General features: G+C 49.2%; 54 protein-coding genes and 2 riboswitches (1 of these 56 running past the window's edge). Of the genes, 19 read left to right on the top strand and 35 right to left on the bottom strand.

Annotation, left to right across the window (positions count from 1 at the left end; all coding sequences use genetic code 11):
* Positions 1-61 precede the first annotated feature (61 nt).
* Positions 62-868, top strand: coding sequence for an SMP-30/gluconolactonase/LRE family protein (locus ESP131_RS16000; protein WP_029342597.1), 807 nt, complete (start codon positions 62-64; stop codon positions 866-868).
* A gap of 126 nt (positions 869-994) precedes the next feature.
* On the top strand, positions 995-1,723 hold the full coding sequence (locus tag ESP131_RS16005; protein WP_029342598.1) for an MBL fold metallo-hydrolase: 729 nt from the start codon (positions 995-997) through the stop codon (positions 1,721-1,723).
* A gap of 72 nt (positions 1,724-1,795) precedes the next feature.
* Here the strand turns inward: ESP131_RS16005 and ESP131_RS16010 are convergent, their stop codons facing one another.
* A complete protein-coding gene (locus tag ESP131_RS16010; protein WP_069940959.1) occupies positions 1,796-3,406 on the bottom strand; it encodes an alpha-glucosidase in 1,611 nt (536 codons plus the stop codon).
* 148 nt (positions 3,407-3,554) lie between these two features.
* On the opposite strand from ESP131_RS16010, the gene ESP131_RS16015 reads away from it, so the two are divergent.
* The 4 genes from ESP131_RS16015 to ESP131_RS16030 all read left to right on the top strand — a co-directional run bounded on the left by ESP131_RS16015 (position 3,555) and on the right by ESP131_RS16030 (position 7,506).
* Entirely contained in the window at positions 3,555-4,742 is a 1,188-nt protein-coding gene (locus ESP131_RS16015) for an aminotransferase class I/II-fold pyridoxal phosphate-dependent enzyme (RefSeq protein ID WP_069940960.1), read from the top strand.
* Positions 4,743-4,804: 62 nt separating this feature from the next.
* A riboswitch (SAM riboswitch) is annotated at positions 4,805-4,910 on the top strand.
* Between the two features lie 84 nt (positions 4,911-4,994).
* A complete protein-coding gene (locus ESP131_RS16020; protein WP_029342600.1) occupies positions 4,995-6,008 on the top strand; it encodes a methionine ABC transporter ATP-binding protein in 1,014 nt (337 codons plus the stop codon).
* Positions 5,998-6,663, top strand: coding sequence for a methionine ABC transporter permease (locus ESP131_RS16025; protein WP_023469366.1), 666 nt, complete (start codon positions 5,998-6,000; stop codon positions 6,661-6,663). Before ESP131_RS16020 ends, ESP131_RS16025 begins: the two co-directional genes overlap by 11 nt.
* 27 nt (positions 6,664-6,690) lie before the next feature.
* Positions 6,691-7,506 (top strand): MetQ/NlpA family ABC transporter substrate-binding protein, encoded by an 816-nt coding sequence (locus ESP131_RS16030; protein ID WP_029342601.1) that lies wholly within the window; start codon positions 6,691-6,693, stop codon positions 7,504-7,506.
* A 59-nt stretch (positions 7,507-7,565) separates the two neighbouring features.
* Here ESP131_RS16030 and ESP131_RS16035 read toward each other — a convergent pair whose 3' ends face one another.
* Together ESP131_RS16035 and ESP131_RS16040 are read right to left on the bottom strand one after the other, a co-directional pair.
* Positions 7,566-8,066 carry a GNAT family N-acetyltransferase gene (locus ESP131_RS16035; protein WP_047392995.1) on the bottom strand — a complete coding sequence of 167 codons (501 nt, stop codon included), beginning with the start codon at positions 8,064-8,066 and terminating at the stop codon, positions 7,566-7,568.
* An 86-nt stretch (positions 8,067-8,152) separates the two neighbouring features.
* The gene (locus ESP131_RS16040) at positions 8,153-9,031 is read right to left on the bottom strand and encodes a CAP domain-containing protein (RefSeq protein WP_047392992.1); all 879 of its coding nucleotides are present in this window, start codon (positions 9,029-9,031) and stop codon (positions 8,153-8,155) included.
* 348 nt (positions 9,032-9,379) lie between these two features.
* Between ESP131_RS16040 and ESP131_RS16050 the strand changes: the two genes are divergently transcribed.
* Complete coding sequence (locus tag ESP131_RS16050) at positions 9,380-9,736, top strand: hypothetical protein (protein ID WP_029342605.1); 357 nt, start codon at positions 9,380-9,382, stop codon at positions 9,734-9,736.
* A 15-nt stretch (positions 9,737-9,751) separates the two neighbouring features.
* On the opposite strand, the gene ESP131_RS16055 is transcribed toward ESP131_RS16050, so the two are convergent.
* Complete coding sequence (locus tag ESP131_RS16055) at positions 9,752-12,499, bottom strand: chitobiase/beta-hexosaminidase C-terminal domain-containing protein (RefSeq protein WP_069940961.1); 2,748 nt, start codon at positions 12,497-12,499, stop codon at positions 9,752-9,754.
* A 129-nt stretch (positions 12,500-12,628) separates the two neighbouring features.
* Positions 12,629-12,808 carry a DUF2188 domain-containing protein gene (locus ESP131_RS16060; protein WP_029342607.1) on the bottom strand — a complete coding sequence of 60 codons (180 nt, stop codon included), beginning with the start codon at positions 12,806-12,808 and terminating at the stop codon, positions 12,629-12,631.
* A 600-nt stretch (positions 12,809-13,408) separates the two neighbouring features.
* On the opposite strand from ESP131_RS16060, the gene ESP131_RS16065 reads away from it, so the two are divergent.
* Together ESP131_RS16065 and ESP131_RS16070 are read left to right on the top strand one after the other, a co-directional pair.
* Positions 13,409-15,439: a thioredoxin domain-containing protein gene (locus ESP131_RS16065; protein WP_047392982.1), complete on the top strand. Its 2,031-nt coding sequence runs from the start codon at positions 13,409-13,411 to the stop codon at positions 15,437-15,439.
* Between the two features lie 201 nt (positions 15,440-15,640).
* Positions 15,641-19,225 carry an SH3 domain-containing protein gene (locus ESP131_RS16070; RefSeq protein ID WP_047392979.1) on the top strand — a complete coding sequence of 1,195 codons (3,585 nt, stop codon included), beginning with the start codon at positions 15,641-15,643 and terminating at the stop codon, positions 19,223-19,225.
* Between the two features lie 425 nt (positions 19,226-19,650).
* Here ESP131_RS16070 and ESP131_RS16075 read toward each other — a convergent pair whose 3' ends face one another.
* From ESP131_RS16075 to ESP131_RS16095, 5 genes are all read right to left on the bottom strand, one after another.
* On the bottom strand, positions 19,651-20,739 hold the full coding sequence (locus ESP131_RS16075; RefSeq protein ID WP_069940962.1) for a universal stress protein: 1,089 nt from the start codon (positions 20,737-20,739) through the stop codon (positions 19,651-19,653).
* The gene (gene kdpC, locus ESP131_RS16080) at positions 20,736-21,257 is read right to left on the bottom strand and encodes a K(+)-transporting ATPase subunit C (protein WP_069940963.1); all 522 of its coding nucleotides are present in this window, start codon (positions 21,255-21,257) and stop codon (positions 20,736-20,738) included. Before kdpC ends, ESP131_RS16075 begins: the two co-directional genes overlap by 4 nt.
* 14 nt (positions 21,258-21,271) lie before the next feature.
* On the bottom strand, positions 21,272-23,338 hold the full coding sequence (gene kdpB, locus ESP131_RS16085) for a potassium-transporting ATPase subunit KdpB (protein WP_442856559.1): 2,067 nt from the start codon (positions 23,336-23,338) through the stop codon (positions 21,272-21,274).
* Between the two features lie 20 nt (positions 23,339-23,358).
* Complete coding sequence (gene kdpA, locus ESP131_RS16090) at positions 23,359-24,999, bottom strand: potassium-transporting ATPase subunit KdpA (protein WP_069940965.1); 1,641 nt, start codon at positions 24,997-24,999, stop codon at positions 23,359-23,361.
* Between the two features lie 324 nt (positions 25,000-25,323).
* A riboswitch (cyclic di-AMP (ydaO/yuaA leader) is annotated at positions 25,324-25,477 on the bottom strand.
* Positions 25,478-25,718: 241 nt separating this feature from the next.
* Complete coding sequence (locus tag ESP131_RS16095) at positions 25,719-25,913, bottom strand: hypothetical protein (protein ID WP_029342614.1); 195 nt, start codon at positions 25,911-25,913, stop codon at positions 25,719-25,721.
* A gap of 170 nt (positions 25,914-26,083) precedes the next feature.
* On the opposite strand from ESP131_RS16095, the gene ESP131_RS16100 reads away from it, so the two are divergent.
* The gene (locus tag ESP131_RS16100) at positions 26,084-26,563 is read left to right on the top strand and encodes a glutathione peroxidase (protein WP_069940966.1); all 480 of its coding nucleotides are present in this window, start codon (positions 26,084-26,086) and stop codon (positions 26,561-26,563) included.
* Between the two features lie 47 nt (positions 26,564-26,610).
* On the opposite strand, the gene ESP131_RS16105 is transcribed toward ESP131_RS16100, so the two are convergent.
* Complete coding sequence (locus ESP131_RS16105; protein WP_069940967.1) at positions 26,611-27,180, bottom strand: hypothetical protein; 570 nt, start codon at positions 27,178-27,180, stop codon at positions 26,611-26,613.
* Between the two features lie 63 nt (positions 27,181-27,243).
* Complete coding sequence (locus ESP131_RS16110) at positions 27,244-28,317, bottom strand: glycerate kinase (RefSeq protein ID WP_069940968.1); 1,074 nt, start codon at positions 28,315-28,317, stop codon at positions 27,244-27,246.
* Positions 28,318-28,449: 132 nt separating this feature from the next.
* Between ESP131_RS16110 and ESP131_RS16115 the strand changes: the two genes are divergently transcribed.
* A complete protein-coding gene (locus ESP131_RS16115) occupies positions 28,450-29,139 on the top strand; it encodes a hypothetical protein (RefSeq protein WP_069940969.1) in 690 nt (229 codons plus the stop codon).
* Positions 29,136-29,756, top strand: coding sequence for a hypothetical protein (locus ESP131_RS16120; protein ID WP_069940970.1), 621 nt, complete (start codon positions 29,136-29,138; stop codon positions 29,754-29,756). The genes ESP131_RS16115 and ESP131_RS16120 overlap by 4 nt, the downstream gene beginning before the upstream one ends.
* A gap of 67 nt (positions 29,757-29,823) precedes the next feature.
* Here ESP131_RS16120 and ESP131_RS16125 read toward each other — a convergent pair whose 3' ends face one another.
* Complete coding sequence (locus ESP131_RS16125; protein WP_069940971.1) at positions 29,824-30,735, bottom strand: Gfo/Idh/MocA family protein; 912 nt, start codon at positions 30,733-30,735, stop codon at positions 29,824-29,826.
* 172 nt (positions 30,736-30,907) lie between these two features.
* Between ESP131_RS16125 and ESP131_RS16130 the strand changes: the two genes are divergently transcribed.
* Both ESP131_RS16130 and ESP131_RS16135 read left to right on the top strand, forming a co-directional pair.
* Positions 30,908-32,161: an SH3 domain-containing protein gene (locus ESP131_RS16130; protein ID WP_069940972.1), complete on the top strand. Its 1,254-nt coding sequence runs from the start codon at positions 30,908-30,910 to the stop codon at positions 32,159-32,161.
* Positions 32,162-32,307: 146 nt separating this feature from the next.
* On the top strand, positions 32,308-32,913 hold the full coding sequence (locus ESP131_RS16135) for an AmiS/UreI family transporter (RefSeq protein WP_069940973.1): 606 nt from the start codon (positions 32,308-32,310) through the stop codon (positions 32,911-32,913).
* A gap of 286 nt (positions 32,914-33,199) precedes the next feature.
* Here ESP131_RS16135 and ESP131_RS16140 read toward each other — a convergent pair whose 3' ends face one another.
* Genes ESP131_RS16140 through ESP131_RS16200 form a run of 13 tightly spaced genes read right to left on the bottom strand, consistent with a single transcriptional unit; the run spans position 33,200 to position 47,637 of the window.
* Positions 33,200-34,090 (bottom strand): LCP family glycopolymer transferase, encoded by an 891-nt coding sequence (locus ESP131_RS16140; RefSeq protein WP_029342623.1) that lies wholly within the window; start codon positions 34,088-34,090, stop codon positions 33,200-33,202.
* A 29-nt stretch (positions 34,091-34,119) separates the two neighbouring features.
* Positions 34,120-34,890, bottom strand: a complete 771-nt coding sequence (locus ESP131_RS16145; RefSeq protein ID WP_231925654.1) for a hypothetical protein — start codon at positions 34,888-34,890, stop codon at positions 34,120-34,122.
* Entirely contained in the window at positions 34,887-36,038 is a 1,152-nt protein-coding gene (locus ESP131_RS16150) for an aminotransferase class I/II-fold pyridoxal phosphate-dependent enzyme (RefSeq protein ID WP_069940974.1), read from the bottom strand. The genes ESP131_RS16145 and ESP131_RS16150 overlap by 4 nt, the downstream gene beginning before the upstream one ends.
* The gene (locus tag ESP131_RS16155) at positions 36,035-37,108 is read right to left on the bottom strand and encodes a lipid II:glycine glycyltransferase FemX (protein WP_047392918.1); all 1,074 of its coding nucleotides are present in this window, start codon (positions 37,106-37,108) and stop codon (positions 36,035-36,037) included. Before ESP131_RS16155 ends, ESP131_RS16150 begins: the two co-directional genes overlap by 4 nt.
* Positions 37,089-37,709 carry a sugar transferase gene (locus tag ESP131_RS16160; protein ID WP_069940975.1) on the bottom strand — a complete coding sequence of 207 codons (621 nt, stop codon included), beginning with the start codon at positions 37,707-37,709 and terminating at the stop codon, positions 37,089-37,091. Before ESP131_RS16160 ends, ESP131_RS16155 begins: the two co-directional genes overlap by 20 nt.
* A 15-nt stretch (positions 37,710-37,724) precedes the next feature.
* The gene (locus tag ESP131_RS16165) at positions 37,725-38,834 is read right to left on the bottom strand and encodes a glycosyltransferase family 4 protein (protein WP_069940976.1); all 1,110 of its coding nucleotides are present in this window, start codon (positions 38,832-38,834) and stop codon (positions 37,725-37,727) included.
* On the bottom strand, positions 38,822-40,165 hold the full coding sequence (locus ESP131_RS16170; protein WP_069940977.1) for a nucleotide sugar dehydrogenase: 1,344 nt from the start codon (positions 40,163-40,165) through the stop codon (positions 38,822-38,824). The genes ESP131_RS16165 and ESP131_RS16170 overlap by 13 nt, the downstream gene beginning before the upstream one ends.
* 12 nt (positions 40,166-40,177) lie before the next feature.
* On the bottom strand, positions 40,178-41,527 hold the full coding sequence (locus ESP131_RS16175; protein WP_029342630.1) for a phenylacetate--CoA ligase family protein: 1,350 nt from the start codon (positions 41,525-41,527) through the stop codon (positions 40,178-40,180).
* The gene (locus tag ESP131_RS16180; protein ID WP_047392904.1) at positions 41,517-42,551 is read right to left on the bottom strand and encodes an NAD-dependent epimerase; all 1,035 of its coding nucleotides are present in this window, start codon (positions 42,549-42,551) and stop codon (positions 41,517-41,519) included. The genes ESP131_RS16175 and ESP131_RS16180 overlap by 11 nt, the downstream gene beginning before the upstream one ends.
* Positions 42,541-43,827, bottom strand: a complete 1,287-nt coding sequence (locus tag ESP131_RS16185; protein WP_029342632.1) for a glycosyltransferase family 39 protein — start codon at positions 43,825-43,827, stop codon at positions 42,541-42,543. The genes ESP131_RS16180 and ESP131_RS16185 overlap by 11 nt, the downstream gene beginning before the upstream one ends.
* Before the next feature lie 12 nt (positions 43,828-43,839).
* A complete protein-coding gene (locus tag ESP131_RS16190) occupies positions 43,840-45,099 on the bottom strand; it encodes an oligosaccharide flippase family protein (RefSeq protein ID WP_069940978.1) in 1,260 nt (419 codons plus the stop codon).
* 15 nt (positions 45,100-45,114) lie between these two features.
* Positions 45,115-46,980, bottom strand: a complete 1,866-nt coding sequence (locus tag ESP131_RS16195; RefSeq protein WP_069940979.1) for a polysaccharide biosynthesis protein — start codon at positions 46,978-46,980, stop codon at positions 45,115-45,117.
* 21 nt (positions 46,981-47,001) lie between these two features.
* The gene (locus ESP131_RS16200; RefSeq protein ID WP_231681773.1) at positions 47,002-47,637 is read right to left on the bottom strand and encodes a YveK family protein; all 636 of its coding nucleotides are present in this window, start codon (positions 47,635-47,637) and stop codon (positions 47,002-47,004) included.
* 338 nt (positions 47,638-47,975) lie between these two features.
* Here ESP131_RS16200 and ESP131_RS16205 point away from each other — a divergent pair, with 338 nt between their 5' ends.
* Positions 47,976-49,244: an O-antigen ligase family protein gene (locus tag ESP131_RS16205; protein WP_069940980.1), complete on the top strand. Its 1,269-nt coding sequence runs from the start codon at positions 47,976-47,978 to the stop codon at positions 49,242-49,244.
* A 28-nt stretch (positions 49,245-49,272) separates the two neighbouring features.
* Positions 49,273-50,031, top strand: coding sequence for a homing endonuclease associated repeat-containing protein (locus ESP131_RS16210; protein WP_029342637.1), 759 nt, complete (start codon positions 49,273-49,275; stop codon positions 50,029-50,031).
* A gap of 64 nt (positions 50,032-50,095) precedes the next feature.
* On the opposite strand, the gene ESP131_RS16215 is transcribed toward ESP131_RS16210, so the two are convergent.
* Both ESP131_RS16215 and ESP131_RS16220 read right to left on the bottom strand, forming a co-directional pair.
* Entirely contained in the window at positions 50,096-51,091 is a 996-nt protein-coding gene (locus tag ESP131_RS16215; RefSeq protein ID WP_047392890.1) for an ATP-grasp domain-containing protein, read from the bottom strand.
* Between the two features lie 70 nt (positions 51,092-51,161).
* Positions 51,162-51,632, bottom strand: a complete 471-nt coding sequence (locus tag ESP131_RS16220) for a VanZ family protein (RefSeq protein WP_029342639.1) — start codon at positions 51,630-51,632, stop codon at positions 51,162-51,164.
* A gap of 208 nt (positions 51,633-51,840) precedes the next feature.
* Between ESP131_RS16220 and ESP131_RS16225 the strand changes: the two genes are divergently transcribed.
* A complete protein-coding gene (locus ESP131_RS16225) occupies positions 51,841-52,260 on the top strand; it encodes a helix-turn-helix domain-containing protein (RefSeq protein ID WP_029342640.1) in 420 nt (139 codons plus the stop codon).
* Positions 52,261-52,297: 37 nt separating this feature from the next.
* On the opposite strand, the gene ESP131_RS16230 is transcribed toward ESP131_RS16225, so the two are convergent.
* From ESP131_RS16230 to ESP131_RS16715, 4 genes are all read right to left on the bottom strand, one after another.
* Positions 52,298-52,609: a hypothetical protein gene (locus ESP131_RS16230; RefSeq protein WP_029342641.1), complete on the bottom strand. Its 312-nt coding sequence runs from the start codon at positions 52,607-52,609 to the stop codon at positions 52,298-52,300.
* A 141-nt stretch (positions 52,610-52,750) separates the two neighbouring features.
* Positions 52,751-53,488: a class I SAM-dependent methyltransferase gene (locus ESP131_RS16235; protein ID WP_069940981.1), complete on the bottom strand. Its 738-nt coding sequence runs from the start codon at positions 53,486-53,488 to the stop codon at positions 52,751-52,753.
* Positions 53,481-54,686, bottom strand: coding sequence for a hypothetical protein (locus ESP131_RS16240; protein WP_069940982.1), 1,206 nt, complete (start codon positions 54,684-54,686; stop codon positions 53,481-53,483). Before ESP131_RS16240 ends, ESP131_RS16235 begins: the two co-directional genes overlap by 8 nt.
* Positions 54,687-54,762: 76 nt before the next feature.
* On the bottom strand, positions 54,763-54,909 hold the full coding sequence (locus ESP131_RS16715; protein ID WP_156323178.1) for a hypothetical protein: 147 nt from the start codon (positions 54,907-54,909) through the stop codon (positions 54,763-54,765).
* A 147-nt stretch (positions 54,910-55,056) separates the two neighbouring features.
* On the opposite strand from ESP131_RS16715, the gene ESP131_RS16245 reads away from it, so the two are divergent.
* Positions 55,057-55,932, top strand: a complete 876-nt coding sequence (locus tag ESP131_RS16245) for a helix-turn-helix domain-containing protein (protein WP_047392878.1) — start codon at positions 55,057-55,059, stop codon at positions 55,930-55,932.
* Positions 55,933-55,955: 23 nt separating this feature from the next.
* Here the strand turns inward: ESP131_RS16245 and ESP131_RS16250 are convergent, their stop codons facing one another.
* Together ESP131_RS16250 and ESP131_RS16830 are read right to left on the bottom strand one after the other, a co-directional pair.
* Positions 55,956-56,231 carry a hypothetical protein gene (locus ESP131_RS16250; protein ID WP_047392874.1) on the bottom strand — a complete coding sequence of 92 codons (276 nt, stop codon included), beginning with the start codon at positions 56,229-56,231 and terminating at the stop codon, positions 55,956-55,958.
* 292 nt (positions 56,232-56,523) lie between these two features.
* A complete protein-coding gene (locus ESP131_RS16830) occupies positions 56,524-56,697 on the bottom strand; it encodes a hypothetical protein (RefSeq protein ID WP_023469413.1) in 174 nt (57 codons plus the stop codon).
* 79 nt (positions 56,698-56,776) lie between these two features.
* On the opposite strand from ESP131_RS16830, the gene ESP131_RS16255 reads away from it, so the two are divergent.
* Entirely contained in the window at positions 56,777-57,358 is a 582-nt protein-coding gene (locus tag ESP131_RS16255) for an LOG family protein (RefSeq protein ID WP_047392871.1), read from the top strand.
* Between the two features lie 148 nt (positions 57,359-57,506).
* Here the strand turns inward: ESP131_RS16255 and ESP131_RS16260 are convergent, their stop codons facing one another.
* A protein-coding gene (locus ESP131_RS16260; RefSeq protein ID WP_052169441.1) for an ABC transporter ATP-binding protein crosses the window boundary here: on the bottom strand, positions 57,507-57,671 show its 3' end. It continues 789 nt past the right edge of the window; 165 of the gene's 954 nt are visible here — the last part of the coding sequence; its start codon lies off the right edge, out of view; its stop codon occupies positions 57,507-57,509.

Below are 57,671 nucleotides of genomic sequence, written 5' to 3' on the forward strand. Positions count from 1 at the left end.
TACTAAATTGTTATTATCTGGACTGCTCGTAAAAGGTGTCCACTTAGGAGGAAGAGTACTTATGACCGTTTCCCTATTCATTGATGTCGCATGTAAGACAGGCGAATCTCCTGTTTACGACGCAAAAACAAAGCGCTTTTATTTCGTTGATATTCCGAATCAACTTCTTTTTTCATATGACCTCGTCACAGAAGCGCTCAAACCGTATACGTTACCAAGCGCCATCACATCGATTGCCTTGACCGATGCACCGGATTTATTACGTGTCACGGCTGAACACGGATTCGGAACGTTTGATCTCAAAGAAGGACACTTGTCTCTTGAGCATCAACTGTCGTTACCCGATTCCGACCGAATGAACGACGGAAAGCTTGATCCGACCGGACAATATGTTGCCGGTAGCATTAATGAAGAAGACGGCAAGACCGCTGGATTGTTCCGTCTGCGTCACGATGGTTCCATCGATGTCTTGCACGAAGACTTAACGAACTCGAATGGACTCGTCTGGTCAGAAGATGGCAAGACGCTCTATCACATCGATACACCGACGAAAAAAGTCTATGCCTTTGACTACGCTCCAGACGCACCACTTTCGAATAAGCGTGTCGCCGTTGACCTTGAAGAGGAAGAAGGGTTCCCGGATGGTATGACGAAGGACGCGGAAGGTCACGCTTGGATCGCACATTATGCTGGATCATGCATCACCCGGTGGGATCTTGCGACAGGCGAAAAATTGGATCATGTCGACTTCCCAGTCGCAAATCCGACGTGTCCGATTTTCTATGAAGATCGATTGCTCGTCACGACCGCTGCTAATGGAGATGATGCACCACACGCTGGTGCCGTCTTCGCCGTAACATTTGAATAATTCGTAGAGGAGGGATCATCTTTTTAGAGGTGATGCCTCTTTTTCCACACAATTCGTCTAGACGCATCTAAAAAAACAGACGATACTAAAGAAGAAGACTATTCATTTTTTGAAGGAGTGAAGCCGATGCGTGTCACGACAATCGAACGTTTACACCAATTGCAGACGACCCCATCCTTTTTCCCGGTCAACTGCTACCTGTTTGAAGAAGTAGACAGTTTAACATTGATTGATGCCGGACTCGGAATCAACGCAAAGGCGCTCTATCACTACATTCGACAGCAAGAGAAACCACTCGGTGCAATCATCCTGACTCATGCGCACGCCGATCATGTCGGCTCACTTGATTTCCTGGCGAACGCCTTCCCACTCGCTGAAGTCTGTATCAGTTACCGAGATGCTGCATTGCTCAGCGGGGATGAGACGCTACGAGAAGGTGAAACGACACCCTTAAAAGGGGGCATTCCGAAAAACATCAAAACGCGACCGGATCGATTACTCGAGAGTGGTCAACAAGTCGGTAGTCTCAGTGTCATCGCCTCACCCGGCCATACACCTGGCTCAATCTCGCTTTGGCATGAAGGAAGCCGGACCTTGATCGCTGGAGATGCTTTTCAGACGCAAGGTGGACTTGCCGTCTCCGGTGATGTCCGTTGGCAATTCCCGTTCCCCGCACTCGCGACATGGGATCCGGACGTTGCCCTTCGCTCAGCTGATCAACTGACGGAACTGTCTCCAGATATTCTTGCCGTCGGACACGGTCCCCTCATTCTCGGACCGAGTTACGAGATGCGACAAGCCGTCGATCGATTCACTCAGGTCTTACAGACGAAAAAATCATCACCTTTCAAATAATATACGCATATGAAAAACATCCGCGAACGTGTTCCTGATATGTCGCGGATGTTTTTTCGTTCAACAGACGACTCACTTCTGTTCTGTAACAGTATAACGGTAGACGCGTGCTTCATAGGGACGCAAGATATCCGGGCTATCCGGATAGTTTGATACGAGCAATTTTTCATGTGGTAAAACGAGGGCAGTCTGCATCGGTTCATCATGCACGTTGAGGACGATCCGCCAGACCTCTCCCTCTAGTTCCCGCTCATAGATATAGAGATATGGATCATGGAGTGCTAAGTCTCGGTACGTACCGTAGACCATAATCGGATGATCCTTTCGCATCTGAATCAACGATCGGTAAAAAGCAAGCACGGACGATGGATCGGCTTCTGCCTGCGCGACATTGATGTCTGTATAATTCGGATTGACCGCTAACCATGGTTTCCCACTCGTAAAACCGGCTTCATGCGTGTCGTCCCACTGCATCGGCGTGCGGGAGTTATCGCGGGCGAGTAACTGCATCGATGAGAGTACGACCTCCGGGTCCTCTCCACCAGCAACGCGTTCTTCGTATCGATTGCGAAAGGCGACGTCTTGATAGAGCGATGGATCTGAGAAACGAATCCCCGTCATGCCGATTTCTTCTCCTTGGTACACGTACGGAATGCCAGGTAACGTATGCAACATCAAACCGAGTAATTTCGCACTCTCGACCCGGTACCGTTCACTGCCGAATCGCGTCACTTGTCGCGTATGATCATGGTTGTTGAGGAACTGTGAATTGACACCTAGTGGGTATAAGACGTCGTACCAGCGTTTCTGAATTTCCTTGAATCGTAAGAGATCCATTGCCTCCATGTCGTCCGCGATTTCGAAGTGAAACAGCGTCCGAAGTTCTTCTCGTTCTTCACTGACATATAACAGACCGTCTTCCGGACCAACGAACGGAATCTCACCGACTGTGAATAAATCTTTTCCCGCAAGGACGTTCGCATGCATCTCCTGCAGGAAGTCATGCACGCCTGGCTGATTTCCAAGGTACGATAGATCAAACGGATTGGCGACATCCTCGAACGACCGTTTTTTGATCAAGTTGATGACATCCATCCGGAAGCCGTCAATCCCTTGAGCGATCCACCAGTTCATCATATCGTAGATCGCTTGCCTCACAGCTGGGTGCTCCCAGTTTAAGTCTGGCTGTTCTTTTGCGAAGGAATGAAAATAATACTGCCCGCGCTCTTCACTCCACGTCCACGGGCTTGGCGCAAAGTAGGAGCGCCAATTGTTTGGAGGCGTATCTTTCGTGCCATCCTGCCAGATATACCAGTCTTCCTTATCGTTGATCCGCTCCCGCGACTGACGGAACCAGTCATGCTGGTCACTTGTATGGTTCACGACTAAATCGAGAATGACCTTCAATCCACGGGCATGAGCGGTCGTGATCAACTCCTGTAGATCTCCCATCGTTCCGGCTTTTTCCATGATCCCGTAATAATCGGCAATATCATAACCGTTATCGACGTCCGGTGAACGATAACATGGATTCAACCAGACGACATCGACACCTAGTGAAGCGATGTAATCAAGCTTGTCGATGACACCTCGCAAATCACCGATCCCATCCCCGTTCGAATCTTTAAAGCTACGCCAGTAGACTTGATAGACGACCGCCTCTTTCCAGTTAGCTCGCTTCATCTCCTCACTCCTCTCCCTACTCTTTATTCCCGCTCCACTTATCTGTACCTGTTTATCCGACAATTTTTTTGAATTTCGAAAAAGTTCTTTTCTTTTGACTGAATATTCGTTATCCTTGACGACAATACCACGAAGGAGGCATTCATCCATGAAACATTTCGCTCCATCCATCGCCATTGATCGGCTTCCTGCTCCCGTTTTCGCTGAGCTCGCAAACCGAATCGGTGCTGTAAAAGCTGCCGGACACGATGTCATCACACTTGGTCAAGGAACACCCGATCAAACGACGCCCGTACATATTCTCGATGCGTTAAAACAAGCCATCGACGAGCCAACGAACCTTCAATATCCACCGTTTCGTGGCCATGATTTTCTAAAACAAGCCGTCGCCAGCTTTTATGCGACTGAATTCGGCGTCACGATCGATCCGGCAACGGAAGTCGCGATTCTCCTCGGCAGTAAAGCCGGAATCGTCGCCTTACCGCAGACGATCGTCAACCCTGGAGAAGGTGTCATCGTCCCCGATCCAGGATACCCGGATTACCTGTCTGGCGCCGCACTTGCTGGCGCATTCCCGATTACGCTTCCGTTGCTCGAGAAAAACGGTTTCTTACCCGATTACGACTTACTTGATACGACGGATGTCGAGCGTGCCCGGATGTTGTTCCTCAACTACCCGAGTAATCCGACAGGCGCTACGGCGACGGCAGAAGCCTTCGAACAGACAGTCGCTTTCGCCGATGCCCATGATATCTGTGTCGTCCATGACTTAGCATACGGCGGCATCAGTTTCGATGGTCCGACGCGAAGTTTCCTGCAAACGGAAGGTGCAAAAGACGTCGGGATCGAGCTATTCTCACTCTCAAAACGCTTCAACATGTCAGGCTTCCGGATTGCCTTCGCAATCGGAAATTCGTCCGTCATCTCAAGCATCGAGACGTATCAGGAACATCTTTACGTCAGTGCCTTCACACCGATTCAACATGCTGCGACCGTCGCTCTGACGAGTGACCAGACATGTGTCCGTGAGTTAAGTAGCTTGTATGAAACACGACGTGATGCATTGTTCGCAAAACTTGATGCGATCGGTTGGAGTGGACCACGTCCGGGCGGTTCCTTCTTCGTCTGGCTGCCTGTTCCTGAAGGTTACACGTCCCAGAGCTTCACCGATCATCTGCTTGACGAAGCACATGTCGCCGTGACGCCTGGATCATTCTTCGGCGAATACGGTGAAGGCTACGTCCGGATCAGTCTGATTGCTGATGTCGAACGATTGGAAGAGGCCGTCGACCGAATCGGAACGCTCAACCTATTCCGGACACCTGTTGCGGAATAATTCAAAAAAAATATTTGACAGATGGGAATCATTTCCGTTAAAGTAAATCCCAACAGCATAACTACTTATCGAGAGCGACCGAGGGATTAGGCCCAACGACGTCCGGCAACCACCTATCAGGAACGGTGCCACATCCTACAGAATGGATTTCATTCTGAGAGATAAGTTACGAAATCTTACACTTTCGTCGCTTTTTTCTGGTTGCTCTGCTACTAGGAAAAAGCGACTTTTTTTGTACAAGGAGATGAGCGGATGATTGAATTCAAACAGATTACAAAACGGTTCGTCCGAGACCGGACTCCGATTTTCGCATTACGAGATGTTGATTTGACGATTCAAAAAGGAGAAATCTTCGGGATCATCGGTGAATCCGGTGCCGGTAAAAGTACATTGCTTCGCCTGATCAACGGGCTCGAGCACCCGACACAAGGAACCGTCAAGGTCGACGGTGTCTCGCTCGGCGGGATGTCAAAAGCGGACTTACGTCAACTTCGTTTGCGGACAGGGATGATTTTTCAACATTTCCAATTGATCCAGTCGCGCAACGTCGCGGATAACATCGCTTTTGCACTCAAGGCTGCTGGCGTCAAACGAGCAGATTTCCCGGAGCGCATTCGCGAACTCGTCTCGCTCGTCGGACTTGAAGGATTTGAGACGAACTTCCCGAGTCAATTAAGCGGTGGGCAGAAACAGCGCGTTGGGATTGCCCGGGCACTCGCAAACAATCCGACCGTTTTGTTATGTGATGAAGCGACATCAGCTCTTGACCCGGTCACGACGCTTCAGATTCTTGATTTGTTAAAAGATTTGAATGAACGACTCGGATTGACGATCGTCCTCATCACGCATGAAATCGATGTCGTCAAACAGATTTGTCATCGTGTCGCCGTCATGTCGCAAGGGGAAGTCGTCGAAGTCGCCTCTACCTATGACTTGTTCAGCCAAGCCAAACATCCGGTGACGCAACATTATGTCGACACGGCGTTACAAATCGAGCTACCGGAACGCATCTTACAAGCGACACCGGGAAAAATCATCCGCTTGCAGTTCACAGGCGAGAAGACCGGCGAGAGTACGTTATCAGAAGCAATCCGCCGTTACGATATCTCAGTCAGCATCTTGCACGGCAAGGTCGACTACATTCAAGACGTCGCCTTCGGTGTCCTGATTGTCAGCTTGACGGGATCATCCGACCAAATCGCTCCTGCCCTCGACTGGCTCGCGACGGAACTTCACGCACTCGAGGTGATTCAGGATGTGGCTTGATCGTATTCAAACGATGTTACCTGAGCTCTTGAAGGCACTCGGCGAGACAGCATGGATGGTCGGAATTTCACTCGCCTTCGCATTGGTCGTCGGGATTCCGCTCGGGATTCTCTTGTTCGTCACCGACCGCGGATTATTTTTTCAAAACCTTGCCGTCCGACGTGTTCTTGATTTCGTCGTCAACATCGTCCGGTCGCTACCGTTCATCATCTTGCTAGTTGCCCTCATTCCGTTAACGAAGTTCTTGCTCGACAATACGATTGGTCCGACGGCAGCATCCGTCAGCCTCAGTGTCGCAGCGATTCCGTTTCTCGCGCGACTCGTCGAAACATCACTACGTGAGATTCCGCCCGGTTTGATTGAAGCAGCGGAAGCGTGCGGGGCAAAACCATTACGAATCATCGTCAGCGTCCTTTTACCGGAAGCACTTCCCGGCATCATTCAAGGCATCACATTAACGACGATCAGTCTGATCGGCTTCTCGGCGATGGCTGGTATCGTCGGCGGCGGTGGTGTTGGTGACCTCGCGATCCGTTTCGGTTACTATCGCTACGATAATCTCATCATGATCGTGACGATCGTCGTGCTCATCGTTATCGTTCAAAGTATTCAAGCACTTGGCAATCAACTGGCGCGAAAAACAGATAAACGCTAATCATACATACAAAGGGAGAGTGGAATCATGAAAAAACGATATGCCTTTTTAGCAACAGCCTTACTCGGTGCAGGAGTCCTCGCGGGATGTGGAGACAGCAGTGCTGATGAAAAAGACAAGACGATCAAGATTGGTGCGACGAGTGGTCCGTATAGCGACATGGTCAAACAAGCGATCCAGCCACAACTCGAAAAGAAAGGCTATAAAGTCGAAATCGTCGAGTTCAGCGATTACATCCAACCGAACATCGCCCTCGGTAGCGGAAACATCGACGCCAACTTGTTCCAACACTCGATCTATCTCAAGACGTTTTCTAAAGAAAAGAACCTCGATTTAAAAGGACTCATCACGGTCCCGACAGCACCGATGGGACTATACAGCAAGACAGCGAAGACACTCGACGACGTCAAGACCGGTGCTGAAGTCGCGACGCCGAATGATCCGACGAACCAAGCACGAGCACTGAACCTCTTGGCAGAACAAGGCTGGATTGAACTTAAGCCGGATGTCGATCCACTGACCGTTTCCGAGAAAGATATCGTCAAGAATCCGAAGAAACTCGTCATCAAACCACTCGAAGCGGCTCAATTGCCACGTGCTGTCGAAAGTGTCGATATCTCAGCTGTTCCAGGGAACTTCGCGCTTGCTGCGAAATTCGACTTACTCGATGCGTTAGCGCTTGAGACGATGGACGAACAATACCGTAACCTCGTCGCTGTCCAAACGAAAGATGCGGACAAACAAGTCGCAAAAGACTTAAAAGCAGCCGTCGAATCGGACGCCTTCAATACAGTCATCGAAAAATCATTTAAAGGCTTCAGCAAGCCTGAATGGGCAAATTGATTCAAAAAACGACCGACATTCAATGAGATTACCTCTCCTTGAATGTCGGTCGTTTTGTGTTAAAACCGATACCACATCTGTTCTTCATCATGATACATATCATCGATTTTCAGCGCCCGTGGTTCAATCGCGTATGATTCAAAACCAAGTGAGCGATATAACGCTTTAGCAGCTTCATTCGTCCGGACGACCGAGAGATGGACTTGCTCAATCACAGGACGCTGCTTTAATGTACGACGTAATGCCTCTTGTACGAGTTGTCGTCCGACCTGTTGCTTTCGAGTGCGTGGCGTGACGTACATCGCAAATAGATTCGCCCGATGTTTCATCTTCACTGGCTCTAAACAGACGATGGTGACGACACCGACGAGTTCTCCTTCATGAAACGCACCGAACGTCGATACCTGTTCACTTTTGAGACGCGTTGCGTACTGTTCGACCGGTCGATCTTTTTCTGCTTCATAATCAGAACCGAATGCTTCCGGATGATTCTGCAACGCCTCTAATCGTAACGCCTTATACAGTACTGCATCTTCTGCCGTCAATTGACGTATTTCCAACTGTTCCACCTCCTACCTGTATTATAGAATGAACTAACTCATAAAAAAGAGGACGACATCGAGCGATATCGTCCTCCATTCTTCTATTAAGGTGTTCGGAAATTAATCGTGAAGTACGGTGAATCATCTCGGAATGCTACACCGACATCCGCCTGCTTGAAGCTCTTTTGAAGGATGTTATCGCGGTGTCCTTTTGAGTTCATCAAGCCCCAATGCGCCGCAAAGACATTCGGATAACCCATCGAGAGATTCTCACCGGCTCCCATGAACTTGATACCGCCTTGTTCCATTCGATCGAACGGATCGCGACCTTGTGGATCTGTATGCGAGAAGAAATTATTCTTCGCCATGTTCTCGCTGTGACCGCGTGTGACCGGCTTCAGTGCCGTGTACGGTGCTAACGGATTCAACTTATAGTCAACCCGTTCCCAGTTCATCAACCGAAGCATCAGTTTCTCATCTGTCGTTCGTAACGCATTCGAAGCCGTACCATAGAAGCCTTTTTTCTTCGCTTCGACGTCTTTTGGAATCGCAAGCGTCGCTTTGACCTTATTGCCGTCATGCTGATCGAAGAAGTACGTCACGTAATTGCCTTTCTTCTCATAGACCGCGGCATGATCCAGGTTCAACATGTAGTTTGTGTTGCCTTTACGGTAGGACTTCACTGCGGTCCAACCCTTTTTCTTCAGCGACGATTCCGTATCTTTATTAAGAACGGCACCTTGCGTCGTCACCCCGTTCTTGAAACGATACTTCCCGTAGTCCTTACCATCTTTCGTCAAGGCGACGAATTCCTCCGTTGATGTCCGTCTGACTTCCCAGTCGTATCCCGGGTACTCACTGCTATATCGATCAATCAGCTTGCCGCCGCTTTTCGGGTAATCGGCTTCTGCTTGTTCCATTGGAATGTTTTCGTAGCCGAAAAAGGCTACTGCTGCTACTCCGATGATCAACCATTTTTTCATGTCCTCGTTTCGCCTCCTTCTACTTCATTACCTTTATTTTAAAAGAAAATCATTCCTTCGAACAGTCATCGGCTCTCATTTGTCTAAATCACATCTTTCGTCCACAAATCCGACATATTTCGTGAGAACGCTCCCATTTCAAAAAAGCTTTTGTTTAAACGATTCTTGAAAGAATTTAATATACATTCTAAACTATCTTCCCCTATTGTTGAAATGTGCGAACATTCTTTTATTTCATTCTCAGCGAATTTTGATTGCTCTCCGATTATCGACTCGGTATCATTAGAATTCGTAAGCCAAACTTTCAATGCTTTTCCAAATAACAAGATGATATGAAGGAGTTGACCTATGGTTTTACTGTATTTCATTTATGAATCCATTGCTTTTTTACCGATTCAACAATACTTATTTTCCGGCTGGATGATTCTTGTCGTCTTGACCGTATCGTTTAGTTTAGCGAATGCACACGAAGATGTCCGCCTGAATCAACGGCTCGGTTTCGAGTTGCTCGTACCCGGATCAGGTATGCTTCTCTCTAAGAAATTCATTCCTGGTCTTGCTATCATCCTTTTTTTAATCTTGATCCACTTCACGTATATGTTCCGCGTCATTCCTCTACCGATTGCTTTAATTTCGACGCTCTCTATCAGCACCCTCTCACTTCTTTCGCTTTTAATTCCAGCACGCAAAAAAGCGGACCGCTAAGTCCGCTTTTTAATTTTATTGATATTTTGTTGTTTCTTTCAACTTATACTTGTTCGACAGTTCAAGCCAAACCGTTTTTCCTTTGATCGTTTTGACTTGAATGTATGGACGCCCTTGCGAAACACGGAGTGCAAGCAACTCACCTTGTTGGTCTGCATGTGTTTCACTTGCTTTATCCCAGTTGCGCCCTAGTTTCCGTTCAATGAAGATATGTTTTCCTTTTTGAACAGCACGCCAGATGCCGACTTCTGCTTTTCCTTTGACAGGTACGGCCGTCTCTGCACCTTGAATCGAGATGATCGCTGGATCGTGATCACTCGCGCTACCGTCTGCTTCCATATACTCTGAGTTGATGTTGACGATATCCGACGACGTATACGATTTCAAGTTATTCGAGATCAAGATATGGTCGAGCACTTGAGCGTTTCCGTTATAGACATACGAGTACCGCTCTGATTCCGGCAGATCGTCGACTGTGTTCCACAAGTTATCACCTTTTAAGATATCAAGTGTTTTCGAGAACTGGAAGTCGTTCAAGTCACCGAGAACGACGACGTTCGAGTCTTTGACTTCCGTCTTCAATTCAGAGACGAAGTCCTGAACGATGTTCGCAATCGCATGACGCTGGACTTCACTTTTACGCACGACCGGTTGGTTTTTACCGAAGTCAGCTCCGTCGCCACCTTTTGAGTTGAAGTGGTTGACGATGACATGGTACGAATCACCGTTAAAGAGGAATTCTGCGACGAGTGGTTTCCGTGAACTCGCGAAGTTCGGATCCGTCGGCTGGATACGACCTGGGTTTTTCGTTAACTTACCTTCTTCCACCGCAACGGCTTCTGTCGCGCTACCTTTTTCACCTGGTGCGAGCGATACACGTGCTGGATTGTAGAGGAATCCGACACGGATGTTTCCGCCTGGCTGTCCACCGTCTTTCTTATCTTCTGGTGCGATGTCTGTGTACGCATACCGGACACCTGTTTTCGCTTCGATCGCTGCAATTAATGTCTCAAATGATTTCGAAGCATCAACTGTACCGCTATCCGTCGCACCATCGTTATCCTGCATCTCTGTCAAACCGACGATGTCCGGTGTCTTGAGGAATGTCGCAATACCTTCTGAGACACGATCGACTTTTCCAGCGTCTGCTGTTGAGGCGAAGTTCTCGACGTTGTACGAAGCGACAGTCAGGCGTGATTCACCCGTTTCGATGTTCGTCGGCTGACGATCTGCTTCACGCGCAACGAGTTTCGGAAGGTCCGCTGCTTTTGAAAGTACTTTATACGCCGAATAGTTGTAGCTCATGACCCCTTCGATCGTTCCGTCGAACGTATCACCAGCTTTCGCACGGAACGACGAGCTACCCATCTCAACGAAGAGACGTTCCGGGTTGACGTTGTCCTTCGTCAAGATTGGAGTTCCGCGTTTCGTATAGACCTTATCCGCAGTCTGCGTCCGAACTGGAATCGTCCGGTTTGCTTGCGGACCTGTGACGATTGCATTCGGTAAAGCGACACGCATGCCTTCTAAGCTTTCATACAAATCAATCGCATCTTCTTCTGGGTCAAACTGAGCGAACGAGTCGTTATCAACGACTTGTGTCGGAATCAAGACACCTTCATCACCGAGAACAATACTCGCTGGTAACCCTTCGTTGAGTGCACCCTTCACAAGATTGACCGTACTGATTTCCGTGACTGCTAAGTCTGTATCGAACTTATCGCTGTAGCCGCCAAGCAACCACTCTTTGACATATCCTGTCGTCGCGACTTTTTGTCCAACAGCAGCACCGTGGTTTTTTGCATAGACGAGAATCCCTTCTGATGTCCGGCTGTCGTTATCCGGATTCGGATCCTGCATGTAGAAGTTATTCGCATCGACGACATACGTGACGACACCTGTCGTCCGGACGAGCTGGTCGGCATATGGTGATGTATGCGCAATACCTTGGATGCTGTTGATTTTCGTGATCGGTGGTGCGATGTAATACTTAAACGTCGAAACAGCTGACGTTTTACCGTCCTTGACGGCAACTGCTTGAATCGTCACTTCATCGTTGATCGTAATGGGTGATGTGTACACTGGACTGTCGACAGTCGGTGTCGTGCCATCAACCGTATAATGGATCGTTCCTTCGCCTGACAACGTTACTTGATCTCCACGTTCCACTTCACCAACCGGAGAAGCTGTAGGTGCCGCGAGAACGTCGCCCGCTTCTGTCTGATGACTGCCGAGATTCGTCAGTGTATCAACCGGGAAGCTCGTCCACTGTGATGGTTCGTACGTTTTAGCACCCGATGTGACGCCTGATTTCCGGACAAGTGTCGTATCTTTTGCGAAATCCGTCGATGAACCGAGTGGCCCGATGATATCAAGAACGACATCACCCTTTTTCAATGCAATCGGATCATTCCCGTTGAAGTTCAATGATCCCGTCGTCAATTGTGCTTTTGCTTTAATATCTGCATTCGCACTCGAGTTCGCGATGACGAACGTCTTCCCTGGATCCACTTTCCCTGATAGTGTGATTTTCGCTTCTGACGGTCCACCATTCGTATACTGAACGAGTGTATAGTCTGCTAAGTCAATGATTTGCCCCGACCCATTGTATAGCTCGATTGCCTTGTTGTTGCTTGTTCCTTCTATGTATTCAGACAAGATGACGCCTTCGCCTTCTGCCCCGACAAGACCCGCTTGTGGAAGGATTCCTGCTGTTAATACTCCGGCCAATGCCCACTTTCCAAACGTACTGCCGTATTTCATGATGAGACCCCCTATTGAATTTTCTGACACTTCTTTATAATATCAGATTATATTCTCAATAGTGTATATTTTTCGTAAAAAAAGATACCATCCTTCGTAAATGAAAGGAATGGTATCGCTTACAACTTTTTATTGTTCGTCTTTGTGACTTTCGTACCATTTTTCAGCTTGCGACGTCGCAATCGGGATCGCGCGTCCTTCTTCATACCCTTCTTCTAACAGAGCGTTCGCAATCTCAATCGCTTTTTTCCGAAGTGGCGGATCAAAATTCTTGAATGACTCTGGATAATCCTTTTCGTTCCATGGCATGTCGTCACCCCCTTCTTTCAGCATTACCCAAAAAAAGGCACAAAAAAAACGCCTCATCAGCGTGTCGTTGTTTTTGGTTGTCATGAGAATCGAGGATTACAGGTGATCAAAACACCTGAAACGACGAAAGCCCTACCTCTCTTTCGTTGTTACGGCTCCTTGGCCGCGCCAGCTGAATCAAGCATTTTAGCAAGAATCGTGATGCGTCTGCAACGGACGCATGATACTGGGATTTTTAGAAATAGCTCGGGAATGAGCGGAAAAGTATCGATTGGAAGGTTTATCTTGCTGGGTCAACTTCTCCTCGTAGTATGAAGAAGGACAAAATAAAAGCGATGACTTATGTCTGACTCATTTGTCAGTAGCGGTCTAAAAATCCTGACCTGTCGATTTAATTGTATGATATGGATTGAAGATTCTCACATGAGTGATCATCCCCGATTCATGACTTATATTAATCTATCACACTTTCTTTTATAAAGTCAATTTTTCTTTTAAAAAACCGTTTTCTCCTGTCTCAGAATTGGAGTTGCACCTGCCGTAAAAGCCGAGTATCGTGAAGAGGAATCATTACTATAGAAGAAACGAGGGAAATCCATCATGCCGAATCGACTTATCCATGAAACGAGTCCCTACCTATTGCAACACGCTCACCAGCCTGTCGATTGGTACCCATGGGGCGAAGACGCCTTCACTGCCGCTCGAGAAAGCGGCAAGCCGATCTTTTTATCGATTGGTTATTCGACGTGCCATTGGTGCCATGTGCTGTCTCATGAGAGCTTTGAGGATGAAGAAACGGCACGACTCTTGAACGAACGCTACATCGCAATCAAGGTCGACCGGGAAGAACGTCCTGACATCGACCATGTATACATGACGGCGGCTCAAGTCATGAACGGACAAGGCGGCTGGCCACTGAGCGTCTTCATGACAGCGGACCAGCAACCGTTTTATATCGGCACGTATTTTCCGAAGACACCTCAGTTCAATCGTCCGAGTTTTCGTCAGGTGACGCTTCAGCTCAGCGAACAATTCCGCCGTTCACCAGATAAAATCGCCCAAGTCGGTCAGAACATGTCGCAGACGCTTCGCGATGTATTGCAGCCTGCGACTTCTACCCATAATTGGAATGAATCGATCATTCATGACACCTTCGATCAGGCGATGCGTCAATTCGACCGTCAACACGGTGGATTCGGAGAGGCACCGAAGTTTCCGTCGCCTGCCCTACTTCGTTTCTTGCTTGATTATTATCAATACGCGGAAGACGAGACGGCGCTCCATATGGTCATGCGATCGCTGATCGCGATGCGTGACGGCGGGATGACGGATCAAGTCGGCTACGGTCTGTTCCGTTACACGGTCGATGCCGAGTGGCAGATTCCTCATTTCGAGAAGATGCTGTACGACAATGCTTGGTTCGCGACCTTATGCATCGAGACGTACCAAGTGACCGGACAAATTCGATTCCGTCGCTACACAGAAGAAATACTTACATTCGTAGAGCGTGAGTTGTCTGCACCGGACGGCACCTTCTACGCTGCACTAGATGCGGATAGTGAAGGAGGCGAAGGACATTTTTATACGTTCACGGTAGCTGAACTGACGGACTTACTCGGACCAGACGCACTGTTCCCGCGCTTCTACCATGCTTCACCATCGGGGAACTTCGAAGGACGGAACGTCTTTTATCGAACAGGACGAACACTTGAGGCATTCGCATGTTCTGCTCACTTGTCGCCTGCTGAAACAGCGGCGCAACTCGAACGCGAGCGCCAGCTTCTCCTCAATGCGCGAAATGAACGTCCGCGCCCGTTTCGTGATGATAAACGGTTGACATCGTGGAATGCGATGATGATCTCGACATTCGCTAAAGCCGGTCGCGTCTTCGGTGAACCGTACTATACTCATGTCGCAACGCGTGCGATGACGTCGCTTGAACGATTCGTCCGTACGGAGAATCAACTTGCCGTTCATTACCGCGAAGGACAAGCAATCGGACACGGATTCCTCGATGACTATGCGTATTTGATCGACGCACATCTTGAACTGTTCCAATCAACACGACGGGCACTTCATCTAAAGGAGGCTTTAGCACTTGCAGATGTGCTACAAGAACAGTTCCAAACAGCGGATGGTTATTTTTATCTGACGTCTTCACACTCCGACGAACTACTCGTTCGTCCACTTGATCTGTATGATGGGGTCACACCCGCCGGAAACAGCGTTGCCTTACATGTCTTCTTCACGCTCAGTCGCCTCACCGGGCGTCTCGTCTATCAAGAAAGTGCTGAACGGGCTCTTTCGGCATTAGTAGAGGAAGTCGAGCAACAACCAACAGGCTTTGCCTCACTTGTCAGTACTTTCACCTACCGGCAGATGGAACCGAAGGAATTGATCATCTTGATTCCTGAAGAGTCGGAGATTCCAATCGAAATCGATCAACTGCAACGGATGCGCTTGCCAGAAGTCGCTTTGTTGATTGGGACGAAGCGTGACCTTCTACCGCTTGTACCACTGCTCGCAGATTATCCTGAACCAAACGTACCTACTGCTTATCTCTGTCATGATTTTTCGTGTGAACGACCAACGACGAATCTGACGGAACTCCTCGCTCGTCTCAACATCTGACCATATTCCCTCTTGTTTAAAAAAACAGGAGGGTTTTTCAAAAAACCAGACCCCTTTTTTCAAAAAAATTCAATATTTTGTTCATAAAAATCCGATATTGTCGATAGTAAGGATAGGCAATAGATTTCACAACTTAGACTTAGACATCCTAGAAGCCGATTCCGTCCATCCGGACGAATATCTACTAGGAGGAAAGATACTTTGAACACGACATCATTCTCGAAGACCTTGAAGGTGTTCGCGAGCTTTCTCATCGTTTTCAGCATCGTTTTAACATCTTTACCAGTAGCTGAAGCAGCGACGACGAAAGCGACGACCTACCGTCTGTCTACCGATAGTTATCTGTACGACAAGACGGCATCTTCTCGGAAACGCTTGTTGACGATCAAGACCGGAACTGTCGTTTCATCCACGTATGCTTCTGGAGCATTCAGAAGAGTGACATACGCTGGAAAAACGGGATATGTCGCGTCGAAATACCTCACGCTGTATGAAAAGAAACAAACCGTTTCTGGACAGCGCTACCTCGTCCTCAAAAAAACACCGATCAAAAAGACCGCAGTGGATACTGCAACGACGATCGGTACGTTGAACGAAGAGGATGTGTACTACACGTCACAACGTGTGACGAATCCATATGGCGAAACATGGTACCGCGTCAAATATGACGGGAAGACGGGCTATGTAGCTGCCGGCGCAAAAGCAGTTGCCTATAAAAAGGTGACGAACACGACGTCAAGAACGGTCGACGCTTATATCTTGCGCCAATACGCTGGAACAGGTTATCCAAAAGTTCAGACCATTCCATCTGGAAAAGACGTCAAAATCGTCGGTCGGATCGAGGACTGGGTCAGCGTTCAGTACGATGGGAAAAAAGGCTACATGCATCAAGATGCGTTCGCCTCTTCTGAAAAGCAAAGTGTGACATTGATTCCACAAACACGGTATCAGACGAAAAGTGTGACACCCCTTTACAGTCAAGCGGAAGCGAAGAATAGCTTAGCCAGTCTTCCGAAAGACACGATTGTCACATCAAGCGCTAAGACGGCAACGTATCATCAAGTCACATACGCTGGTAAAACGGGTTACGTCTTATCCGCTACATTGGCAGAGTACACAGAAAAGACGAAGCTTCCGTCTTCACGCTTCCTGTTGACAGCATCACTTGCCATCAAGACGACACCTGCAACCAATGGAAAAACACTTGCGACACTAAGTGCTGGAAACGTCTACTACACGAAGACACGTGTGACGAATCCACTCGGTGAAACATGGTATCAAGTATCGAAGGAAGGTAAAACCGGCTTCGTATTAGCGAATCAGGCAACACCAATCGCTTACGAATCACAATCAAACCTTTCATTGAAAACGACAGCCGCGACAACGATCCGCTCGTATGCAGGTCCATCGTATGCTGCAGTGCAAACGATCCCGAGCAATACGATCATCAAAATTTCTGGACGGATCGGCAATTGGTACCGGGTCAGTTATAACGGTAAAACGGGATATGCTGCTTCCAGCACCTTTACGACGCTTGCAACGAAGCAGAAAATTGCAGGCGCACGCTTTGAACTTGAAAAAGCAGTTTCGATCAAATCTTCACCAGATGTAAAAGCATCCACGCTGACAACACTGCAGAGCGGTGACATCTACTACACGACACAACTCGTGACGTCAAACGGTCAGCAATGGCATCGTGTGAGCAAGGATGGAAAGACAGGCTACATTCCTGTCGGTCAAGGGAAGAGCGTTCGTTATCAATCGGACCGGATCGTCATGCAGACGACGACTTCGACTCCCCTCCGTTCATATGCTGGAAACACTTACGCGACCGTCAAAACGATTCCTTCTGGTACGAGCATCACGGTCACTGGAATGATCAATGATTGGTATCGTGTGACGTACAACGGGAAAACAGGTTATATCGCTTCGCGTTACGCTAAGGAAAAAGTCATGGCGCAATCGATTCCATCTTCTTCTTATCGCCTTGGACGTACCGTCGAAGTAAAAACGTCGCACCAAGCCACAGCTGACACTCTCGTTCGCCTCTCTTCTGGAGACGTCTACACGACAAATCAAGTCGTCACGACTGGTCGTTCGGAGCAATGGCATCGTCTGACGGTTGACGGGAAAACCGGTTACATTCAAATCAATCAAGGTTCACCTGTCACATACGAAAGTGTCAATAACCACCGCTATCAAGCAACGACGGATACGACACTCCAGTCGGATGCCGGTTCAGCTTATGCGACGGTGACGAAGCTGCCAAAAGCAGCCGTCGTTCAAGTAACAGGTAGTCTCGATCAGTGGTTAAAAATCAGCTACGCTGGTAAAAACGGCTATGTTTTAAAATCAACACTGACACCGTACACGGAAACGAAAAAGATTACGGGTGCACGTTTCTTGGCGAATCAATCACTTGTCGTCAAACAAGCACCGGACGATCAAGCAGCAACTGTCACGACACTCTCGTTCGGAAATGTCTATTACACATCTTCTTTGATCACGTCCTACACGAACACCTCGTGGCATAAAGTAACGATTGATGGCAAAACGGGTTATATCCGCACCGGACAAAACACGTCATCAATCAAATACGAAGCAAAACAAAAATTGTACGTACGGGCTACATCAAACGTTGCTTTACGCTCTTACGTCGGTAGCTCATACAATGTCATCAAGACGATTCCTCAAAATCTCGTCGTCACTGTCTCTGGTCAAATCGGTGATTGGTATAAGATTTCCTACGATGGCAAAAGTGGATATGCATATAAGGGGGCGTTCGTGACGACTTCTTCTAAATTAAACGTCTATAACTCCGTCGCGACACCGTATACGTTCGATAGTTTCATCAGCGCACAGATGAAACTAAATCCACCTCCGCAAACGGATATCTACAAAAACAAATTGATGTACGTCAGCACGGGTTACGTCCGTCTCGGTGGTGCACTCGATCCAGTCAATGGAACGATTGCGACTGTCACAGCGACGACACCGCTCAACATTCGTTCAGGCGCTTCGACAGCAAGTCACGTCTATGGTCAATTCCAGCCTGGTCGGATGATTCGCGTCTATCAATCCGTCAGCGGCTTCTATACGACGTACCCACGTGTCTATTCGAACGCAACGAATTACTCGACGATCCAGTGGCTGAATGCACTCGAAACAGACGTCCGTAACGCTGCTGATCCACTGAAGGTCGACCGGAATTCTTCAGACTTCTATCAGTTCCTTGATCTATCGAAAACAACAGGTGCGACACCTGCGACACTCGATAAGATGTTAGCGAACGTCACGAAGGGCGAAGGAATCTTCAACAAGTGTAGCAACGGTAGTTGTGGTCAAGCGTTTATCGATGCTGGTCAAAAGTACAGCGTCAACGAAGCTTACTTGATCTCCCACGCTTTGCTTGAGACAGGTAACGGAAAATCGACACTCGCAATGGGTGTGACATGGAATGGACGCAAAGTCTACAACATGTACGGCATTGGTGCGTATGATTACGATGCAATCAACACCGGTGCTGCTTATGCGTATAGCCAAGGTTGGTTCACTCCGGAAGCCGCGATTGTCGGTGGTGCTGAATTCATCAGCACGAAGTACATCCACAATGCCTATGGACAAAATACGCTTTACAAAATGCGTTGGAGTCCGATGCGCCCTGGTAGCCATCAGTACGCAACAGACATGGGATGGGCCGTCAAACAGACATCACGGATCTATTCACTCTATCAACAGATGGATAGCTATACGGCAACCTTCGATATTCCAGTCTTCGCTCGTTGAGGGATAGTTAAAAGCATACACGCAAAGGAGTAGTTCTTCTCTTGATAGAGAAAGACTACTCCTTTTTCGTAATATTTATAAATTGAAAAGTAAATGACGTCACTCTCGTTTTTATGGCGGACGTTTCCGACATCCTCGCTTTCCACAGGCGGGAGGTAAGCCGCGACATCTCGCACTCCATGCGATTTGTTCACTCGAAATCGCTTCCTAGGGAAAAACAAGCAGGAGCGACCCTGCAACGAAGTGAAGCGGCGCGATGCTTGTCCCAGGAAAACGATGCGAGATGAACAAAAAAAGTGCAATCTTTCTCGCTAAGAGAAAAACTACACTCTGCCTTCATATGAATGGTACTCCATAATACTACGAAACACTGTTACCTTTGAATGATACGAAGAGAACCCCTGCATTTACGCGGAAGGGCTCCCCTAGCGTTCCATGTCATCGGCAACGATTTGAATATCGATCCCGCGGACATGACGCATGATTTCATTGATGATCGATCCACGCCGGACTTCCTGCCAACGGGTCCGTGCAGATTGACCGAGGACGATTTGAGTGATGCGATGATGCTTGGCAGCTGCCGTGATCGCTTGGGCGATCGAGCGCTCGCCTTGAATCCGGATCAGCACCTCTGCTCCGAACAAGGAGCCACTCTCGCGTACCATCGCTAAGACTTCTTTTTGTTTCGTATTCAATTGATTTTCCGCTGCCGGTAAAATCGTTAGGACATACAGTTCTGCCTTCAATCGACTCGCCATCCGAAAGCCACGATAGATCAACTTCCGCGCATTGTCGTTGAGCTGGATACAGACGAGAATCCGTTCTTGTAGCGACGCCGGATCCTTTTCAATCAACAAGCGTGATTGATAGACTTGATCGTCGACTTCGTCCGCGACCTGACGTAGCGATAACTCACGTAAGCTCGCAAGATTCTGAAGCGAAAAAAACGAATTCAAGCTCTGTTCAATCTTTTCCTTCTTATAGATCTTTCCTTGCTCGAGTCGTTCCCGTAACGTCTGTGGCGTGACATCGACGAGTAGAATTTCATCGGCTTCCCCGAGAAACGGATCCGGAATGCGTTCCCGCACTTCGACACCCGTCACTTCTTTGACTTTAAAAAGCAAGCTTTCGAAATGCTGGATGTTGACGGCCGAATAGACATTGATTCCCGCTTCAAGCAATGCTGCGACATCTTGATAGCGTTTCTTTCGTACCGATCCTGGCGCATTCGTATGCGCCAGTTCATCGATCAGTACGATATCGGGGCGACGGGCAATGATCGCGTCCACGTTCACCTCGGGGAATGTCTTGTCCTTATAGACGACTTCAAGTAGCGGGACTTGTTCGAGTTGCCCGACCATCTCTGCCGTCTCTTTTCGACCATGCGTCTCAATCAGACCGATGACGACATCCTTACCCTCAAGCGTCAATGTTCGTGCATCGGCAAGCATCTTATACGTTTTTCCGACACCAGGAGCTGAGCCGATGTACAGCTTCAGCTTTCCTCGTGTCATGACTTACTCCGATCAAGCGCTAAGTTCAAACGCAAGACGTTGACGTAATCATGGGTTCCGGCTTCCTTCGTGATCAACTTCCGCACTTCTTCACGCGACAGGTCGCGCGCGGTTGCGATACGCTTCGCCTGAACCAAAGCATAATCGACTGAGATGTGCGGATCGAAGCCAGAACCGGATGTCACGAGGGCATCGTCCGGAAGCGAAGCGCCGTCCTCTTGGTTCTGTTTCTGTAATTCCGCCATCTTCGTGCCAAGCTCCGGGTTCGATGCTGCTAGGTTATCCCCAGCAGACGCTCCCGCTAATTGATCGACCGCTGATGGACGTCCGTGAAAATACTGTTTCGACGTGAACGGCTGGGCAATCAATTCCGATCCGATCAATTTTCCGTTTTCTTGTACTAAAGAACCTTCAGCTTTATCCGGTACGAGTAATTGACCAAACAGGGTCAATAAAGCGGGAAAGACGATCCCGCATAACGCTGCGACGAAGACCGTCACACGAATGGCTTGTTTCATGATTCGTTTTCTCCTTAGAGGATGCTTGCAAGCAAGACATCGATGATTTTAATCCCGATGAACGGTACGACGACACCGCCAAGACCGTAGATCAGTAAGTTACGACCGAGTAATTGATCCGCCGTCATCGGTTTGTAAGTGACTCCTCGCATCGCAAGCGGAATCAACATCGGAATGATGATCGCGTTGAAGATCAAGGCAGACAAGATCGCACTCGTCGGTGAATCAAGACGCATGATATTGAGTACTTCCATCTGTGGAATGGCGACCATGAACATTGCCGGGATGATCGCAAAATATTTCGCGACATCGTTTGCGATCGAGAACGTCGTCAACGCTCCCCGTGTCATCAAGAGCTGCTTACCGATTTCGACGACTTCGATGATCTTCGTCGGGTTTGAATCAAGATCAATCATGTTCGCTGCTTCTTTCGCCGCTTGTGTTCCGCTGTTCATTGCGAGACCGACGTCGGCTTGAGCGAGTGCCGGTGCGTCATTCGTACCGTCTCCTGTCATCGCGACGAGGTGACCGGCTGCTTGTTCCTGCTGGATGACACGGATTTTATCTTCTGGTTTACATTCCGCGACGAAATCATCGACGCCTGCTTCCCGGGCAATCGTTGCTGCCGTCAACGGGTTATCTCCGGTACACATGACCGTCTTGATGCCCATTTCACGTAAACGATCGAATCGTTCCCGCATGCCCGGTTTGACCGTATCTTTTAAATAGATGACGCTAAGGATCGTTGCGTCGATCGCGACGACAAGTGGTGTGCCACCGAGACGAGAGACCGCATCTACTTTCTCTTGCAAATCATTCGGAATCGTTCCACCTTGTTCCTTGACCCATTCTTGAATCGCTTGTCCCGCCCCTTTGCGTACACGGCGACCATCTCTTAAGTCGAGTCCGGACATCCGTGTCTCTGCGCGGAACGGTACGATTTCCGCTCCATCTAACCAGTGTTGTTCCACCGGCATTGCGCGAAGTTCAGCGAGTTCAAGAACGGAACGTCCTTCTGGTGTCTCATCAGCGAACGAGGCGAGGATTGCCCCCTCGAACGCCTGCTCAGTAGCGCATCCGCCAACCGGTGTGATTTCCGACGCCATCCGGTTCCCGAACGTGATCGTTCCCGTTTTGTCCAGGATGATCGTTTGGATATCGCCTGCAGCTTCAACTGCCTTCCCGCTCATCGCGATGACGTTGAAACGCGTAACGCGGTCCATTCCGGCGATTCCGATGGCGGACAGCAAGCCACCGATCGTCGTCGGAATCAGACAGACGAGCAAAGCGATTAAGATCGGACCCGAAAGATCGAATCCAAGGTAGTTCGTAAAGACGGGTAATGTCATGACGACAAGTAAGAAAATCAACGTCAAGCTCGTCAAGAGCGTTGATAACGCGAGTTCGTTCGGTGTCTTCTGACGACTCGCGCCTTCGACGAGGGCAATCATCTGGTCGAGGAACGATTCACCTGGATTACTCGTGATTCGGACTTCGATCTCGTCACTGACGACGAGTGTGCCACCGATGACCGATGAGAAATCACCGCCTGCTTCCTTGATGACGGGTGCGGATTCACCCGTGATCGCCGATTCATCAATCGAAGCGAGACCTTTAATGATTTCACCGTCACCCGGTACATACTCACCTGCTCGGACGAAGACGATATCGCCCTTCCGGAGTGTTGCGGACGAGACACTTTGAATCAGTTGTCCGACACGTTTACGGGCCATGACGTCCGCTTTCGACGCTTTCAGTGAGTCCGCTTGTGCTTTCCCACGTCCTTCCGCGATCGACTCCGCGAAGTTCGCGAATAAGACCGTCAAAAAGAGGATGATGCTGACCGTCAAGTTAAAGCCACGCATTTCGTCAATGAAGATCGTATAGCCGATTGCGAGCAAGCAACCGATCCAGACGACGAACATGATTGGTTGTTTGACCATGTTGACGGGATTTAATTTTTTAAAGGCGTCGATCGTCGCTTGACGCGCGATCGAGCCATTGATTGCTGATTTGGATTGGTGTTCCGGCTCCCCGTTCGGTTGGTGTTCCTCGGGCGTCGGATGCATGATTCGTTCCATCATATGCTTTTATCTCCTGTTCACATCGTCAGCCAATCCGCGACCGGTCCAAGTACGAGCACTGGCAAGAATGTCAATGCACCGACGAGTACGACCGTACCGAGGAAGACTGTTCCGAAGAGTGGTGTATCTGTCTTAAACGAAAATTCATCTTGAGGAACCGATGGCTTCGCTTTAAGCGAACCCACGATTGCAAGCATCAAGATCAATGGGATGTAGCGTCCGAAGAATAGCGCGAATGATGTCGAGACGTTCCAGTAGACGTTGGCGTCGCCAAGCCCTTCAAACCCGGATCCGTTATTCGCCGTCGCGGACGTGAACTCGTACAAGACTTGCGACAGTCCGTGATAACCTGGGTTCGAGATGCCGGCAACGCCTGGTGCAACATACATCGAGATTGCCGTTCCGACGAGAATTAGGAATGGCGGTACGAGTAGCGCGATCGCGATCATCTTCACTTCGAACGTCTCGATTTTCTTTCCGAGGAACGTCGGTGTCCGACCGATCAAGAGACCTGTTAGGAAGACTGCGACGAAGGCGTACAGCAAGACGCTCAGGAATCCTGCACCTGCTCCACCGTAAACGATGTTGAGCATCATGTTGCCGAGCTGTATCAATCCAGCGAGCGGATGGAGTGAGTCATGCATCGCATTGACCGCTCCGGTTTCAGCTGCCGTCGTAATCGAACTGTAGAGCGCCGTTCCGATTTGACCGAACCGTAATTCCTGACCATGTGCCGTTGGATTCGCAAGTAAGCTCCCTGCCATCCCGACCGTCATCATGATGAAGAGAAGCGTCATCACGCCGAGGAACAGTCGTCCTTGTTTCGCTGAACCGATGATTTTGCCGTACGCGATTGGAAGTGACATCGGAATCAGTAGCATCAAGAACATCTGGATGAAGTTGACGAATTGGTTCGGGTTCTCGAATGGATGAGCACCATTGACACCAAAGAAACCACCACCGTTGTTCCCGAGCTGTTTGATGACTTCGAATGCAGCAACCGGTCCACGGTAAATCAATTGTTTCGCTCCTTCGAGCGTCGTGACGCTGACCGCCCCACCAAACGTCTGTGGTACACCGAAGACGATCATGACCATCCCGAATACGAGTGAAATCGGAATCAGGATCCGAAAGATGAAGCGAACGAAGTCGGCATAGAAGTTACCGAGCGGTTTGTTCGCAAGACCACGAATGACAGCGATACAGACCGTGAATGCCATCGTCGGAGCGACGAACAACATCGTTCCGAGAACGAACGTTTGCGAGAGATATGAGAGTGCCTCGCCTGAATAGTGTTGTTGATCGGTGTTCGTCATGAAACTGATCGTCGTATGCAGCGCTGTCGACCAATCGAGATTCACAGCACCGTTCGGATTGAGCGGTAGACTGCCTTGGAAACGAAGTAGCAAATAACCACCGATGAAGAAGAACACATTTACAAGTAACAAACTTTTCGAATAGCCGACCCACGATTGATCGTGTCTCTTTTCATCGACGCCGAGTAACAACAGAAGTCGTCGTTCGACCTTACCGATTTTATCGACCCGACGCTCTGCGACAGGTGCGAAGTATATCCCGATGTAGCGACCAAGCAAGACCGCCGCGCAAAGTGCGATGACGAGTAGGATCCAAAATTGGATCATGAATTGAGTCCACATGTTTTTCTTTTCTCCCTATGCGATTAGAATTTTTCTGGATACATCAGACAATAACCGAGATACAAGAAGACGAGGCAGCCCGTCGCCAGTAAAAACCATGTCATTTGCGGTCACCTGCTCTCCACTGGACACGCTCGATCAGATGAATCATTCCGAACGTCGTACCGAAAAAGAAGGCAAGCAGTACAATACTCCACAACTCTCCCATTATGAAATTACCCCCATATTATTCAATATTTTTACATTTAAACACGACAAAAAGACGATGTGAGGCAATAAACGGCCCCAGCATCGCCTTGATAACTTGGCATACTGAAAAAGAGTCGTTCCCTCCTAAAACGCCTGCGAGGTTAGCTGTCGGATTCGGGCATACCTAGGAATTCGCCCTACCTTTCCCGTTCGGAAAGGATTCACCCCGTGTCACGTGTCGTGACGGTTGGGTCCCCCGCTTCAATCATGAATTCGGCGTACTTTGAGATCGAAGCATTAACATGTTAGTGTTCGTTGATGAGATGGATATTACTCCGATTGTTTGAGGTTGTAAATAGAAAAGTTGAAAAAAAAATAGTCTGATTTTTTAATGACTTACTTTCGAAAAATAGCGTTTTTCCGCCCTATGCTATAGAAGAAAAAAAACCACAGAAATCGATTCCTTCATCTAAAATGGAGGAGCTCCATTTTAGCGAGAATCGTTCCGCGGTTTCATGAACGAACAATGATTATGATTGCTGATTCATTTTGGCATGGACCGTCAAAGGAGCTAGCATCGTCACCCATAGGGCAACCACTCCAGAAACAAGAATCACAATATCGCGTTCGAACCCAAGCGTCAGCAATGTAATACAACTACTGACCAGGACGAGACAAAGCGTCGCGATCATGACGAACCGCGATTGTTTCAACATTTTTCTCATGTGGCATCTCTCCTTTCCTTCCATATTCCTTTTCATCGTAACAAAGATTCGTCGAAAAAGCGCCGCTGACACCCGATTGTGATGTTTCTGTCATCTCGCAAGTAGCGATAGAAGACGACGAGAAAACGGATTTGTTACACTGGAGAAGTACTTAAAAAGGGGGAATCGATATGTTACAAGATCATTCATTTCAACGCGTCGACGGAACGTCGGCATCCTTAAGTGACTACCCAGCTCAAGCATGGCTGATCGTCAATACAGCCAGCAAATGTGGCTTAACGCCACAGTTCGAAGGACTCGAGCAATTGCATCAAGACTATCGTTCGCAAGGATTGACCGTACTTGGTTTCCCATGTAATCAGTTCGCGAATCAAGATCCGGGAACGGACGAGGAGATTCAGTCGTTCTGCCAAGTCAACTACGGCGTGACGTTCCCCGTCTTCTCGAAAATCGATGTCAACGGTGAGCAAGCACATCCGTTATTCGAGGAACTGAAAGCACAAGCACCAACGACGGACGGTGCAACAGACATCGAGTGGAACTTCACGAAATTCCTCGTGACCCGTAATGGAGAAGTGACGCGGTTCTCTCCAAAAACGAATCCAACTGATTTAACGGCAGCGATCGAACGATTGCTCGTTCAAGTCTAAAAAAACAAGCTTCCCTCCTTCTCTCTTGAAGGAACGGAAGCTTATTTTTATGTTGTCCCCGGCTCCAGATGACGACTGATCATCTCTTCCGCCAATCGTTTGACGTCATCGATATCGCGCATTTCCGTGAACGGATGTCCCCAGACGATCAGCTCTTCGATTTCTTCAATCGGTTGTGTCGTGTAGTGTGTACCATCGGCAACGAACTCTTGCGCAATCGTGGATTCAAAGGCAGCATATTTTAGGAGCCACGGCTTTTCACTCAAGATTTTTTGCGCATGTTTCGCTTGCTTGAACGTAACATCACCGACGAGGACGACCGGGTCGAATCGTTCATGGAGCGGATGCGTATATTGAACAGAGATCAGCAATCCATGTTGGTTCGTTTTTTCTTGTTGCCGGACATACGTCCGTGTTAAAAAGTGCGGCACGAGTGACTCCGCACTCTCCTTCGTCTGATGGATGCTCAGACCATGTTCCGTTTGGACGACTTCCGGGAGGACCGGTTCGTATCCACGGTTTGCTAATTGTTGATCGAGCTCTTTGAATAATAGCAGGGTATGTTCGACCAGTGCACGGACTTGTCGAAACGATAATTGAATCGATTGATTGATCATACGATGACCTACCTTCTCTAAAAGTATGGCAATATACAGTTATTTACCCAAACTTTTCCGACTTCATCCCTGTTTCTGTGAAAGTTCCTCGAGCCACTTACGTGCTTGTTCGCTCATACGAGCCATTGTCTGTTCTCGCTCGAGCGTGATTGCTTGTCCGGCATGGATCGAGCGACAATCGAGTGCGTGCGGCATGTTTTCTTTGACGATTCCAGCAAGGATCAGACAAGGAATGTCAGCTGCTTGTGCCATCCGCGTGACCTCACCCGGTAACTTACCGATTTGACTTTGACGGTCGACGCGTCCTTCTCCCGTCCAAACATAATCCGCTTGCTCCATCCGCTCTGCTACGCGAAGATGTTGCAGGATCGTCTTGGCTCCTGGAACGATTGTGCCACCAAGCGCATAGATCGCTCCCCCGAGTCCACCGGCTGCTCCAGTTCCTTTAACATTTTCTAGTCCAAGTAACCGCTCGATCCGTTCAAGTTGCTGATCGAGCTTTACGATGTTTTCTAAAAGCAGTCCTTTTTGCGGACCGAACAGATAAGCTGGACCATCTGGACCATGATAAAGAGCTGTCACATCGACGAGCGCTTCCAGTTGAACAGGATACGCTGGGCATTGAATAGTATGCGTCTCAAGTAACGGATTCGTTTGAAACAAAATCGGATCACCCGACGCATCTTCAAGTCGACAACCGACTTCCGCGAGTAAACCGAGTCCGCCGTCCGTCGTACCAGTCCCGCCTAAAGCCAGTCGGATCTGCGTGATTCCTTGATCACGTAACTGAGCAATCAAACGACCGACACCACGCGTATTCATTCGGACGGGATCATCCTCGCTTCGCCGCATCGGCAATCCACAAATACGCGCGACTTCGATGACGGCATCTGTACCCTTGACAGCGTACTCTACTTCACACGGACGACCTGCCAAATCCATCGTCATCGCCGTCTTCACGTCATATCCGAGTGCGAGATAGACATCGAGCGTTCCCTCCCCGCCGTCCGCAACAGGCGAAGAATCGATGATCGCTGTCGGATCATACGCTCGGATCCCGGAGGCGACAGCTTCTGCTGCCTCGTTCGAAGAAATACTCCCTTTGAATGCATCCATCAAAATCAAGTGACGTCCCATCTGTCCATTCCCCCTAAAAAAACTCGTATCAAGTTTTGATTGCGTTTCCAATTAATGTTACGATGATACTAATTTCAAATTACCATTACCTTATCTGACATTTCATTTTACATACACAGGAGGTCTTATTTCATGGAACGCTGTTCGTTATGTGGTACACCACTTCGTCAACACGATACGACTTGTTCTCATTGCCAACATCCTGTCATCAAGAAAGAACGACCAGCTGAACCACCTGCTCCGTCCTCTTCACGGACTTGGTTCATCAGCACCTGTCTTTTGCTCTTTCTCGTCGGAGGAGGCGGTTTCCTGTGGTATTCGTTAAAAGATCCCGTTTCGCCGGAAGCCGGTCAGACACCTAGCGTCGAAGCACTCGCTCTTTCTGAATGGTCCGATGAACAAACGGCTTACAATCAAACGTATTCGAAAGATCGGCCTCCGACGTCCTATGATGTTCTTCGTTTCGTCCGCCAATACACACGAACGATCCCAGAGCTTGCGACGTATTCGAAGAAATACGATTCCATCGAGACATTTTCCGCGATCCAGTTTACGACCTTGAAGGTGTTCGAATCCGAGTTCGACCATCTCGAGCGATTGACGAATGCCGTTGATGCCCCTGTCGCTCCAAGTGTTCTTGCCGTGACATTCCAAAAATTCACGTCAAAGGGTGCTACGTATCGTTTACGTACACAGGAAACGTATCAAATCGAGACGGCAAAAGGGTCGAGACCCGTGACCTACCGTGTCCATTATCGTTTGAAAGTGCATACGGATCATCTCCAAATCATTGATGTCAACCGGACGGAGGTGAACTCATGAAACGTGTACTCCTCTGTCTGCCCCTTTGTCTCCTGATGGCGTGTTCGCCCGAAACATCCAAGATTCAAGAACAGCTCGAACAGCAAACCTACACCCGCGCCGTTGAACAATCGAAACAAGACATCGATGAACCGGCTGCTCGACTGATGGTTCAGCTTGAGCGACAGCTTGCCGGTTATCAACTGCGTGATGTCTTAAAAACGGCGGAGGCGATCGAACGCCTTCAACTCGCAGCGGATCATCCCGTCCAAAAACGAGCCGAAGCCATTGCCCTCAGTGCAAGAGAGACGTTGCAACAAGTCAAACAGTTCGAAGGAACGTACGAAGTCGAGCGAAGCACGCTCGAAGACGAGCCGTTCGATGGAACCGGGCGCATCGATGTCTCTTTTGATGAGCAAGATACCTTGATCGCGACACTTCGCTTTGATCAGTTCGGTCTCCCCGACGCACTCCGAAACGACGAAGAAATCATTCGTTTTGAACCGGATTTCTCTGCTCGTGTCAGTTTATCCGGAGGACAAGTCAGTTACCGTTTCGTCCGTTCGACACTCCGCGTGACGTTCGAAGGACCCGGCGGTAAGCGGATCTATCAACTCAAACAACTATCAAAGAAGTAATAGCTAAAATGCCGCTTCACTCTGAGAGAATACCCTCGAGTAAAGCGGCATTTTTTACGATTCTTACTCAGCGCGCAGCTTGGACGTGCTCATACACCTGTTGGCATAATTCATGTGTCGCGAGGCTATCAGAAGCTACGACCGATTCGGACGGTTCCCCTTTGACCGTCCGAAGAAACGCGTCCAGCATACCGACGAATCCACGGCGCTTTAGCGTCGCTTCCCAGTTATCGAGCGGATACCGAAGCGTCCCTTGCTTCGTCAATTGATCGAGTGTCGTCACGTCCGTTGCGATTCGTTTTTCTTCCGGTCCCATCACCTCGACTCGTTCTTCCGTGATACCGTTATTGCGGTTCATGACACCGATTGCCGTGATACCGTTTGAGACGAATTGAATCGTCACGTGATGCAGACCGCTTGCGTCCTGCTTACTCTTGACGTGTAGGTCTTCAATCTCACCGCGTCCTGTCAAGAAACGCAGTGTATCCGCAACATGAATGAAGTCGTCAAATAGAAACGGCTTAGCGTCTTCGATGAACGACGTCCGATTTTTTTGCATGAGGACGAGATTCGGATCGTTGACCTCAAGCAAGCGCTGATGCGCTGAAGCGAAGCGTCGATTGAATCCCGTGATGAACGGTAACTGTTTCTCCTCTGACAAACGTGTCAGTTCACGAATCTCTTCGATTTCCATCGAGACCGGCTTATCAACGTAGACGGCGATTCCTGCTTCAAGCGCTTGCCGTGCCTGCTCCGCATGGACGACAGTCGCTGAATGGATCATGACCGCATCGATTCCCTCCTGTACGGCGTCAGCAAACGTCGCGTATGTTCCTGCAAAGCGATAGGCCGCTTGCAATCGTTTTGCTTTTTCCTCGTCTCGCGAGATCAGATACACCTCGATATCGGATCGTTCGGCATAGACGGGTAAGTAGGCTTTTTGTGCGATGTCCCCTAGACCAATGACTGCTAATTTCATGTGAACTCCTCCTTTTCCTCTGTTGCTTACATTCCCTATGATACGTCAATTGACACGAAAAGATGGAAATCAGCTCGTTACAGGATTCGAATTCCTTTTTTTGAAAAGAAGTGAATTTCCTTTTTTTGTTTTATGATAAAACCATATTTGAACAAGGAGGGAATGAGTTTTTATGAAGCGCTTGCTCCGTACTAGTCTTACGCTCTTATTATTGTTCGCTTTATGTCTTCCTGCCATACCTGCAAAGGCAGCCAGTTACCAAGTCGTCGTCACTTCGACGATTGGGGCGAACATCCGCTCAAAGCCGAGTACAGCCTCGTCTGCGACAATCGTCCGACGTGCCGCGTACAAGGCAAAATTCACAGCCGTCTCGTATACGAATGGCTGGTATAAGATCAAGGACGGAGGTACATATCGTTATCTATCGAACCAAGTCGCTAAAAAAGTAACGAGTAGTTCCGTGAAGACGTACAAAATCGTCGTCTACTCGAAAGCTGGAGCGAACGTCCGGACATCACCAAGCACGGCCTCATCAAAAAATATCAAACGACTCGCATCCTACAATTCGAAGTTCAATGCAGTCTCGTACTCGAACGGTTGGTATAAGGTCAAAGGGAAAGTCAATTATTATTACGTCTCTAGCCAAGTTGCCCGAAAAGTGACGACGAGCAGCCCTAAACCATCGAGTGGCAGTTATCCGGTTGCATCGATGCGGTATTTCAAGCTTGGATCGTCAAGTTATCAATTGACGAAGGAAAGCTTCGTCCGTCGTTACCCAGCGAGTACGACGAAACTGTTGACGGGAATCGTCGCGTATGATGAAGCAGCACGTAAAGGTACGCTCGATCAAGTGTTCACTCTGACGTCTTCGATGTTATCCGTTCCGGCAGGTAGCAGTGTCGCTGGCTTCCGGGCTGGCGATAAAGTCACGATGCGTCAACTGTTGAACGGGATGCTGATCCGCTCTGGTAATGATGCAGCAAAAGCGATCGCTGTCCGGACAGCAGGTTCTGAATCGAAGTTCGTCTCGTACATGAACAGTCGCGCCCGTTCAATCGGGATGAGTGCGAGCCATTTCATGAACCCACATGGCTTCTATCATCCAAGTCATTACACGACGGCTGCTGATATGCAAAAACTCGCGAATACATATGCGAAGTACAGCGCGCTCATGACGATCAGTGGACGAAAATCATACCAGACGACTGTCAAAGGACCGTACGCACGGACATTGACGTGGTATCACACGAACACGTCACTTCCAGGTGATACGCGTGTTTATGCGAGCAAGACCGGTTACACACCGGAATCTGGTTACACACGTGTCTTCTTCATCAAAAAAGGCTCGACGCGATATGGTCTTGTCACACTGAAAGGATCGTTGTCTCAAACCGAGACGACACTCCGTTCTGTCTTGAACCAATGATCTTTTAATCAACAACCTGATTCCCTTTCCGGGAGTCAGGTTGTTTTTCGTTTCGCCTCTAAAATTATGCTTGCGCTGAAAACGAATTCATCTTAGAGTTAAGTTTAGAATCAGACGTCTGACGTCTTAATGAAGGAGAGTTTTACGTGGGAAATGTCAGTTTGTTATTTGGGGGCGTCGCGCTCTTTTTAAATAGTTTGACCTTGTTCGGAAAAGTCGATCTCCGTAGTGCGGGTGTCTTCAGCCTTATCACTGGTCTATTGCAGACGTTCATCGCGACCTATCTCGTCATCGGTGCAGCAGGTGATCCAGCCCTGACGTTCGGATACGCGAGCATCTATCTGTTTGCCTTTACGTATGTGTACGTCGGGATCACGTTCTTATTCAATCTCGACGGGAGCGGTGTCGGTTGGTTTTCCTTGTTCGTCGCGATTGCCGCCTTGTTTTATGCGTTCGTCAGCTTTACGACGAATGACATCATCGGTGGTGTGACCTGGTTGTTCTGGGCACTGCTCTGGAGCCTGTTCTTCCTCGGAATGGGAATGAATCGCCCGATTGATGCAATCACTGCCCGCGTTGCCCTCGTCTTGAGCTGGTTGACGTTGATCGTACCGGCACTAATTGGTCTTCGGTTCGGCTACTTCAGTTCGGCATACCAGTGGTTATGGAGCGGTGCTGCCATTCTGACTGTTGTTTATTTCCTCTATACGATGATGAAATTCTCGATGCTTCGGACGATCCGCTCGTCGTAATAGATACAAGGCATTAAGCCGCTAATATGAAAAGAGGTTCGTTCCCGATCATGTTCTGGGAACGGACCTCTTTTCGTTCGATGTATACAGAACGCTATCATTCATCCGCGACTCCTACAGGAAAAGAAAGTGCCATCAGCACTTTCGTCAGGGATGGATCAGACCCGGCAAATCGCATGTAGTGCGAGCTGCCGCGGCTGATTTCCCGCCTGAGGAAAGCGAGGATGATTTTAGCGTTCGTTTCGTCATCAATCAGAACTGATGTCGTTTTTTCGCGTTATTCTCATCATTCCAGTGCTTCCTGCAGTTGAGCCTGAACTTCTTTTAACGACTTGTCCGTCGGATGCCAGTAGTAGATGCCGTCCGATTCGATGCCACCTTTCCCATCAAGTGATAAGGTCTCGACATTTCGTAAAGCATCCCGGTAATCCGTCGCGACGGTCCGAGCAACGGAAAACGGTACGTTTGTCTTAACGTTTTTCCCGAGTGCTTCAAGGATGGCATTGAAGCGACGAATCGAGAAGTCCTCCGTCATCTTATCAGCAACCGCCTGAACGACTTGCCGTTGACGGATTTGTCGTCCGAAATCTCCGCGTGGATCATCATAGCGCATTCGCGCATAAGCGAGCGCTTCCTTCCCGTTCAGTGAAAGTTCTCCTTTAGGGAACTGCATCTCATAGTATGAAAAATCGATATCGTTCTCGACGGTGACCCCATCGACGGCGTTGACGAGATCCGTAAAGCCGTCTAGATTGATCTCTGCAAAATAGTCAATCCGGATATCGAGCAGATGACTAACCGTATCGAGTGACATCTGTGGACCACCAAACGCATACGCGTGATTGATCTTATCATTCGACCCATTACCGATGATTTCTGTCTTCAAATCACGTGGGATACTGATCATCTGGCTCTTATTCGTATTCGGGTCAATCGTCACGACGATGATCGTGTCACTACGTCCTGTCTCATTTTTCCGTTGATCGACGCCGAGCAAGAGAAACGAGAGTCCTTTTTTCTGTTCGACGGCCTTCTCTGTCTCGACGCTCGCCTTGACCGGCACTTGAACCTCTTGAAGTGTTTGACTCGCTTTATGATAGACATATCCGCCTGAACCGAAGAGAAGGAGCAGGCAAATCCCCGTCAGTGTCAGTACGATCCATTTCCATTTCTTCATCACCCATTCTCCTTTTCTTCGATTTGAATTCAGGACGGTCGTTGTGCCTCAAGTATGAGCAACGCATTGCGCCAGCTACCGAACAAGGCAGTGATGACACCGATGCTCGGTGCATCGCGTCCGATACTGAACCGTTGATAACTTGCGATCGTCAGATTTTCCGTTTCTTGCGCGGCTGCAGCAAGTACGTCTAGTACCTCTTCTTCCCGCCAGCGTTTACGGGGAAATTCGATCCCGATGATTTCCAGGGCGTTCGACCAAGAGCCGTACCGGCGGGCAATCGTTGCGACGGTCGGACGATTTTGACCAGCCGCCCACTTCGTGTAGGTCTGGCTCGTCAAGACCGGCAAGGCACCTTGCGCTTCAAGTAGTGACTCGATGATCCGTTGTTCCATTTCCTGTACGCGTTCCTTCAAGATATCTGCTTCTGACAATGCCTGCTGCCACGAGTTGAATTGATGGACGATATCCGTCAGGCTTGGTGCTTGCTTCTGTTGTGCCCATTCGCGGTACGTCGCGCTCGTGAAAGGATCGAGTTCCTCCCGTGCCTGACGCAAAGCGTCAATGATTTCCGATTTCGTGAACGTCAAGCGGGCTTGTCCGATGCCAGCTCGTTCCAAGGCAATCTGCCACGATCCAAACAGCATCAAGATTTCCGCGACGCTTGGATGAGTGGTGTTCAGTTGCCAGCGGAAATAGGTATTGGCCGTCAATTCATTCTTCCCGTTCGCAGCGAGACGGAGTGCGTGGATCGCTTCCTCCATATCGCGCATGACGATGTCCCCTTCCCATATATTCATGACTGGACGTTCCGGCGTACGGTCGTCTGCAAGGCGTGACGAACGTTTCGGATGACGACGGCTTGTTCGGTGAACGTCATTTGTGAAGCAGACGGAAGGCAGAGGCCGTCTTCAAACAGGCGCCGGCTGACATCATTCCCTTCTGCTGTGACGAATGGTACATCGCGATAGACGGGCTGTAAGTGCATCGGTTTCCAGACCGGGCGGGATTCTGCGTTTGCTTGTTGCAACGTCCGAATCATTGCATCACGTTGCGCTTGACCACCAGGTAAGAGAAAAGCACTGAGCCAGCGGTTGGCGAATGTTCCGGTCTGCTCGACTTGCGACGTGACGCCGTTCGGCGCAAAGGCACGATCGTAACGATCAAAGATTTTCCGCCGCGCATCGACGCGTTGATCGAGGACTTCGAGCTGTCCGCGTCCGATCCCAGCAGCGACGTTGCTCATCCGGTAGTTGTAGCCGACTTCCGTATGCTCGTAATGGAGGACCGGTTGTCGTGCCTGTGTTCCAAGATAGAAGGCGCGTTCGATCAAGGCTGGATCATTTGCGACGAGCATCCCACCACCTGACGTCGTGATGATTTTGTTGCCATTGAATGAATAGATCCCGAACGTCCCGAACGTTCCTGTCATCCGCCCGTTGACGCGTGTTCCGAGTGATTCTGCTGCGTCTTCAATCAACGGGACATCGTACTCTTCACAGAGGGCGGCGATCTCCTCGATTTGCGCTGCGACACCGTAGAGATGGACGACGATGACCGCTTTCGGAAGTTTTCCTCGCGTTGCTGCCTGGATCAACGCGCGTCGGAGTGCAATGGGTGACATGTTCCATGTTTCCTCTTCCGAATCAATCAGGACGGGACTAGCACCAACGTAGCGAATCGGATTCGTCGAAGCGATGAACGTCAAGGACTGACAGAAGACGTCATCCCCCGTCGTGACACCAAGCGTCGCGAGTGCCAAGTGGATCGCCGCAGTTCCGCTACTCGTCGCAAGTGCTGCACCAGCCCCTGTGTAGGCACGCATATCTCGCTCAAAAGCGTCGACGTTCGGTCCGAGCGGTGCGACCCAGTTCGTCGCGAGTGCTTCCGTGACGTAACGTGCTTCTTGGCCACTTAAGTGCGGGATGGAGAGCGGGATGTGTTTCATGATGTTTCCTCCCTTCGAGGTGACAGCTGACGGAGTGGCGTCCGGTAGACCGGAAACCAATTCCCCGTCTCGACTTCCGGATGTTGTCGTTTGATTTGTCGTGCGAGCCGGTCATAAATCGTTGTATCAAGAATCGATGTCCCGAGTCCGAAAAATGTTCGATTCGCTTCGCCAAAAGACCGTTTGTAGGCGAGTAAGCTATCCTCATCGGATCGTGTCGTTCCGCCACCGAGATGTAACGCTTGCAGACCAGCTTGTTTTGCCCAGCGAATCATCTCCGCGAATAATAGGTGATTCGGTCGAAGCGACAAGTAGGCAGGATCTGAAGCACCGAGGTGATAATGTGCGAACTGGCGACCCGTTAAGACGATGCAACCAGCGATGATTCGTCCCTCTTGTTCGGCAAGCAACAGGACATTTTTAATCCGTCCGTCGGCGAAGTGATCAAAGTAGGTCTGATCAAAGTAATACCGCGCATCGGCTTGATGTTTATCCATCGTCATCTGGTAGAGACGGGCGAAGTCCGAGTACTCTTCCGGACGCCCGAGGCGAATCGTGACCCCTTCGCGACGTGCCTTCCGGATATTGCGTCGCGTCATTTGCGAGAATCCACTTTCGATCGTCTCGAATGGATCCGTCAGCTCGAGTGTCACGGTCGGCTGCAAGATATCCGTTTGATGGCACCAGTGTTGACCGAGTTCCTGGTTGTGTAGCAAGGGGTGGAAACGAACCGTCTCGGTGACGATCCCGGTCTCGTGACAGTATTGTTCGAATCGCGCGCGGGCTTCGCGAATCTGATCGAGTGACCAGATACCTGTGAAATAAGGACCACCGTAGCCGTACGGCGTCGTGATGTCTTCAAAGAGTGTGCCTGGAATCGGACGCCGCAAGTACGGATAGATCAACGTTCCGAACTCTGTTGGATAATAAAATAATTCAGGAATCTCATCGTGCTCTTTTGCGAGTTCGAAGTAAGCATGTTCGTAGTAACAATCGAGCTGATAGCTCGCGACGAGCGCGTCCCATTCCCGTGGATCCCGAATCAAGCGTTCATCGCTTAGCGACATCATGGGGAACACCTCCGTCGAGACCCTTGAACTCACCCATACTAGTCTGGTGAGCCGTCGAGTTTCCTTCTGATGAGATGACCATTTTGAACGTCTTGAACAGGATATAGAGATCGAGTCGGAACGTATGGTTTGCCGCATACCATTGATCTTGTTCGAGGCGTTGCTGCCACGTCGTTGCGTTGCGACCGTGAATCTGCGCCCAGCCTGTCAGACCAGGCAAGACGTCGTGCCGTGTCATCTGCTCCTTCGTATAGTGATTGAGATAACTGGCGAGTAAGGGACGCGGTCCGACAAAACTCATCTGTCCGCGGAGGATGTTAACGAACTGCGGAATCTCATCAAGACTTAAGCGACGAATCCACTCGAGCGATGCTGGAATCCGGTCCACATCCGGAAGGAGTTGTCCGTCGGCATCTGTTTCGTTCGTCATCGTACGGAACTTATAGATTTTGAACAGCTCCCCCTTATAGCCAGGGCGGACTTGATTGAAGAAAATCGGTCGTCCGAGTTTCGTATAGATGACTAAGGCGACGACGGCATAAACAGGAAGTAGGATCAGGATGGCGATGAGGCTAACCGTGAAGTCGAATGTGCGTTTCATGATGACGTCCTCCTTTTACATAGCTGAAAAGAGATCAAGTTGTCGTTTGATGACGTCGGCTTCGTTGAAATGTTTCATAGCACGGTCAAATCCGTTCCGTCCCATCTCGTTGGCACGGTCTGGATGTTCGACGAGTGTGTTCATTCGTTTGGCGAGTTTCGCAATGTCGCGGACTTCGACGAGATAACCCGTCTTTCCCTCGACGACCTCTTCGCGGCAGCCGCGGATGTTTGTCGCAATGACGGGCTTTGCACTCGCCATCGCTTCGATGATTGATCGTGGTACGCCTTCGCGATGTGATGGTAAGACGAAGGCATCGACTTGTTGGAACAAGGTGGGCACATCTTCGACGAATCCGAGGTAGTCGACGTTTGGAATCTCGCGAATCCGCCGTAAGAATAAGTGTTTCGTCGTTTGATCGCGCTCGCTCGCCATCATCTCACCCGCAATGACGAGGCGAGCTTCCGGGTGACGATAGACGACATCCTCGAATGCATCGAGCAGTTCGAGAATCCCCTTCTCTTCGACGATCCGACCGATGAAGAGGAAAGTAAACGGTGCCCCGGCTTCGCGCGGGCGTGGATAGAAGCGGGTCAAGTCGATCCCATTTCCAAGGTGCATCAGGCGCGTGTTCGCTTTAAAGCGTTTGCGCTGAGCGAGTTGATAATCTTCCTCGCTTTGGAGGAGCAGGTAGTCGGTTGCGAAACGTGCTAGCCACTTTTCGACGGAGTATGTCAGCTGGTACGTCATCCGCCCCATCTTCTCGTGGAAGTAAAAGCCGTGTGCCGTATAGACGATATGCTTCGTTCCGGCCCGTTTCGCGGCAACGCGTCCGAGGGCGGCGGCGACCGGTGTGTGGACATGGACAGCGTCGTAGCCGTCCTCCTTCAAGATTCGCGTGATTTCTCGGATTGTCCGCCAGTTACTCGTCCAGTCGATCCGGCGCTCGATCGGAATGTCATGCATCCGGAATCCTTTGGCTGCGAGTTTTGCCGAGGCACCGGTGTCGGCACAGGCGATACCGACGTCGTGCCCAGCGTTTTGCAAAGCGAGTAAGAGCGGCTGCAACATCGTCTCTGCCGTCGTATCAAGGGCACAGACTTGAAGGATTTTTAGAGGCGCCATACGTGGACCCCCTCTGGCTGTTCTGACCGTGGCAACATCCCTTTGATGTCGACGACGATGCCGCGTCCGACTTTGAGTAGATGTTGTGCTAAATTCCAACCACCTTCGACATATTCTTCGTGTGAGACAGCGAAGATGACGACGTCGGCTGGTTTGAGTTCGCTCATTTCGAGTAAGTCGATGCCGTACTCGCGTTTCGCCTCACTTTTTTCGACGAGTCGGTCCGTCACCTGGACGTCGATTCCGAACTCTTCGATTTCACGGACGAGGTTCGCGACTTTCGAGTTACGGATATCGCTGACGTTCTCCTTGAATGATAAGCCGAGGATCGTGACGCGAGCGCCGAGGACCGGCATATTTTGTTTAATCAAGTTCTTGACGAGCGCCGTTGCGATGAAGCGTCCCATCGTATCGTTGATCCGGCGACCAGCGAGGATGACTTCCGGATGATAGCCGAGCGACTCCGCTTTCATCGTTAGATAGAATGGATCGACGCCGATACAGTGACCACCGACAAGACCTGGACGGAACGGAAGGAAGTTCCATTTCGTTCCGGCTGCTTCGAGGACTTCGAGCGTATCAATGTCCATCCGGTCAAAGATGATTGCTAGTTCGTTCATCAAGGCGATGTTGAGATCACGTTGTGTGTTCTCGATGATTTTTGCCGCTTCCGCGACCTTGATCGATGAAGCACGGTGGACACCAGCTTCGACGACCGCTTCGTAGACTTCTGCGACGATGTCGAGTGTCTGTTCATCCTGAGCAGAGACGATTTTTTTGATTGTCTTGAATGTGTGCTCGTGGTCGCCCGGGTTGATCCGCTCCGGGGAGTAGCCGACGAAGAAGTCGACGCCAGCGCGTAAGCCAGATGCTTCTTCAAGAACCGGGATACAATCTTCTTCCGTCGCCCCTGGGTAGACCGTCGACTCGTAGACGACGATGTCGCCTTTATTGAGCTGGCGACCGACGAGATGGGACGCCCGTAAGAGTGGCGTTAAGTCTGGTTGATTCTGCGCATTGATTGGTGTTGGAACAGCGATGATGATGAAGTCGCTTGCTTGCAGTGCTGCTGGATCCGAGACGTAGTCGACCGTTGCATTCTTCAACGTGAACGGACTCAGTTCGAGTGTTGCGTCGATGCCTTCTTGCAGTTCTTGAACGCGTTGTTCTTTGATGTCAAAGCCGACGACGTCTGTTTTTTCGCCAAAGGCGACGGCGACGGGAAGTCCAACGTATCCGAGTCCGACGACGGCAATCGAACGGTTGGCAATGGGAAGTGCACCGGTTTGGGCTGCTGTCGTATCTACGATGTGTTTGACTGCCTTGTTCATAGTGGATTCCTCCTATTTCATCGACTGTTTGACGATCAACGTTTTTCCGTTTGGTTCCTGTTTGACTTGTTCGACTGGTTCAAGAACAATCTTCATCTCGGAGCCGAGCAACTTGCGCATCTCGTTCAAAAGGATCTGTTCGTGTTTCGGATGGAAACGTTTTGCATCTGGAATATACCGGAGTGTCACATGGTCAATCGTATGCTGCTCGACTTGGAGTCGTAAGACCGAATTCGGCAGTTCACGGGCAATCGTTGTAATGTCCCCTTCAAACACCTTGCCCCGCTTTTCGCTGACGATATAACTCGTTCCTCGTCCATCGATTGAAGCGATGACAGGTCCGTTTAAGCCACAGCTACATGTCTCGTCACTGAGCGTCATCCGGTCACCGATCCGGTAACGAATCAGCGGTGTCCCGCGTGTCGTAAAACACGTGACGACGACTTCACCGTCCTCTCCATACGGTTCGATGATGCCCGTCTCATGATGGAGATGAAGTTTTCGATGACTACATTCTGAGATGATTGGCGCGCCTTCAGAGGAACCGTATTGATCGAAGACCGGTGCGTTGAAGGCTTCCTCGAGAACCGAGCGCATCTCCTCCGTCACCGTTTCCGATGTCGGGAAGATGGCGATCAGTGGGATATCCAGTCGAATGTGATGCTTCAGCATATAGCGGGCGATTTCGACCATCGCTGTCGGTGTGCCGTCAAGTGCCTGTGGCTGGAATCGATTCAGCTCCTCGATATAAGCTGGAAAGTTCTCTTCCTTCATGTGAAAGATTGAGACGAGCAACTGATTGAGTGGCCGGTTCATCCGCCAGAAAATTGGTTTCTTTTGATCGACAGCTGTCAACGTCCGACCGGTGAAGCTCGCCCGCCGCATACCGGCGTGAAAGCCATGACGTTCCTTGAAGTAGTCGAGATGCGCCATCCGTTCCTGGACATCCTCGCGCATGAACGCGACTTGGAGCGACTTTCCGCTCGTTCCGCCCGTCCGCCCTCGGACCGGCGCATCGACGCGGGACATGAACGCATCGTTATTTTGGCGAAGCGTCTCTTTTTCAAGGATTGGGATTTTCTTCAGCTGCTCGAGTGATGTCAACGGTAACTGGATGTCATGTTCGTGAAAGAGTTGCGTGTAGTACGGTGTATGCGTCACGACGAAGGCTAGAAAGGCATTCAGGCGATCGAGTTGTTCCGCTTTATAATCCTGCGTCCGATCCTTCATCCGGAGCTCCTTCATCTTCTGTTCATAGAAGGGACCGTACCGTTCTTGCATCAACTTGCGACCGTATAACGATGTCAGCCAATTTTGGATGAAGATCGGAGAGCGGTAGTAGAATTCCTCTTTAAGCGCCATCTTGGATTTCCTCCTTCAGCAAGTAGTGACTCTCGTACCAATCGATGAATGCGTTGACACCGGCTTCGACCGTCGTCTGTGGTCGATAGCCGATCGTCTCGAACAGTGAGGAAACGTCAGCAAAGCTTTCTGGAACGTCGCCTGGTTGAAGCGGCATCCCCTGTTTAATTGCCGTCTTACCGAGGCGCCGTTCGATCAAGGCAACAAATTCGTTCAGTCGAATCGGGCTGTGACTGCCGATGTTGTAGACGCGGTACGGAACGTTGCTCCGATCCGGTAACGGGTTTGAAGCATCGAACGTCGCGTCGACCTCCGGTTCAGTCTGGAACAGGCGGTAGATGCTTTCGATGATGTCGTCGACGTAAGTGAAGTCCCGTCCCATCTCGCCGTAGTTGTAGAGATCAATCGGTTCGCCTTTTGCGATCGCCTCTGTGAACTTGAACAGTGCCATATCCGGGCGTCCCCACGGACCGTAGACACTGAAGAAACGAAGTCCGGTCGTCTTGATGCCGTAGAGGCTACTGTAGGTGTGTGCCATCAGTTCGTTTGCTTTCTTTGAAGCGGCGTAAAGACTTAGCGGATGATCAACGGCATCCGTCGTCGCGAACGGCATCTTCGTATTCGATCCGTAGACGGAACTGGAGGAAGCGTAAATCAGTTGTTCGACTGGGTGATGCCGACACGCCTCAAGAATCGAGAGAAAGCCGACGATGTTTGACGTCATGTAGACGTCCGGTCGATCGATGCTATACCGTACCCCTGCTTGGGCTGCCAGATGGAGAACGAGATCGATTGATTCCTGTTCGAAGATCCGCGCGACGGCTGCCGTCTCTTCGAGTGAGACCCGGTAAAACGTGTAGTTCGTTCCGAGTTCAGCGAGCCGGGCTTCTTTTAACGTCGGGTCGTAATAGTCGTTCACTTCATCGAGTCCGATGACCCGGTAACCCTCCCGGATGAAACGACGTGCGGCGTGAAATCCAATGAAGCCTGCGATACCTGTAATTAAGATCGTTTTATTCGGCACGGTGTTCGACCTCCTCGAAGTAGTGGCGCGCTTGCCAGCGCATGTAGTGAACGGATGTGTAGACGATGAGTAACATCGGGAACAACTTATACCGGTGTCGGATGGCCGTTCCGACATTGCCGGTTCCTAGACCGAAGATGACGGCGTTAAGCGCAAAGAGAAGGAAAAAGAACAAGAGAACGCTGCCGAATGGATGCTGACGGATCAGTTTAAAGAAACGGACAATCGCAAAACAGGCGATGAAGTAGAAGATGGCGTCAAGGAAGAAAATCAGAATGTTCATGACGCTCGACCATTGCCACGGGAACGGTGAGAACAGGAAGTAAATCATCCGAATCGGTGAGTAGAGAATCATGTCAGCTGGACCTGTGACCGTCAATCCGTTCAGATAAGCGGAGCCGCCACGGTCGTAACTCATCCCGCTGAACAACTGTCCGTTTTCTGAGACGTGGGTGAACTTCGCGAACAAGACGTCCTGGAAGCTGTAGACGATGAAGCCAACGATCAGTACTTGAAAGATCAGTCGCTGCACCTTCGTCGGTTCAAAGTCCATTCGTCGTGTCTCATGGCTATAAAACGAGAAATAGACGAGTAAGACGATGATCCCGACAGCAAGACCGGAGTGGAACATCGTACTAACGAAGTAGCCGAGATACGCGAGCGTCATATACCATCCGGACTTGTCTTCCGTCCAGCGCACCATGTAGTAGAGTGTATAGACGATGCCAAGGGCGACGATCTGGTCACGCAAGAGAATCGGTGAGAGTAACAATCCTTGCGGGAAGAACGCGAAGATCAGTGTTGCTGCGAACACGTATCGTTCCGGTAAGCGTAACCGTTGCAGCGTCTTCGCTAGGATGATGACAGCGACGACACCGAGAATGACGTTCAAGAACTGAGCGAGGATCCGTTCTGGACCGAACATCAGGTAGAAGATTCCGAGAAACTTGGAATAGGTGCCACGAACGACATCATTGAAGGTCGACGGATCAGTGAAGATTTGGACACCTTCGAGATGAAAGGCTTCCGTGTCGTCACCACTGTGTGGCGGTAAACGGAACAGCTCGAGATCGATGAACATCAGGACCAATCGGACGAAGAAAGCGGTGATGAAAACGAGAAAGAGTGGCGTCGTCTCTGCTTGACGAAGCAAGTAATAAAGAAACAACACCGAGTTGATGAGCAGCAAGGCGGTCACGTAGGTGTCCGGGAAGAGCGACCGGGCGAATTGACAAACGAGCGCTTCGATGACGATGAGTAGTAGGATTGGTCGCATCTTCTTCCCTCCTCAGCTGCTTTGTTCGACGACGAGCGTGACGTCCCGTGGATATAAGGACCGATACAGTGCCGGTAACAATAGGACGATCTGAGTGACAGCGCAAAGGGTGTAAGCGATCGTTGCACCGTATAGACCGTACAGCGGAATCAACAAGCTACAGGCAATCAGGTTGACGACGACACTGCCGAAGATCGAGATTGTCTGGATCCGGAACTGCTGGAAGCCGGTCAAGAGTGCCTGAATGACGGTCGAGTTGTAGAAAAAGAGTGAGGCGACCATCATCAAGACGAAAATCAGATGGTATTGAACGAACGATGCGTTGTAGAAAATCGTCAAGCCCCACTTGCCGAAGAAGATCGCTCCGACAATCAACAGGATGCCGACGATGTTCGTCATCAGTAACATCGAGCGGGTCAGCTTGCGCAGTTCCGGTAAACTTTGGCGTTCGCCCGTCTCAGACGAGAAGTTCGGTAGCAAGACGGCGATCAAGGAGTGGATGAACAGACTACCGAGTACGAGTAGATAGGCGATGCTGGCGTAATAACCGAGCTCTTCCGTCCCGATTGCGTGACCGACGAACAACCGCGGAATGTTCGCGTTCAAGGCGATCAGGAGTGCGACGAATCCGAGTGGCATCGCTTTGAGGAACAGCTCCTTGCCTGACCGATATCGTAAGTCGAGCGATTGATTGTCAAAGCCACGACCGACCCGGCGAATCGTCGGTAAGTCGTATGCGAGTAGCATGATCAAGTTCCCAGCAATCAAGGCGAGCACGAATCCGTGAATCGAATGGGTCGTAAAGAGGACGAGTGCTGCGCCTGAGACGTTCAAGAGACTACGGAAGATCTTCGAGACCGCGACTTCCTTGAAGGCAGTGTGTCCTTGCAGGAAACCATAGGCGAGATCGGCGAACGACTCCATGTACTTATTCAGGTAGACGAGTAATGTCAGGAGTAAGATGTCCGCTTCACCGAAGAAATAATAGACACCGAGTAACACGAACACACCTGCCGAGAGGAGTGAAAAACGAGTCTTGATGAAGAGCCAGAAGTTCGTCAGGCCAGCCCGTTCTGCCGTCAGGATCGTACTGGCGTTCAGCCAACAGAACATGACGATCGGTGCGGTGATGGCAAGGGCATAGTTGAAGTAACCGATGTTGAGCGGTGTGCTCCATTTGATCAGGAGCGTCAAAATCATCCATTGATGGAGCGAGTACGCCGTATCGGCAATGAAGATGAGATTGAAGCGGGACAGCCGGGCCGTTTTCATCGTTTCCCCTCCTCTCTATTTGCGAGCGATCCGTATCGTTGGTGCGACCGGGTCGGTATCGGTTTCGTTCGTGACGTCTAACAAATACTGGCGGAGTGCTTCGTCCTGACCGAGCGCTTGGGCGATCTCACGCAAGTACGGGTCGACGGATCCAAAAGGTCGTGTCTTCCCGACGAGGATCTTGTCGAAGACGAGCTCGTCATGGACTTCATCGCGAGCGAGCAATTCCTCGTAGAGTTTCTCACCCTTTCGAATGCCGCTGTAGACGATCGGGATCTGCTCTTCCGTGAAGCCACTCAAGTGAATCAAGTTCTTCGCCAGTGTCGTGATGTGGACTGGTTCACCCATATCAAGGACGAAGACTTCGCCACCTTTCGCGAGGACACTCGCTTGAATGACGAGTCGACTCGCTTCCGGAATTGTCATGAAGTACCGCGTCATCCGGGAATCGGTGATCGTGATCGGTCCGCCTTTGGCGATTTGTTCCTTAAACAGTGGAATGACGGAACCACGGCTCCCGAGGACGTTTCCGAACCGGACGACGGCGAACGTCGTCTCGCTGTTACGTGCCATCTGCTGGATGACCATCTCAGCGATTCGTTTCGTTGCCCCCATCACACTCGTCGGGTTGACGGCCTTATCGGTCGAAATCATGACGAAGCGTTTGACACCAGCTGCTTCCGCCGCTCGAGCGACGTTGCGTGTGCCGTAGATGTTGTTCTTGACGGCTTCACTCGGATTATCCTCCATCAGTGGTACATGCTTATGGGCTGCTGCGTGATAGACGAGATCCGGTTCAAACCGTCGCATGACTTCAAGCATCCGATCACTGTCCTGAACATCGGCGATGACGGATTCGAACTGGATGTCCCGACTGAGACACTCGAGCTCCCGACGAATCAGGTAGATGCTGTTTTCGCCGTGCCCGAGAAGAATGAGCCGTTCGGGACGGAAACGAATCAGTTGCCGACAAATCTCGGAACCAATCGAACCACCGGCACCGGTGACGAGGACGGTCGAGCCATGAACGCTTCGTTCGATTTCCGTAATATCGAGTTCGACCGGTTCCCGACCCAGTAAATCAGCAATCGAGACTTCACGGATCTGTTTGATCGAGACTTTTCCGGATGCCAGTTCGACGAGCATTGGTAACGTATGCGCTTCGACTTGGGTTTGTTTGATCCGGTTCAGCAATTCTATCCGTTGCGGATACGGTAACGATGGAATCGCGAGGACGACTGCTTCAATCTTTTGTTCCTCGATGATGCATTCGAGCTGGTCGATCGCTCCGATGACGGGAACACCGTGAACCCGCATCCCGCGTAGTTCGAGCGAATCGTCAAGTAATCCGACGACGTTTAAGATGTGCGACTTCTTTTGCTTCAGCTCTTTTGTGATCATCTGACCGGAAGCACCGGCACCGATGATCAGCGTTCGTTTGCCGAGCGTCTTATTGTCAGGAACGAGACGAAGGCTACGTCCACGAATCAACAACCGGACGAATAAGAGACCGTTTAGGACGAGTCCTGTTTGCAGGAAGATCGCTCGTTCGACCGCAAAGTCGAACAAGGCGTATTCGAGACCCAGTAAAACGAAGCTGCTAGCGAGGACGACGACGAGTAAGACGGCAAGATCACGAAGGCTCGCGTAACGCCAGATGATTTGATAGAAGCGCATCCAGTGTGCGACGAATGTAAGAGCGACCCACTGGATGAGGGCGATTTCGAGTGCGTCCTGCAACTCGAAGTTGACGGTGAGATGGAGCGGATTAAAGAAGTAGAACGTAACGACAGTCGCGAGTGCGATGATTCCAGCGTCGATTAGGCGAAGGAGTCCGATCTTCAACTGTCGACGATACGGGGTGAGCGGGGAATGCTGCATGACGGTGTCTCCTCTCCTCTCTCATGAATGACTGCGGGGAATCGCTTTCGGATAACTATCAGTGGATTCGCGTGTCGCTTCCTTTTTGCTTAACGAGCGAGAATAGACGATCAGGAGTCCGAGCATCAGACCAAGAACGCCACCGATGCCTGTATTCATTAGAATGTTCGGTGACACGGGTTTCGTTGGAATCCGTGCGCTCGAGAACACTTCCGTCTTACTCGTGTTGATCAGTTGTGGGAGATAATCCTGGAAGACTTCCGTCATCGTATTCGCCTGGATGGCTGCCTGCTCCGCCGAACGATCCGTGACGGATAAGGCGATGACTTGCGAATCGAGATTGCTCGAGACTGTCAGACGATCCGTCAAATCGAATAACCGCTTGTCGGTGACGTTCATCTTTTGGGCGACCTGATCGACGACCTCTGGGCTTCGTAGGATATCTTGATAGGTACTGACGAGTGTCGGCGTAGATGTCGCCTCTGCGTTCGCTTGAGGAACGACAAGAATGTAGGCCGTCGCCTCGTATGTCTTCGGGATGACATACGTGCTAAGCGCATATCCGGCTCCCGCAAAGAGAATCATGAAGAGTGCGAGTAGCCACCAGCCGCGTCGGAGTGTCGTCAAATGATCTCCGAAGGTTTTTCTTTGATGCATCGAGCTCACTGTTGTTCACCTCTTTCTGGTTTGACCGAATGGATGGACATTGGTTATGTCTACACCTTATTTCCAATCGACTCCCAAAACAATTAGAGCTTGGTGGAAATGATTATATTTTTTTCGGTAGCTATCTCGCTTGCGTGACACTAGTTCACCGCATGAATTCATATCACGAAAAAAACGCGATTCACGAAAAAATGATCACGTTTTCCTTAATATTTTTTCATTTATCTGCATGATGTTTTGAAAGATAAGGGTAAATACCAATTTGATGATTAAAAAGTGCTCAAATCGGTAATAAGTCCTATATGAAGGGTGGATAGTCTTTAGAAATCATGTTAAAATCAGCCAATATACCCACATCGTTTGCCTTATCCATCCTAGTCTTTTGGATCATGCTCGATGCTTGGATTCGTCCCTTATCCTTCACGGACGAAGTGTTGCCGAAACAGTGGTCTCTTTGGTTGCTTCCGGTCTACATCGTTCTGTTCAGCGTCTGTTGGCTCATCTTACGACCGTTCTATCGCGCCAACCGAGCGACTGGGCATCAAATTGTAATTATTTTTCTGATTTATCTGACATTTCATATCGTTTTTTTCTTCTTTAACACGAATACGGATCGTATTCTTGCTTCGCTTTACCTCATCTCGACTTGGCTTTTCGTTGGCAGCGTTTCTTCGCTCTCGCGTACATCGATTGACCAATGGCATCGTCTTCTATGTTACTTTCTTTACGGACAAGCCGTCTTTCTCGCTTCCTATGCCCTCATCGTCTCATTTGGTTCAGAGTATGTTCCGGTCGAAAACCTGCAATGGCTTCGAATCGGTCCTTTGTCGTTTCCTCAGTTGTACGTCGGGGAACAAGGTTCATTCCTTCGCCTCGCTGGTCTGATGAACAATCCGAATACGTTTGCAGCGTGGCTTGTTCCAGGAGGACTGTTTGCTTGGTTCTACCTGCTCAGACAGTTCCCGCGTCGGCAAAGCTTTCTGCACGCGGTCCTTCTCTTGCTCATCATCATCGCGTTACTCAGAAGCGGTTCGCAGACAGGAATCTATTCTTTTCTCCTCCTTGCTCTGCTGACAAGTATTCGAATGGTTCCGGGAACGAGACGGCGGTTGCAGGTGACGGCGTGTTACGTAACGGGCAGCTTGATTCTCCTAGCTGTCTTTGCGTTTCAAGGACTGCTTCCCCATTTGCTCAGTCTCAACGGACGATTTACGCTCTGGCAAGCCGGATGGCGCGCTTCCGCTGATTCAATCTGGTTCGGACACGGGATCGGAAGTGCCCCGCGCGGACTGCAAGAGCAACTGAACGAACAAGTTCTTTATACGTTCCACAGCACACCGATCACCTATCTTTATGAATTCGGACTTATCGGTTGTCTGCTGTACGGTGCAGTCTTTCTGTATCTGTTCTATCGACTGTTTCGGATTCAGACAACGGATCTCGCATTTCTCGCACTGTTGCTTGCTAGCTGGCTTGGATTGCTCCAATTCACGGAAAGCATTCTCATCAGACCGAGTGGTTTTTATTTCATTTGGCTCAGTCTTCTCGCTTATACGTCGCTTCGTCGACTTCCACCTCACGACAGTACCCACACCTAGAGCACCTACATGAAAGGGGTATGACATCATGAAGAAATGGACAGAACAACAAGTCATCGATAGCCTGATCGAAGCTAGTATCGAATATCCCGCTCTCGACGCAAAGACGTATGCGCGTTGGTCGATCGGAAAAGACATTCCGTCGATCACGACGATCATCAATGTATTTGGTTCTTGGCGTGAAGCACTCCAAGCAGCCGGTCTCTCATCGATCCGTCCTTACTTTTCAGATGAAGAGATCCTTGCTTTCATCAAGGAAGCATCGACACGCTTACACCCTTTCCATAGCAACAGCTACCGAGAATGGGCAAAGGCGAAACATGGACCCTCCTTGACATTGATCAACTTACGTTTCGGTTCTTGGTCACGTGCACTCGAAGAAGCACAAATCGAGATGACACGCTCCATCTCGATGACGGAAGAACGGATCATCACCGCCTTACTCGAAGCTTCTGATGTCCTTCCCCGTCTGACGACACAGACGTATGCGATTTGGGCACAGGAAAATGGTCATCCGACAGTCGCGACGATTGCCCGTAAATACGGTTCATGGGCAGATGCCCTCGCTTGCCTCGACATCGCACCGCCTCGCCGGAAATGGGTCGAAGAAGATGTCCTTGAAGCACTGCGGCAGGCACAAGAAGAATTACCTTCCCTCAGTATCATTCATTACCGGAAATGGGCAGAAGGTCGCTCGGTTCCGAGTACCTCGACGATCAACGCTCTCTTCGGTAGCTGGACCTCCGCCGTGCAATGCCTCAAGCGTGCACGCGTCTCTCTTTCTTGATTCTGCTCTTCTACCTAAAAGGAGTGACCCGGTATCACTACCGAGTCACTCCTTTTTCGTGCGCTTATGGTTTTTTGATTTGCTCAAGCAAAGCTGCAGGCAACAGCGTCACCGTGTCGTGCTTCAATAGATAGATGTCTTCCGCATATGCCCCGATGCGTCGGGGATTACGTCTTCCCTGCAGATTGTTTCGGATCGCTTTCGGAAAATTAACGCCGCATTCATACGCATGTGGATATCCCCCACCGAATCGCGGATTGATTTCCGATAGATAGAGCGTTCCGTCCACATCGAACAGATCGAAATCAAGCGGTCCGACGAGACCGGTTCCACGTAAGACCTGCTCGACCAGTTCAAAGACATCGTCGCGTTTAACGGAGCGACTCTTATCCGTTTCCCCTGCACGCATGACGAGTTTCTCCTTGATGAAGATATCGGTCACTTCATGCGTCAACCAGTCGACATAGACATCGACACCGAGTTCTTGTCCTCTTAAGTATTCTTGAATCAATAAATCCGGATGGACGGCAAACAGTCCTTCAACGACTTCGAGGGAGGAGACCGCCTGGACATGGAGACTGGCACTCCCATTGCGTGGTTTGACGAAGACCGGGAACTGTACCTCCCCTTGCGCAAGTGCGCTCCGGAATGCTTCGAGCGTCACGTATGTCCGCGCATGCGCAATCCCTTCCGCGACACAATACGTATACATCGCGTACTTGTCGAAACAGAGACGACAGGCATCCATCGGTGAGACGAGGACTGTGACACCGATGGCTTCAAACCGTTCCGTCGCCGCTGCGAGCAATTCCAGTTCAGGATCAATCAATGACAATAGCGCCGTCACCTGTTCGCGCTGACACAACTCCAGCAAATGATCGATATAATCCGGTGCATCGATGCAGGGAACGAGATGATGGCGTTCTGTCATATAAAGACCCGGTGCGAGTGAACTACAATCCGCAGTACTGACGTGACCGTCCGGCATCTCACGGACGAAATACTCGACCAGCTTCGTCCGTCGACCGACGCTCGTCATCAACAAATGGGAAGTCTTCATAGGGCAGTCTCCTTCGTTGAAAATGATGCCTGTTCTTTTCTTGCTGGAAGGAGACACTTCCTGCTTAACGTCATACTTTTTTCCTATAGATGAGTACATAACATCCGATTCCAATCAAAGCACCAGCTCCATCGAGTAAAACATCTTGGATGAGTCCCGTCCGGCCCCCTGTCAAGATTTGATGGAACTCATCAAAGACAGCGACCATGATTGCTAACGAATAGGCGAACAGGACCGCAAGTCCTGGTGTCAGGCGACGGCGTGTTAAATCGATCAATCCGATGCCTAATACGAGAAACGTCGAGACGTGGGCTGCTTTTCGGATGAAAAATTCAATGAAGCCACTTCGTCCGAGTGCTGCAACACTAACTTCTCCATGATAGGAAAAGGAGATGAAACGCAGATGATCGACGAATCCTAACGGGATGTATCGAGATAACCCCGGCTTGATGGATTGTGCCTGATACGGCATCGAACTCGAGATAAAAAGGATCAATAGAACGGTCAGGACGACGTAGCCGGACCACGTGATTTTTTTCATGAAGACACTCCTTTTTTAATATCACTTTAGAATAGCATGGACCTCAAAAAATTGGCGGATTCTTTCTAAAATTCAATTTCTAGTTTAACCCAAATTAATTTTTTAGTTTCCTTGAAAAACGATATTTTACATTTCACAGGTTTCTTTTATAATGAAAGTGGTTAATTAGTACTATACACGATGACCTGCAGAATAGGAGTGGAGTGCCATGAACCGTGCACTAGGTAAAAAAATCATGCAATTGCGCAAACAACACAAGTATACTCAAAAGTTTTTAGCTGAACGATGTGGAGAAACAGCAACGGACATCTCCGCTTACGAACGTGGTCAGCGCATGCCCTCTCCTCAAGTCCTAGAACGATTGGCTCTTGCTTTAGACACGACGGTCATTGATCTCATCGATCCGAAGTATGTACAGCATCCTTCGTTGAATGAATTCATGCAACAAGCGCTTGAACCATCACAACCGCTTGATCTGAAACTCATTCTCGAAGACTTACTCGTTCACCTCAGTCTGTCAAAGGAAATCTATTTTGATGGTCGCCTCGTCTCAGCGAACGTCCGAGATGAGATGGCAACGTCCATTGATCAGGCATTAAAACGAGGGCTTTCCTCCATCGAGGCGTAAAAAGGGATCAAAATCAGCTGATTTTGATCCCTTTTTCTTATTCTGTTTGGACAATATGGTCGATGTACAATTGTCCGTCTTCATATGTCGCTTCTAATAGTTGACGAAAAAACGCATTTTCACTTGTTTTCTCGGATACGAATACACGTGTGTAGCGCTGGTGCGCCTGCTCGAGTACACTGAATTTCAGAGTACGGGCAGATGAAGAGAAGAACAATTGTCGACCGGGATGACCAAAGGCGTCCGTTGCTTTCGATTCTTCTAAGAAGTGAAAAGATTCATCTGGAAACAAGGTCTCAATGAACGATAAACAGCTTTGCTGAAAGGTACTTCCGCTCTGATTTTCCATGATGTGTCCGGCTCCTCTTTCTCATGATGTACTTCGAATCGTGAAAAGGAAACTACTGTATCACATTACCCAGCCTTTAGACCTATTCAAACCAGTATATTACATATATTTTTAATTGTATCGTTATATTATATTGTTTGACTACTGTTTCTCGAACTCCAACACCAGCATCGTGTTTCCTTCATACAGAAATTGTCCCTGATAGTGCGATAGCGTCGCAAATTCAAACAGCGTCTTCGGTTCGTACAAATATTCAATCGCATAACTGACCTTTTCCTCATTCTCCGATTTGAGGTAGGCGTTGAACAATAAACGTTCGCCATCGACTTGATAGCCATAAAATAGCAACGTCTTTTGAAAACGTCGTGTCGCAATCGGATGCGCCATCGATTTTAGATGGTCGACACGATACAAGGATACGAGAAGTCGTCCACTTGGTCGTAACAATTGACGGATGTTTCGGAAGAACAACAGCAGCTCCCCACGCGTATAACGTAAAATCGTCGTTCCCGGTAAGATGATCCGGTCAAAGTACTCAGGACCGACGACGTCCGTCACGTCATGACTCCACCCGTAAATCTTATGCTGATACTTCTCCGCAATCTGTTTCGTCCGTGCAGCTTCCGGTTCGATCAGATAAAGATCATATCCTTCATCCGACAAGAGGTTGAAGAGTGACGGATCAAACGTTCCATGAAACAGGATTCGCTCCCCTTTTCGTAAATAACGCCGATACAGCATCAGCTCATCGACCTCATTTAACTGTTGCGCTTCTTGATACAGTTGACCAAATCGTTCATCTGCCTGAACATGATTCAGCACCTCGACGCGCGAGTAGCTCCCTTTACGCAAGAATGGACCAAATAAGACATCACCCATGATACATCAACTCCTTGTAGTGCTGAATCGCTTCTGCATAATCTGCGCCGAGCCGCTCCGGTAATACGTCGAACTGTTCCTTTTGATCCGCTTCGAGAATCCAGAGGAATGCTTCGTTCGTCTCAAATAGACGCAACGTCGTCCGGTCGAACGCAAAACAACCTTCCTCGTTTTGAATGCCGATTAACGTCAACGGTCCGATCCGTCCGGATGTCCGAGGTAATTCGAGATCAGAGTACGGTGTGATGAAACGACTCGTTCCCTGAAACGTTCCGGTTAGTTGGTACAGCAACGGAAACAGCTCTAGTTCAGTTTGTGATGCAAGCGCGTCAGGTTGAGGTTGCCACTCCCGGAAAGATTCAATATCAACAGATAGGTCTGCACTCAACTGAATCGTCTTCTGTCGATCAGCGTAAATCCCGTCCACAAAGAAGAACAGTCGATGCGAGACGCGTAATCCACTTAACGTCGCATAATCGAGGATCCCCATCGATTGATCATTTTGAATCCGTCCCGTTTGTTGCCAGTCCACTAATCGCTCTGCTAGCGCATCACGCGATAAGACCGTCAACTGCGAATCAAGCGAGGGCGAAAGACAATCGGAAAACGTCAACAGAATCGGTGTCCGGCTCATCAGTTCAATGATCGGTAGATCGTGACGCATCGGGTGATCAAAATAGATGACACTGTTGATCGTCATCGCATGGAAATTGCTTGCCGGAATCTTCTCCAGTAATGAGCTGTCCTCGATGTAGACGTGACGTAACGGTTGCGGATGGTGCGGCACCGATGCTGGGTACACACCTGTCATCAATGAGAGAAGCGCATGATGGACCGCTGGAACGGATGCAGAAGCCGGCATGTCTTCCTGCGGTAAAAAGAGACCATTCAGGAAATCAGGTTGTCCGAACAGGACTTCTCCATTTGGGCGAATCAAGTGGAACTGGACGTGCAACATCTCGTGTTGCAAATACGCGACGAGTCGTAACGTTCGTTCCCCTTCCCCTTGGAGGACGAAGACATAGTGCTCATACTCTTGAAAATCCATATAATCGAGTAAATCATGGAACGTATGTGTGTCGTAATCAAACGCGTCGAGCGAAATACGGTGCGTCTCACAAAACGTCTGCAGATCAATCGATGGTAGAGAACGTTGCAGCCAGCCGTCTTGTTCCGATAAAAGCGATAATCCGATCATGTCCTCTCTCCTTTCTCATCAAATGATTGAAAAAAGGGCTTCATTCCAATAGCCGAATGAAGTCCTTTTGTGTGGATTAAGCCGATTTAACGTTTGCCTTAGGTTTCGTAGCAGTCCGGTCCATTTCCCGATGAGCGAGGGGGGCGACGGAGACGGTAGCAGGATTGAGACACCAAGCGCAAGAAGTCATGTTACGTCGCGTTTCTTTTAAGATGAGTGTCATGGATGTACCCCTTTCTGAATCAAGTGTGATGGTCGTTGAAACATTGATACGAAATCAAGTAAATCAGTAGTATCTCGTCTGGTTCGCTTCTATAATAGAAGTTGGTACCCTATACCAGTTCAATCTCCACGAAAGGACGAGGAGCCGATGGATCAATTCATGTCACCGCAAATCGGCTTAGCATTACGCCGATTGCGGAAGAAACACAATCTGACCCAAAAAGATTTAGCAAACGGAATTTGCAGTCAAGCAGAGATCAGTAAGATTGAGAGTGGCACACATTCACCGACAGTCGAATTGCTGTATGCTTTATCAAAGCGATTACAAGTTCCATTATCAGCGTTCTTAGACCCTACAAATCAACAAACGAATTTACGAACGATTGACGAAGAATTACTTTATAAATTTAGAAATCAGGACTTTGAAGGCATTTATAAACAAAGTAAAGTCGCACTATCTAATGCTAATACTTCATTTGAACATTCATTATTGTATAAATATTACTTCTTCATTTGCTCGTATCGTCTAGGAAAAATCGATTACCGTACATGTATAGTAGAACTTCAAAATCTATCTAATGAATACTCCACTTCATTTTATTCACCAAATATGCTAATTCGAATTAAATCTGCGATTGCGAATCTATATTCTGAAAATAGAAGTTTTCAATATAGTATCAATGTTTATGAAGAAATATTAAATCTCAACTTTGACAATGATGATTTAATCGTCGATCGAATTAGAATTTCGTATAATTTTTCAAAGATTCTTTTAGAATTCCAAAAACATAATCGAGCACTTACTATAATTGATGAAGCAATTGAAACAAGCTTAAAATTTAAAGATATGTCGTTACTCGGACAATTATACTCTCAAAGAGCTGCTTGTTTAGATAAATTAGGTGCTCCATCACAAGAAATCATTAGAACTTTTGATAAATCATATTTTTTGTTTGAATTATTAGGAATGAAAGAGTATCAAAAAATTATCACAACGATGAAAGAAGAATATCTAGCCAAATAGCTGTATCAATGTATGAATTTCAATTAAGCTCGTTTTACTGCGTACTCAAGTGGAATTCCATCAATAGCCACATCTGTTTTTTGTGAATATTCTAAAGGCAATCCTTTAATCGCTACATCGAAAGCTGGAGCATACTCAAGTGGTAATCCTTTGATCGCTAGGTCTGTTTTTTCTGAATACTCGAGTGGCAATCCTTTAATCGCTACATTAGTTTCAAGCTGACTAGCAACGCCAGCACCAACAGTAACAGATAATGATAAAGCTGCAATCGCTAAACCTAATTTCTTTTTCAAGTTCATTTAAATTACCTCCTATTATTTTTCGTATGGCTTCGTAACAACATCATATAACCTTAGACCCCCTCTGAATATTCGAATACGAATAATTATGGTATTTTACACATTATTTTCACTTTCTATTACTTTTGACTCGAGTCATATGTCCTGATTCCTGTGTTTTTCTTACAAATCATCCATCAATATGTCGAACTTGTGTATGAAAATAGATTTTTTTGAATATTCCATCATAATGAAATTCCGTAACAGACATAAAGAGAGCCCGTCCAACTCCTACGAGTCAAACGAGCTCTCTTTATTTTGAGGATTGTCGTAACGCAATGACGTAAAAGATACCGAGGACGACAATCACACCTAGTAGTATTGAACTAATTGTCGTTCGAGTCGACGTATCCGGCATCCATATCCCAAGCCCTAAATTGATTGCTGCGATAATTAGGACGAGCCAAACAATCGTACGTGGTCGCATATCGATCTCCTTTCTGGTCTACTCTGCCGTCCGATCACCGAATATGCTATGGTGAAGATAACGAAGGAGGTTCTGTTTCATGAATAGACTTGCTGTATTTTGTGGTTCCAAAGATGGTGCTAGCCCAGTCTTTCGCGAGACAGCGGGTAAGCTTGGTCAAGCGCTCGCTACGCACGGCATCGGACTCGTATACGGTGGTTCCCGTGTTGGAACGATGGGGGCTGTCGCGGACGCTACGCTTGCTGCTCAAGGTCAGGCAATCGGTGTCTTGCCTCATTTTCTACAAGAAAAGGAACTTGCCCACCCCGGACTGACTGAATTACATCTCGTTCACTCGATGCACGAGCGAAAAGCGAAGATGTCAGAACTCGCTGACGGCTTCATCATTCTCCCTGGTGGTCCCGGTACGATGGAGGAGTTTTTTGAAGTCTTCACGTGGGCGCAACTCGGTCTACACGAAAAACCGTGTGGTGTACTCAATATCGAAGGATACTATGATCCCTTGATCGCCCTATTTGACACGATGGAACGTCAAGGATTCCTGATTCCGGAACACCGTGCGATGCTGATCGTCGAGTCAGATCCTGATCGTCTTCTTGAACGCTTCGCGACGTATGAAGCTCCACACGTCAAAACCTATATGGATCGCTCACAAACCTGATGCAAACGGAGTCCTCGACTCCTTTTTTTGTATGGATGCTCAGCTCTTCCGATTTTACTTCTCTCTCGTTACTCATTTTCTCTACACTGACGTAAGAATCCTACTTTACAGCATAAAAAAACCAGATGCGCATGCACCTGGCTTAACGTTAAAAGAAATTCAAGATTGCATCACTGAGATTCGTCAAAGACGGCGTCTCATCGATGACCATCAAACTCCCGGCTGCAAGGACGAGTAACCCAAGACCTGATAAAATCCACCCTGGATGTTTGACTGTATCCTCTGAGTCCGTGTTTTCTTTACCCGATCGCGC

It is taken from the genome of Exiguobacterium sp. U13-1, from assembly GCF_001750115.1.
Classification (GTDB): domain Bacteria; phylum Bacillota; class Bacilli; order Exiguobacteriales; family Exiguobacteriaceae; genus Exiguobacterium_A; species Exiguobacterium_A acetylicum.

Coding starts and splice junctions, on each gene's coding strand:
- ESP131_RS16000 (WP_029342597.1), top strand. CDS start 62: ATGACCGTTTCCCTATTCATTGATGTCGCATGTAAGACAGGCGAATCT.
- ESP131_RS16005 (WP_029342598.1), top strand. CDS start 995: ATGCGTGTCACGACAATCGAACGTTTACACCAATTGCAGACGACCCCA.
- ESP131_RS16010 (WP_069940959.1), bottom strand. CDS start 3,406: ATGAAGCGAGCTAACTGGAAAGAGGCGGTCGTCTATCAAGTCTACTGG.
- ESP131_RS16015 (WP_069940960.1), top strand. CDS start 3,555: ATGAAACATTTCGCTCCATCCATCGCCATTGATCGGCTTCCTGCTCCC.
- ESP131_RS16020 (WP_029342600.1), top strand. CDS start 4,995: ATGATTGAATTCAAACAGATTACAAAACGGTTCGTCCGAGACCGGACT.
- ESP131_RS16025 (WP_023469366.1), top strand. CDS start 5,998: ATGTGGCTTGATCGTATTCAAACGATGTTACCTGAGCTCTTGAAGGCA.
- ESP131_RS16030 (WP_029342601.1), top strand. CDS start 6,691: ATGAAAAAACGATATGCCTTTTTAGCAACAGCCTTACTCGGTGCAGGA.
- ESP131_RS16040 (WP_047392992.1), bottom strand. CDS start 9,031: ATGAAAAAATGGTTGATCATCGGAGTAGCAGCAGTAGCCTTTTTCGGC.
- ESP131_RS16050 (WP_029342605.1), top strand. CDS start 9,380: ATGGTTTTACTGTATTTCATTTATGAATCCATTGCTTTTTTACCGATT.
- ESP131_RS16055 (WP_069940961.1), bottom strand. CDS start 12,499: ATGAAATACGGCAGTACGTTTGGAAAGTGGGCATTGGCCGGAGTATTA.
- ESP131_RS16060 (WP_029342607.1), bottom strand. CDS start 12,808: ATGCCATGGAACGAAAAGGATTATCCAGAGTCATTCAAGAATTTTGAT.
- ESP131_RS16065 (WP_047392982.1), top strand. CDS start 13,409: ATGCCGAATCGACTTATCCATGAAACGAGTCCCTACCTATTGCAACAC.
- ESP131_RS16075 (WP_069940962.1), bottom strand. CDS start 20,739: ATGACACGAGGAAAGCTGAAGCTGTACATCGGCTCAGCTCCTGGTGTC.
- kdpC (WP_069940963.1), bottom strand. CDS start 21,257: ATGAAACAAGCCATTCGTGTGACGGTCTTCGTCGCAGCGTTATGCGGG.
- kdpB (WP_442856559.1), bottom strand. CDS start 23,338: ATGGAACGAATCATGCATCCGACGCCCGAGGAACACCAACCGAACGGG.
- kdpA (WP_069940965.1), bottom strand. CDS start 24,999: ATGTGGACTCAATTCATGATCCAATTTTGGATCCTACTCGTCATCGCA.
- ESP131_RS16095 (WP_029342614.1), bottom strand. CDS start 25,913: ATGAGAAAAATGTTGAAACAATCGCGGTTCGTCATGATCGCGACGCTT.
- ESP131_RS16100 (WP_069940966.1), top strand. CDS start 26,084: ATGTTACAAGATCATTCATTTCAACGCGTCGACGGAACGTCGGCATCC.
- ESP131_RS16105 (WP_069940967.1), bottom strand. CDS start 27,180: ATGATCAATCAATCGATTCAATTATCGTTTCGACAAGTCCGTGCACTG.
- ESP131_RS16110 (WP_069940968.1), bottom strand. CDS start 28,317: ATGGGACGTCACTTGATTTTGATGGATGCATTCAAAGGGAGTATTTCT.
- ESP131_RS16115 (WP_069940969.1), top strand. CDS start 28,450: ATGGAACGCTGTTCGTTATGTGGTACACCACTTCGTCAACACGATACG.
- ESP131_RS16120 (WP_069940970.1), top strand. CDS start 29,136: ATGAAACGTGTACTCCTCTGTCTGCCCCTTTGTCTCCTGATGGCGTGT.
- ESP131_RS16125 (WP_069940971.1), bottom strand. CDS start 30,735: ATGAAATTAGCAGTCATTGGTCTAGGGGACATCGCACAAAAAGCCTAC.
- ESP131_RS16130 (WP_069940972.1), top strand. CDS start 30,908: ATGAAGCGCTTGCTCCGTACTAGTCTTACGCTCTTATTATTGTTCGCT.
- ESP131_RS16140 (WP_029342623.1), bottom strand. CDS start 34,090: ATGAAGAAATGGAAATGGATCGTACTGACACTGACGGGGATTTGCCTG.
- ESP131_RS16145 (WP_231925654.1), bottom strand. CDS start 34,890: ATGAATATATGGGAAGGGGACATCGTCATGCGCGATATGGAGGAAGCG.
- ESP131_RS16150 (WP_069940974.1), bottom strand. CDS start 36,038: ATGAAACACATCCCGCTCTCCATCCCGCACTTAAGTGGCCAAGAAGCA.
- ESP131_RS16155 (WP_047392918.1), bottom strand. CDS start 37,108: ATGATGTCGCTAAGCGATGAACGCTTGATTCGGGATCCACGGGAATGG.
- ESP131_RS16160 (WP_069940975.1), bottom strand. CDS start 37,709: ATGAAACGCACATTCGACTTCACGGTTAGCCTCATCGCCATCCTGATC.
- ESP131_RS16165 (WP_069940976.1), bottom strand. CDS start 38,834: ATGGCGCCTCTAAAAATCCTTCAAGTCTGTGCCCTTGATACGACGGCA.
- ESP131_RS16170 (WP_069940977.1), bottom strand. CDS start 40,165: ATGAACAAGGCAGTCAAACACATCGTAGATACGACAGCAGCCCAAACC.
- ESP131_RS16175 (WP_029342630.1), bottom strand. CDS start 41,527: ATGGCGCTTAAAGAGGAATTCTACTACCGCTCTCCGATCTTCATCCAA.
- ESP131_RS16185 (WP_029342632.1), bottom strand. CDS start 43,827: ATGCGACCAATCCTACTACTCATCGTCATCGAAGCGCTCGTTTGTCAA.
- ESP131_RS16190 (WP_069940978.1), bottom strand. CDS start 45,099: ATGAAAACGGCCCGGCTGTCCCGCTTCAATCTCATCTTCATTGCCGAT.
- ESP131_RS16195 (WP_069940979.1), bottom strand. CDS start 46,980: ATGCAGCATTCCCCGCTCACCCCGTATCGTCGACAGTTGAAGATCGGA.
- ESP131_RS16200 (WP_231681773.1), bottom strand. CDS start 47,637: ATGCATCAAAGAAAAACCTTCGGAGATCATTTGACGACACTCCGACGC.
- ESP131_RS16205 (WP_069940980.1), top strand. CDS start 47,976: ATGTTAAAATCAGCCAATATACCCACATCGTTTGCCTTATCCATCCTA.
- ESP131_RS16210 (WP_029342637.1), top strand. CDS start 49,273: ATGAAGAAATGGACAGAACAACAAGTCATCGATAGCCTGATCGAAGCT.
- ESP131_RS16215 (WP_047392890.1), bottom strand. CDS start 51,091: ATGAAGACTTCCCATTTGTTGATGACGAGCGTCGGTCGACGGACGAAG.
- ESP131_RS16220 (WP_029342639.1), bottom strand. CDS start 51,632: ATGAAAAAAATCACGTGGTCCGGCTACGTCGTCCTGACCGTTCTATTG.
- ESP131_RS16225 (WP_029342640.1), top strand. CDS start 51,841: ATGAACCGTGCACTAGGTAAAAAAATCATGCAATTGCGCAAACAACAC.
- ESP131_RS16230 (WP_029342641.1), bottom strand. CDS start 52,609: ATGGAAAATCAGAGCGGAAGTACCTTTCAGCAAAGCTGTTTATCGTTC.
- ESP131_RS16235 (WP_069940981.1), bottom strand. CDS start 53,488: ATGGGTGATGTCTTATTTGGTCCATTCTTGCGTAAAGGGAGCTACTCG.
- ESP131_RS16240 (WP_069940982.1), bottom strand. CDS start 54,686: ATGATCGGATTATCGCTTTTATCGGAACAAGACGGCTGGCTGCAACGT.
- ESP131_RS16715 (WP_156323178.1), bottom strand. CDS start 54,909: ATGACACTCATCTTAAAAGAAACGCGACGTAACATGACTTCTTGCGCT.
- ESP131_RS16245 (WP_047392878.1), top strand. CDS start 55,057: ATGGATCAATTCATGTCACCGCAAATCGGCTTAGCATTACGCCGATTG.
- ESP131_RS16250 (WP_047392874.1), bottom strand. CDS start 56,231: ATGAACTTGAAAAAGAAATTAGGTTTAGCGATTGCAGCTTTATCATTA.
- ESP131_RS16830 (WP_023469413.1), bottom strand. CDS start 56,697: ATGCGACCACGTACGATTGTTTGGCTCGTCCTAATTATCGCAGCAATC.
- ESP131_RS16255 (WP_047392871.1), top strand. CDS start 56,777: ATGAATAGACTTGCTGTATTTTGTGGTTCCAAAGATGGTGCTAGCCCA.